The following is a 56422-nucleotide window of genomic DNA, read 5'->3' as shown; positions in this document are numbered from 1 at the left end:
TGTCCACCCTGGCCGCCGCCGCGTCCGGAGCCCATCGGGCGCAGGCCCCATTTACCGGTGGGTGGCACGCCCACTCGGGGACGGCGCGCGTGCGCGCCGTGGGTGGTGCCGCGCCCGGGAAATGGGTGTCGTTGCCCATCGACGCGGCCGCCCGGCCGGGTGCAGGCTGGCTGCCGGCCCGCTCGGGCCGAGGGCCGCTGCTCCCGCCCGGGTGCGTGAAGTCCGGCACCTGAGGCGAACCGTGGCGCACCGCGCCGCGCAAGGAGCAGTGAGGAGGCGTTCTCCGGGTGTCCCTGTTCTGGCGGATCTTCGGGCTCAACGCCCTGGTTCTGGGCACCGCCACGGCGCTGCTGCTGTGGGCGCCGGTGACCGTCTCGGTGCCGGTGCTGCTGACGGAGGCGGTGATCCTGGTCGGCGGCCTGGCCGTCATGCTGGTCGCCAACGCCGCCCTGCTGCGCTGGGGCCTGGCCCCGCTGGACCGGCTCACCCGGCTGATGACCACCGTCGACCTGCTGCGCCCCGGCCAGCGGCTGCCGGTGCCCGGCGGGGGCGAGGTCGGCGAACTGATCCGCACTTTCAACGCCATGCTCGACCGGCTGGAGCGCGAACGGGCCACGAGCAGCGCCCGCGTCCTGCTCGCCCAGGAGGCGGAGCGGCGGCGCATCGCCCAGGAGCTGCACGACGAGGTGGGGCAGAGCATGACCGCGATCCTGCTGGTGCTCAAGCGGGCCGCGGACGAGGCGGCCGAGCCGCTGCGCGGCGAGCTGCACCAGGCGCAGGAGATCACCCGGGAGAGCCTGGACGAGGTCCGCCGGCTGGTGCGCCGGCTGCGGCCCGGCGTCCTGGACGACCTCGGCCTGGTCAGCGCGCTGACCTCGCTGACCCACGACTTCGCGACCCACACCGGTCTGCGGGTGCTGCGCCGCTTCGATCCCGCTCTGCCCGCCCTGGAGCGGGAGACCGAACTGGTCCTCTACCGCGTGGCGCAGGAAAGCCTCACCAACGCGGCCCGCCACGCGGACGCCGGGCAGGTGGAGGTGAGCCTGCGGCACGCCGACGGCGCGGTGGAGCTCTGCGTCACCGACGACGGCCGCGGCATCGAGACCGTGTGCGAGGGGGCCGGCATCCGCGGCATGCGCGAGCGGGCCCTGCTCGTCGGCGCGGACCTGGACATCGCCCGTGCCGTGCCGGGCGGCACCCGGGTCCGGCTGACCGCACCGGTGTCTGGGGGGCGGCCGTGACCGCGCCCGGCACGTCCCCGATCCGCATCCTCCTCGCCGACGACCACGCGCTGGTGCGCCGCGGCGTGCGCCTCATCCTCGACCGGGAGCCGGACCTGCGGGTGGTCGCCGAGGCCGGGGACGGCGCGGAGACGGTGGAGCTGGCTCGCACCCACGACGTCGACCTGGCCGTGCTGGACATCGCCATGCCGCGCCTGACGGGACTTCAGGCGGCCCGTGAGCTGACCGCGCTGAAGCCGGGGCTGCGGGTGCTGATGCTGTCCATGCACGACAACGAGCAGTACCTGTTCCAGGCGCTGCGCGCCGGGGCCTGCGGGTACGTCCTGAAGTCCGTCGCCGACCGGGACCTGGTCGCCGCCTGCCGGGCCGCGATGCGCGACGAGCCGTTCCTGTACCCCGGCGCGGTCGCCGCCCTGATCCGCAGCCACCTCGACCGGGCGGGCCAGGGCGAGGAGAGCGCCGGGGGCCTGCTGACACCGCGCGAGGAGGAGGTGCTCAAACTCGTCGCCGAGGGCCACTCCTCGAAGGAGATCGCCGAGCTGCTGTTCATCAGTGTCAAGACGGTCCAGCGGCACCGGGCCAACCTGCTGCACAAACTGGGCCTGCGCGACCGCCTGGAACTGACCAGGTACGCCATCCGCGTCGGCCTCGTCGAACCCTGAACCCCGGAACCCTGCCCCCGGCCGCCCGGGGTCCCGGCCGCCGCTCCCGGGCCGGGGCCCCGGGCCCGAGGGCCACACCCGCCACTCACGGAAGGGGACGGCGCATGCGCCCCGCACCCGGCACCGCCCCCTCGGCCCACCACCGTGGGCGCGCGTGGGTGATCGCGCTGCTGCTGGCCCTACTGACGACCCTGGCCGCCACCCCCGCCGAGCCCGCCCCCTCCCCCACGCCCCCCACGGCCCCCACGGCCCCCACGACCGTCCCCGCCCTCGCCCCCACGGCCATCGCCACCCCCACAGCTGGCACCACCCCCACGGCCGTCACCGTCCTCCACGCGGAGCCCGGCCCCGGCCCGTACGCCGACGACGGGTGCGGCGCCGGGTGCGCCGCGCGGGCCGGGACCCGGCACGAGCACTCCGGGGAGCGCCCCGCGGCCCCGGGCCACGCCGCCACCCGCGCGCACGGCGGTACGGCCGTCGCCGCACGCGGCCACGGGCGGCGCCCGGCCCGGTCCGCCGCGCCGCCCGCCTGCCCGCTCCCGTCGCGGCCCGATCGCGGGCGGGCGCCGCCCGTCTCCTCCGGCATCTGACGTCCCGTCCGTCCCCTTTTCCGCGGCGCCTCGCGCCGCCTCCCCGCCGCGGCCCGCGCAGGCCGCAGCCGCGGCATGCCTGCCGGAGGCCCCTGTGAACCGTTCCCTGCGGGTGCGGGCGTTCCTCGCCCTCGCCGTGATCGCCGTATCGCTGTACATCACCGTCACCGTGCCGGTCCGCCTCGGGCTGGACCTGCGCGGCGGCACCCAGATCGTGCTGGAGACCCGCTCCACGCCCACCGTCACCGCCGACGCGGAGGCCACCGACCGCACGGTGGAGGTCCTGCGCGGGCGCATCGACGCGCTGGGCGTCGCCGAACCGACCCTCGTGCGCTCCGGGAGCGACCGGATCGTCGTCGAGCTGCCCGGGGTCCAGGACCCGAGGAAGGCGGCCGAGGTCCTCGGCCGTACCGCCCAGCTCACCTTCCACGCGGTGCTCGGCACGGCCGACGGCACCGGAGGCACCGGCGCGTCCGCGCCCCCGGACGCCGGACGGCCGCGCGAGCGGGTGCTGCCGGACGAGTCCGGCACGAAACTGCAGCTGGCGCCCGCCGCCCTGACCGGAGAGCACGTCGAGGGTGCCGAGGCCCGGTTCGACCAGCAGGGCGGCGCCGGGTGGCACGTCACCGTGGACTTCAAGGGCGAGGGCCGCGCGGGGTGGGCCCGGCTGACCGGGGAGGCCGCCTGCCATCCGGCCGGAGACCCGCGGCGCCGGGTCGCCATCACCCTCGACGACACCGTGATCTCCTCCCCCCAGGTCGACCCGTCGGTCGCCTGCGGCGGCGGCATCGCCGGCGGTTCCACGCAGATCACCGGCTCGTTCGACGACGCGGAGGCCCGCGAGCTGGCCCTGCTGGTCAACGGGGGCGCGCTGCCGGTGCCGGTGGAGACCGTGGAACAGCGCACCGTCGGTCCCACCCTGGGGGAACGGGCCATCGAGGCCGGGGCGTGGGCGGCGGTCGTCGGCACCGCGCTGACCGCCCTGTTCATCGTCGGCGTCTACCGGCTGATGGGCGCGCTGGCCGCCCTCGCCCTGGTCTGCTACGGCCTGATCTCCTACGCCGCGCTGGCCGCGCTCGGCGCCACCCTGACCCTGCCGGGTCTGGCCGGGTTCGTCCTGGCGATCGGCATGGCCGTGGACGCCAACGTACTGGTGTTCGAGCGCGCCCGGGAGGAGTACGCCGCCCGCACCCGCCCCAGCCCCCGGTCGGCCCTGACGGCGGGCTTCCGCGGTGCCTTCAGCGCGATCGCCGACTCCAACGTCACCACACTGATCGCCGCCGCCCTGCTGTTCCTCCTCGCCTCCGGGCCGGTGCGCGGTTTCGGCGTGACCCTCGGCATCGGTGTCCTGGCGTCCATGGTCAGCGCCCTGGTCGTCACCCGCGTCCTCGCCGACTTCGCGGTGAGCCGTCCGGCGGTGCGCAGCCGCCCCCGCCTCACCGGTATCGCCACCGCCGGCCGGGTCCGTGAGGCCGTACTGCGCCGGGACCCGCGCCTGATGCACCGCCCGCGCCGCTGGCTGGCCGTCTCCGCCGCCCTGCTGGCCCTGGCGGGTGCGGGCATCGCGGTGCGCGGTCTGGACCCCGGGGTGGAGTTCACCGGCGGACGCCTCGTCGAGTACGCCACCACGAAGCCGGTCGACCCCGGCCGGGCCCGCGCCGCGCTGGCCGACGCGGGCCTGCCCCGCGCGGTGGTCCAGACGTCGGGCGAGGCCGGGCTGTCGGTGCGCACCGGGGAGCTGACCGACGCCGAGGCCCACCGCGTCACCGAGGTCGTCGGCGGCCTCGGGGGCGGGGCGGACAAGCTCCGCGACGAGATGATCGGCCCGAGCCTCGGCGAAGAGCTGCGGCGCAACGCGCTCATCGCCCTCGCCATGGCGCTCGGCGCCCAGCTGCTCTACCTGGCGGCCCGCTTCCGCTGGCTGTTCGGCACCGCCGCCGTCACCGCCCTCGCCCACGACGTGGTGATCCTCGTCGGTGTCTTCGCCTGGCTCGGCAAACCCGTCGACGGGGTGTTCCTCGCGGCGGTGCTGACCGTCGTCGGCTACTCCGTCAACGACTCGGTCGTCCTCTTCGACCGGGTCAGGGAGTTGCGCGGACGCGAGCGCGGGCTGCCGCTGTCCCGGGTGGTGGACCGGGCGGTGGCGCAGACGCTGCCGCGGACCGTCAGCACCGGCATGGGCGCGGTGCTCGTCGTCGGCGCGCTCGCCGTCCTCGGCGAGGACGCGCTCACCGACTTCGCGCTGGCCCTGCTCGTCGGCCTGGCGGTCGGAACCTGGTCGTCGGTGTTCACGGCCGCCCCCGTCGCGGTCGCGCTGGACCGGCGCGGTGCCGGGCGGACAGGCACCCGGCGCGCGGCGCGCGGGACGACGGCCGAGCAGGCCGGCGCCCGCCGCGCGGGGTAGCGGCCGGGCGGCACGCCGCGCCGACGGGCGCGGGCACACCGGCAGGCGCGGACACGCCGGCAGGCGCAGGCACACCGGCAGGCGCGGACACGCCGGTAGGCTCAGGCACGTAGGCAGGCGCGTCGGCGGGCGCAGTGGCCGGCAGCCGCTCAGGAAACCGCGAAGTGGTCCTCCACCAGCGCCCGCACCACGTCCAGGTCCCCGGCGATCAGCGCGTCCAGCAGGGCGGTGTGCTCGTGGGCGTCGGCCACCAGGTCGGCGCGTCCGCGCACCGCGGGGAGGCCGACCAGCGGCCACTGGGAGCGGCGGTGCAGGTCCGCGGCGATCCGGACCAGCTGGTCGTTGCCGGCCAGGGCGAGCACCGCGCCGTGGAAGGCGCGGTCGGCCTCGGCGTAGCCGGCCCGGCATCCGGCGGAGGCGGCGCGGACGGTCGCCTCGGCGAAGGGGCGCAGCTCCGCCCAGCGCGCGGCGGGCACCGTACGGGCCAGGCGCAGCACCACCGGCACCTCGATCAGCGCCCGGACCTCGGCCAGCTCGGCCAGTTCCCGGCCGCTGCGTTCCAGGACGCGGAAACCCCGGTTGGGGACGACCTCGACGGCGCCCTCCAGCGCGAGCTGCTGCATCGCCTCCCGCACGGGGGTCGCCGACACGCCGAACCGCTCGCCGAGCGCCGGGGCCGAGTAGACCTCGCCGGGCCGCAGGTCGCCCGCCACCAGCGCGGTGCGCAGGGCGTCGAGGATCTGCCCGCGCACGGAGGTCCGCTGGATGAGGGGCCGGGTCCGGGGGGCGGGCGGTTCGCTGTGCGTGTGCTCGCCGCGCACGGGCCCGGCTGCGTCGGCCCGGCTCCGCTCCGTGTCCGCGGCGCCCGGCTGGGGCGGCACCCGCAGCCGCCCCGGCGGGCGCGCCGCGGCGTCGTCCGGGGCGGCGGATCCCTGGATGCCCTGCTTCACGGGTTCCTCCTCCGGACGGGTCGGTGCGACGGGCCGACGTGTGGGCGGGACGGCGTGGGGTCACTCGTCCGTCGAGCACGATAAGCGCAGTGGCGGTCGGTTCACATCTCAACGATCTCGGGATAAGGTAAGGCTTACCTTCAATCAGCCCGCCCGTTGTGACGTGATCGGTGGTCCCGTATGCCCGTGCCCCGCTCGGCCGTCGCGGACGCGTACGCCCGTCTGACCGAGGTCTTCCCCGGACTGGCCGTCACCGAGCTCGGCCCGGGCGAACCGGCGCCGCAGGGCGGCGGATGGATCGCCGCCGCCTCGCTCGCCCAGGACGGTGCCGGTCTGGCCGAGTTCCTGGCGTGGGACGACGCACAGGTGCTGCGCGACTACGGGCTCCGGGCGCGCCCGGACGTGGTGGCGAGCTTCGGGCTGCACCGGTACGCCTGGCCGGCCTGCCTGCTGATCACCGTGCCGTGGTTCCTGCACCGCCGGGTGCCCCGCTACCCCGTGACGCACGTCTCGTTCGACCGCACCGCTCCCGGTCTGTCCGTCGGCCGGATGGCCGTACGCCCGGAGGGCTTCGCCTGCCTGCCCGGCGATCCGGCCGCCGCGCTGCCCGGCGCCCGCGTGGTCGCCGGCGAGGAGGCGCTGCGCGCCGAGGTCCGGGCCGCGGTCGCCGAGCACCTGGAGCCGGTGCTGGGCGGTTTCGGGCCGCGCATGCGGCGGCGCGGGCGCGCGCTGTGGGGCATGGCGACCGACGAGATCGTCGAGGGCCTGTGGTACGTCGCCCATCTGCTCGGCGAGGAGGAGCGGGCGCGGCACGAGCTGGAGCTGCTGCTGCCGGGCGCGACCCGGCCGTACGTCGGCGCGGCGGCGTTCCGTGAGCTGACCGGTCCGGACGGGGAGCCCGTGCGCACCCGGGACCGGGCGAGCTGCTGCATGTTCTACACGGTGCGCCCCGAGGACACCTGCGCCACCTGCCCGCGCACCTGTGACGCGGACCGCGTCCGCAAGCCGGCCGCCGTCGCCCGCTGACCCTCCGGGCGCCCTCCCGCCCCGGCGCCGGCCGGGGTCATCCGCGTGGGGACCCCCATACGGCCGTACTCGGTCCACAGCCGTCCCACGAATCACCGGAAGCATTCGCGGAACCACCCTTACCGGCGCTCTCATTCGAACTCGATTCGCTCTGATCAAGCGCCAGTTCGAAAAGAATCTCGCCTCGAACGTCCCTCCCGCACTTCGTTGGCGGCCTCTTGCCGTGAAACCCCCTGAGGGTCACCGGCTTTGGGCCACCATGACGGGCGTCACGCCCTATCGCACGGCAAGGGACCCAGATGAGACTGACCGACATATCGCTGAACTGGCTGCTTCCGGGCGCCGTCCTGCTCCTGGGCATGCTGGCGGCGGTTGCGGTGCTCGCGCGCGGCAGGCGCGCCTCGGGCAAACACGCGAGCGCGGACGACTCGTGGGAGCGCGCCGAGGAGCGCCGCAGACGCAAGGAGGCCGTCTACGGCACCGCCTCCTACGTCCTGCTGTTCTGCTGCGCCGCGGTCGCGGCGGCGCTCTCCTTCCACGGCCTGGTCGGCTTCGGCGAGCAGAACCTCGGGCTGTCCGGCGGCTGGCAGTACCTGGTTCCGTTCGGGCTGGACGGGGCGGCGATGTTCTGCTCCGTGCTCGCGGTGCGCGAGGCCAGCCACGGTGACGCGGCGCTCGGCTCCCGGATACTGGTGTGGACGTTCGCGCTGGCGGCGGCCTGGTTCAACTGGGTGCACGCGCCGCGGGGCGTGGGCCACGCGGGAGCCCCGCACTTCTTCGCGGGCATGTCCCTGTCGGCGGCGGTTCTGTTCGACCGCGCACTGAAGCAGACCCGCCGGGCCGCGCTGCGCGAGCAGGGCCTGGTGCCGCGCCCGCTGCCGCAGATCCGCATCGTCCGCTGGCTGCGGGCTCCCCGGGAGACCTACCGGGCCTGGTCGCTCATGCTCCTGGAGGGGGTGCGCAGCCTGGACGAGGCGGTCGAGGAGGTGCGCGAGGACCGGCGGCAGAAGGAGGAGGCCCGGCAGCGGCGCCGCGAGCAGCAGCGCCTGGAGCGGGCGCACCTGAAGGCGATCAGCCGGGGCCACCGGGGGCTTCCCGGGCGCGGCGACGGGCCGCAGGTCGAGATCGAGGTGCAGGCGGTGGAGCGGGGCGCGGACCGGGCCTCCGCGGAGCCCGCCATATCCGGGCCGACCGCGCCCTCCACGGCCTCCTCACCGGAGCGGCTGCCCCGGCGCGCGCGTCCCTCCCTGCAGCCGGCGCGCGGCGGGACCGACCGCCCGGTCACCGTCGATCTCACCGCTGAGGACGACACCCAGGCCCTGCCGCGGCTGGACTCCCTGGAACGCAAACTCAAAGACCTGGAGCAGCAGTTCGGCTGACCGGCGGATGGGACCGGTGAGGCCGGCCGGCCTCGTGCCGCGGATACGGCTTCCCCGAGAAAGGGGGCGTGACCTCGGGTCACGCCCCCTTCGGCATTCACGCCCCTTCGGCATTCACGCCCCTTTGGCGTTCACATGGCCGCAGGCCGTCACGCCGCCTCGGCGTCCAGTTCGAACCAGACCGACTTGCCCACCCCGTGCGCCCGTACGCCCCACGCGTCCGCGAGGGACTCCAGCAGCACCAGTCCCCTGCCGTGCGTGGCGTCACCGGGACCGGGGACACACGGCTGCCGGGGCCGCCGGGCCGTGAAGTCCCGTACCTCCACCCGCAGGCCGCGCGGCCCGACGGTGGCCGTCAGGACGGCGTCGTCGTCGGTGTGGACGAGCGCGTTGGTGACGAGTTCGCTGGTCAGCAGCTCCGCGATCTCCGACCGTCCGGGTCTGCCCCAGTGCCGCAGCAGCTCGCGCAGCGCCCTGCGCGCCTCGGGCACGGCCCGCAGGTCCGCCCGCCCGAGTCTGCGCCTGAGCTGGGTCGCCGCTCCCCGGGTGACACCGGTCCGCTGCTCCGCCGTGCCGTGTGCCGAGGGGGTGCCGACCGTCGCGGGGCCGCCCCCTCCCGCCTGCCTCTTCATGCCCCCGCCCGCGTACCGATGTCGGTTCCCCTCCTGCCCGAACACGTTCACGAGGATCCTTGCCCGATCGGAGGCGAGGCAGTCCTGCCGGGCCGCCGGTGACGAAGTTGGCCGAACTCCGCCCCTTGCCACAGCGGCGCGAGGGGCGGCGGGTGGCTGGTGACGGGCAAGGAGCAGTACACCTACGCCTGCACACCCTGGGAGACTTCACCACCGGTCGCTTTACCCCTACCGGCCCAGTTCCGCGACAACGACCCCACGCCCTGGTGCCCCGACTACCGAGAGCGCTGAGCTCCCCTTCCCGATCAGCGCAGGATGTTCCGGTGTCTCAGGGGCACGCCGGGATCGTCATGACCTCGTAACCGCGCTTCCCCCGAACACATTTGATCAGGCAGGCTCAAGATCGAACAAGGACACAGCCCGGCCGGCCGACCGACCGACTGCGCATGCAACGGGGGAACCACATCATGTTTCACAACCACCGCCGCAAGGCCGTCCTCACCGCCGCCGCCCTGATGGCCACGGCCACTCTGCTCACGGCCTGCCAGGGAGGCGCGGACGAGAGCGACAAGTCGAGCGGTTCGGCGTCGTCGTCGACCGCGGCCTCGAACGCGAAGGACAAGGCCGGCAATGCCGGTTCGGGCTCCGCGGACGGCGCGGAGAACAAGGCCGCCAATACCGGTTCGGGCTCCGCGGACGGCGCGGAGTCGCAAGCCGGCAGCGGCTCGAAGGGCACGTCCCAGGGCAAGGGCGTGAGCGGCACCTGGTTCGGCACCGTCTCCTACCTGGCGCCCGGCAAGTACACCGTCTCCGACCTGAAGGACACCAAGCAGGCGTTCTTCACCTCGACCGACACCGACATCCAAGGTGCCGGCGACATCTGCGGCGACGCCGAAGGCCAGGCCGCCACGCCTTGCTCCGAGCAGGAGCTCGAGGCCGCGGCCAAGAAGGGCGTCTCCGCCACAGTGAAGATCGAGAACGGCACGGCCGTCAGCATCGTCGAGGACCACTCCAGCAGCGGCAGCGGCGGCGACTCGGACACCGGCAAGCCGAGTGGCCTGCGCTCCGGGGAACTCGGCTACCTGGCCCCGGGCAAGTACTCCCTGCGCGACGGCGACGGGAACACCATCTCCTTCTACAGCGCCACCGCCACGACCATCAACGGCAACGGCTGGATCTGCGGCGAGGCCGGGGGCGAGATGAAACGCTGCACCGAGGGTGAGCTCGAGGCGGCGGCGAAGAAGGGCGGCGTGCGGGTCGCCGTCATGCTCGACAACGGCGCCGCCATCACCATCGACGAAGAGCACAACTAGGCCGTGTCTTCAAATGATCTTGAGTGGTGGATCATGATTGGGTGATACGTCGCCATGAGCTGTCCGATGCTGAGTGGGAGTTCGTCCGGCCGTTGCTGCCCGAGTCCTTGCGAGGGCGGAAGCGGTTGGACGACCGCACCGTGCTCAACGGGATCGTGTGGAAGTTCCGGACCGGCACCGCTTGGCGGGATGTGCCCGAGCGGTACGGTCCGTGGCACACGCTCCACACCTGCTTCCGCCGCTGGGCCCTGGACGGCACCTTCGAGCGGATGCTCCGTGCCGCCCAGGCGCGGGCGGACGCGGCCGGGAACATCGACTGGCTGGTGTCGGTCGACTCCACCGTCGTCCGCGCCCACCAGCACGCCGCCGGGGCCCGAAAAGAGGGCTCCGCATCCCCGGCCTCGGACGCTCCCGAGGCGGACTGACCAGCAAGATTCACCTGGCCTGCGACGCCGTTGGTCGCCCGCTCGCCTTCACGGTCACGGGCGGGAACACCAACGACTGCACGCAGTTCACCGCCGTGCTGGAGCAGATCCGCGTGCCCCGCATCGGCCCGGGACGGCCCCGTGTGCGGCCCGACCATGTCCTGGGCGACAAGGGCTACAGCTCCAGGGCCATCCGGACCTGGCTGCGACGCCGGGGCATCAGCCACACCATCCCCGAGCGGGCCGACCAGGTCCGCAACCGGCTCCGGCGCGGCAGCCGTGGCGGGCGCCCGCCGGTCTTCGACAAGCAGCTCTACAAGCGGCGCAACGTCGTCGAACGGTGCTTCAACCGCCTCAAGCAGTGGCGCGGCATCGCTGCCCGCTACGACAAGACCGCCGAGTCCTACCAAGCAGCCGTCACCCTCGCATCGCTGCTGATGTGGGCGTGACATTTGAAGACAGCCCCTAGCTTGATCTTTAACGTGCGCCGTCGAACGATGCGTCGTACTTGATCACTCGGTTCGGTATCCGCCGTACACGGAAGCGGCCTTCGTCTGAACATGTGCTCCAGCCAAGGAACACACACGTCCAGTACGAAGGCCGTGAGGATGAGTCTGCTGCATCACAATGTCCGGCAGGAGCCGCTGGCCGAACTGTCACGCTTCCGGGGCGAGTTCTATTCCTGTCTCACAGCTCGTTCGGATGCTCTGTTCGAGCTGGCCGACGCGGTTCTGTGCGGTGACGGGCCGGTGAGATCGCTGGCCGAGCTGTCGCTGGTGGGCGAACACCGCCGTGGGCACGGAGGGCTCTACGCCGCCGTCTCAAAGGGCCGGGTCGACGCGGACCGGATGCGGCAGGCCCTGGCCGCGGTGCCGCTGCCGCGGGCGGCCGATGGCCGGCTGGTCCTGGCCGTCGATGTCACCTGCTGGCTGCGGCCCGACGCCCACACCTCACCACAGCGGATCCTGTGTCACACCTACGGCCGCGGCAAAGATCAGCACATCCCCGTCCCCGGCTGGCCCTACTCCATCGTCTGCGCGCTGGAGCCCGGCCGCAGCTCGTGGACCGCACCGCTGGACGCACTGCGCCTGGCACCTGGGGACGACACCGCCACCGTCACCGCCCGGCAGCTGCGTGAACTGGTCGAGCGGCTGATCACCGCAGGGCAGTGGCAGGCCGGCGACCCGGACGTCCTCGTCATCGCGGACGCCGGATACGACGCACCGCGCCTGGCCCACCTCCTGCGGGATCTGCCGGTGCAGGTGCTGGCCCGGATGCGCTCGGACCGTGTCCTGCGCAGGGCCGCACCACCCAGGCAGCCTCACACCACGGGACGGCCGCCCCGGCACGGCGGCGAGTTCGTCTTCGGGCAGCCCGACACCTGGGGCACCCCGGACACCCACACTGTCACCGACACGCGCCTCTACGGCACCGCCACCTCCCGGTCCTGGGACCGGCTCCACCCCAAGCTCACCCACCGTTCGTCCTGGGCCGCGGCCGACGGCACCCTCCCGATCGTCGAGGGGACGGTGATCCGCCTGGACATCGAGCATCTGCCCAGCGGAGCCACCCCGAAGCCGGTCTGGCTGTGGTGGTCGGGCATCGGCGTCACCGCAGCGGACAGCGACCGGCTCTGGCAGGCATACCTGCGTCGTTTCGACATCGAGCACACCTTCCGTCTGTTCAAGCAGACTCTCGGCTGGACCTGTCCAAAGATCCGTACCCCCGAAGCGGCCGACCGCTGGACCTGGCTGATCCTCGCCGCCTACACCCAACTACGACTGGCCCGGCCACTCGCAGCCGACCGGCATCGCCCATGGGAGAGGCCCGTCTCCACAGACAGGCTGACCCCGGCACGTGTCCGCCGCGACTTCCGGCACATCCGCCCGAAGGCCGCCTGCCCGGCCGGGGCACCGAAACCCACGCGCCCCGGGCCTGGACGACCTCCCGGCCGAAAGAACACCCGGCCCACCCCACGACACGACGTCCACACACCCCGCAAGACGGGCACCACCACGTCCCGGAGCAAGAAGTCGACCAACCCACGCCCTCGCCGCACAGGTTAAAGATCAAGCTAGGGGCGCGGGATGTTGCGCAGGTTGGAGCGGGCCATCTGGAGCATGCGGCCGACCCCTCCGTCCAGGACGATCTTCGAGGCGGACAGGGCGAAACCGGTGACCATGTCGGCGCTGATCTTCGGCGGGATGGACAGGGCGTTGGGGTCGGTGACGACGTCGACGAGGGCCGGCCCCTTGTGCCGGAAGGCGTCCTTGAGCGCCCCGGCGAGCTGCTTGGGCTTCTCGACGCGCACGCCGTAGGCGCCGCATGCCTCGGCGACGGCGGCGAAGTCGGGGTTCTTGTTGGCGGTGCCGTGAGAGGGCAGCCCGGCGACCATCATCTCCAGCTCCACCATCCCGAGGGAGGAGTTGTCGAAGAGGACGACCTTCACCGGCAGGTCGTACTGGACGAGGGTGAGGAAGTCGCCCATCAGCATGGAGAACCCGCCGTCGCCGGAGAGGGTGACGACCTGCCGCCGCCGGTCGGTGAGCTGGGCGCCGATCGCCATGGGCAGCGCGTTGGCCATCGAGCCGTGCGAGAACGAGCCGATGATGCGGCGGCGCCCGTTGGGCGTGAGGTAGCGCGCGGCCCACACGTTGCACATCCCGGTGTCGACGGTGAACACCGCGTCGTCGTCGGCCGTCTCGTCCAGCACCGCCGCCACGTACTCGGGGTGGAGGGGGACGTGTTTGTCGACCTTCTTCGTGTACGCCTTGACGACCCCCTCCAGCGCGTCCGCGTGTTTCTTCAGCATCTTGTCCAGGAAGCGCCGGCTCTTCTTGGCCTTCACCCGCGGGGTCAGACAGCGCAGGGTCTCCTTCACGTCGCCCCACACCGCGAGGTCCAGCCGGGAGCGGCGGCCCAGGTGCTCGGGCCGGATGTCGACCTGGGCGATCTTCACGTCGTCGGGCAGGAAGGCGTTGTACGGGAAGTCCGTGCCGAGCAGGATCAGCAGGTCGCACTCGTGGGTGGCCTCGTAGGCGGCGCCGTAACCGAGCAGCCCGCTCATCCCGACGTCGAACGGGTTGTCGTACTGGATCCACTCCTTCCCGCGCAGCGCGTGCCCCACCGGCGACTTGATCTTCTCCGCGAACTCCATGACCTCGGCGTGCGCGCCCGCGGTGCCGCTGCCGCAGAACAGGGTGACCTTGTCGGCGTCGTCGATCAGCCGCACCAGCCGGTCGATCTCGTCGTCCCCCGGGCGGACGGTGGGCCGGGAGGTGACCAGGGCGGTGTCGGCGGCCCGCTCCGGGGCGGGCTCGCCCGCGATGTCGCCGGGGAGACAGACGACGCTCACGCCGCGCCGGCCGACGGCCTGCTGGACGGCGGTCCGCAGCACCCGCGGCATCTGCTGCGGATTGGAGATCATTTCGCAGTAGTGGCTGCACTCGGTGAACAGCCGGTCGGGGTGGGTCTCCTGGAAGTAGCCGAGGCCGATCTCGCTGGAGGGGATGTGCGAGGCGAGGGCGAGGACGGGGGCCATGGAGCGGTGGGCGTCGTACAGGCCGTTGATGAGGTGGAGGTTGCCGGGTCCGCAGGAGCCGGCGCACGCGGTCAGCTCGCCGGTGATCTGCGCCTCCGCGCCGGCGGCGAAGGCGGCGGCCTCCTCGTGCCGCACGTGCACCCAGTCGATGCCGGCGTGGCGGCGCACGGCGTCCACGACGGGGTTGAGGCTGTCGCCGACGACGCCGTACAGGCGCCGGACTCCGGCGCGGGCGAGGATGTCGACGAACTGTTCCGCGACGTTCTGTCTGGCCATGGCTGTGGTGTGCCCTTCGGTCCGCTGGGTCCTCGGGTTGCTCCGGGTTGCTCCGGGGTGCTCCGGGTTTCTCTGGGGCCCCTGAGGTCCCTTGGGTCCCCTGGGCTCCCTGGGTCCCATGAATCCACAGCAAGCGCCGTCACGCCTCCCACACGGCGGCGGCCGTACGGTCGTCGGCGTACCCCTTCACCCTGACCCGGGCATCGGCGTGGAACGCGGCGAGGCCCGGCGCGGTGGGACCGGACCAGCGCCGCGCGAGGTGTTCGCGCAGTTCTTCCTCGCCGCGCAGCGGCTCGGCCAGACCGGCGGTGCACATCAGGAGCACATCACCCGGGCGGGCGACGGAGACGCGGAAGCGGAAGGGCTCGCGGGGCGGTCCGGCGGACTCCCCGTACGGGCCGGGCGGCGGGGTGACGCCCAGGTCCAGGGTGACCCGGTCGCCCTCGGGAGCCCGCTCCGGCAGCGGGCCGAATCCGATGCCGGGGGTGCCAGGGGTGCCAGGGGTGTCAGGGGCGCCGGAGGTGCCGGGCGATCCGGGGACATTGGCGATATCAGCGACATCAGCGATATCGGTGGCATCGGCGGCATGGGGTTCCATGTCCTGCCACGCGCCGTCCCGCAGCCGGAACAGCCCGCCCGCTCCGACGCCGAAGAACACGCGCGTACGGCAGTCGGGGTCGCCGGGCAGGAGCAGGCAGCGCAGGGTGGCCGCGTACGCGTCGGGGGCGAGGCCCTGTTCGGTGGCGCCGGCGCGGAGCCTGCCGAGGCTGCGGTCGGTGAGGCGGTGCAGGCCGGACTTCAGGTCGCCGCGCCGGGCGGCTTGGAGGTCCGTCAGCAGCCGCGGGTGGCTGCGGCCGACGGCCCGGCCGATCCAGCGGCAGAGCTCGGCGGCGGCCCGGTGCGCCCCGGGGGTGGCGCGGGCCCCGGTGGCCATCGCCACCAGGATCAGCGTCCGGTCGCCCGCGCCGAAGCGGGCGGTGAGCAGTGCGTCGCGGCGCCGCTCGCCGCGGAACCGGGGGGAGTCCCCGCGCAGGGAGACGGCCCGCAGGGTGCAGGTCCCGTAGTGGGCGCCGTCCAGCACGGTGTCCGGGACCAGGTCGTCCAGGCTGTCGGGGTCGGCGGACGGCAGCGCGGTGGGTTCGGGGTCGTAGGTGGGCGGACCGGAGCCGACGTGGTCGCGGGGCGGGGGCGCGGCCGGTGCGGCGGGAGGGGGGCCGCTCGGGGCGCCGGGGGTGCCATGCCGGGCGGAGAGCGGCTCGGGCGCGGGGGGAGTCGGGGCCGGGGCCTCGGGCGGGGACGCGGGAGGGGACGAGGGAGAAGGCGAGGGAGAAGGGGACAGGGAACGGAGCGGGAACGAGGGCGGAGGCGGCGGTGGGGGCGGTGGCGCGGATGGGGACGGGGACGGGGACGGAGGCGGCGGTGGGGGCGGTGGCGCGGATGGGGACGGAGGCGGTGGCGGGGGCGGTGGCGCGGATGGGGACGGGAGCGGTGGCGCGAGTGGGGACGGGGGCACGGGTGGGGTTGCCGGTGGGGATGCGGGTGGGGCGGGCGGCCTGCGGGAGGCCGGGAGGTCCGCGGGCGGGGTCTGCGCGGGGCCCGGCTCGGCCGGCCGGCGGGGCCCCGGTCCGGTACCGGGCGGGAAGACGACGGGGCCGGTGGGTATGGCGGGCGGGGGTTCCCAGGGGGCACGCGGGGGCGGCGGACCGGCGCGGTGCGCGGCGTCCTCGGGGTCGCCGACGCGTCGGTCCCCGGCGCGGGGCGCGGGGACGCCGTCCGCGGTGCCCGGCGGCCGGGCGGCGGCGTCCGGCATGAGGGGATCGGCGGGGGCGCGCGAGCCTGCGTACCGGCCCGCGCCGTCCGCCGATGGCGCGTCCGACGGTGGCCCGTCCGCCGGTGGCCCGTCCGCCGATGGCGCGTCCGACGGTGGCCTGTCCGACGGTGGCCTGTCCGCCGGTGGCGCGTCCGCCTCCCCCACCGTCTCGGCCGCCGAGGTGAACCGGTCGTCCAGGGAATCGGCCGCGGCCGTGGGGCCGGTGTCGCCGATGGAGTCGTCGTACAACTGCCCCCACCAGTCGTCCTCGTGACCGGTGGGCCTTCCCCCCTGCTGGCTCATGCCCCTGATTGTCCACCGCGCGAGCCGTGGGAAAACGGGGCATCCGGAAATTGCGCCGGACCGCGACCGGCGGGACCACCGGGGCGGGTGAGGCACCGAACGGCCATACGGCCATACGGCGATGCAGTCATACGGCGATGCGGCGATGCGGCGAGGGTCGCCGGGCGGCTCCACCCCCCACGGAAGAACCGCCCGGCGACGCCGGAGCGGCCCGGTGCCCCGGACCCTGGGCGGGCTCGGCGGACGGACGTCGGGGCCGCGGCGCCCCCACCTTGGCAGAGGGACGGGCGGTACGGCGATGATGTGCGCAGGCGGGTTTGCGCCGTGGCCGTTTTCCGCCACGGGCGGCGGGGCGAGCCGGGTTCGGTCGGGTTCAGGGAGGGGCGGCGCTTGATGCTGGGAGTGCTGGGGCTGGACGAGACGCACGAGGCGGCGTACCGGACGCTGGTGTCCGTGGGCGCCGCCGACGTGCCCGATCTCGCGCGGCGGCTGGCGCTCGGTGAGCAGGCCACCGAGCGCGCCCTGCGCCGGCTGGAACGGCAGGGACTCGCGGCCCAGTCCTCGGCACGGCCCGGCCGCTGGGTCGCCGCGCCGCCGGGTGTGGCGCTGGGCGCGCTGCTCACCCGGCAGCGGCACGAGCTGGAGAAGGCGGAGCTGGCGGCGGCGCTGCTGGCGGAGGAGTACCGGGCGGCGGCGGCCGAGCCCGCGGTGCACGACCTGGTCGAGGTGGTGACCGGCGCGGCGGCGGTCGCCCAGCGTTTCCTCCAGCTCCAGCTCGGGGCGAGCGAGGAGGTGTGCGCGCTGGTCACCGGCCATCCGATGGCCGTCTCCGGCACGGAGAACGACGCCGAGGAGCAGGCGGCCGGGCGCGGGGTGCGCTACCGGGTCGTGGTCGAGCGGGCGGTGCTGGACCTGCCGGACGGGATCACCGAGCTGACGGCCGCGCTCGGCCGCGGCGAGCAGGTGCGGGTGGTGGACCGGGTGCCGACCAAGCTGGTGGTCGCCGACCGGTCGCTGGCCCTGGTACCGCTCACCGCGCGCAGCGCGGAGCCCGCCGCGCTGGTCGTCCACGCCAGCGGGCTGCTGGAGCTGCTGCGCGGCCTGTTCGAGTCGGTGTGGCGGGACGCGCTGCCGCTGCGGCTCGGCGCGTCCGGGGTGACCGAGCGGGAACCGGACGGCCCCGACCCCACCGACCTGGAGATCCTGTCCCTGCTCCTCGCCGGCCTGACCGACGCGAGCGTCGCCAAACAGCTCGACCTGGGGCTGCGGACCGTACAGCGCCGGGTGAAGCGGCTGATGGAGCTGACCGGGGTGACGACCCGGCTGCAGCTGGGCTGGCACGCGTACGAGCGGGGCTGGGTGGCCCGGGAGCGCTGACCGCCGCGTCCGGGACCCGCGCGCCGTGCCGGTTCTGCGGGCGCCGCCGTCCTCCTGCACTCTGGTGGGATGGGAGTGGTGGAACTCCTGCTGGCCGGCCTGGTCATCCTGCTCGGGCTGTGCGGAGTGCTGCTGCCCGGAGTGCCCGGCTCGTGGCTGGTGTGGGCCGGTGTCCTGTGGTGGGCGCTCACGGACCCCCGCCCGGTGGCGTGGAGCGTGCTGGTGGGGGCCACCGTCGTCCTGCTGCTCTCCCAGGCGGTGCGCTGGGCCCTGCCGCCCCGGCGGCTGCGCGCGAGCGGCGCCACCCGCCGGCTGGCGGTGTTCGCGGGCGCCGGGGCCTTCCTCGGGTTCGTCCTGATCCCGGTGGTGGGGGCGATCCCCGGCTTCATGGGCGGCATCTACCTCGCCGAACGGCTGCGGCTCGGCCGGCACGGCGAGGCGGTGGCGTCGCTGCGCACGGCGATGCGCTCGGGTGGCTCCAGCGTGCTGGCGGAACTGTTCGCCTGTCTGCTGGTGGCGGCCGCGTGGCTGGGGGCGGTCATCGCGGGCTGACCCCGGCGGGAACCTCCGCCCGGCCGAGTACACCCTCCAGCGTCAGCAGCCGCGTCTTGCACGCGAGCCCGCCCGCGTACCCCGTCAGGGAGCCGTTGGCGCCGATCACCCGGTGGCAGGGCCGGACGATGAGCAGGGGGTTGGCGCCGATCGCGCCGCCGACCGCCCGGACCGCGGCCCGGGAGGCGCCGATCCGCGCGGCGATCTCGCCGTACGTCGTGGTCGTCCCGTACGGCACGGTGTCCAGGGCGTCCCACACGCGCGTGCGGAAGGCGGTGCCCTCGGCGCGCAGCGGCAGCCGGAACTCCGTGAGCTCCCCGGCGAAGTAGGCGGCGAGCTGCTCGGCGGCGGCGCGGAAGGGCCCGGGGTCGCGCCGCCAGTCCTCCTGGACGGTGCGCCCGCCCTTCTGGCCGGGGACCGACAGGGAGGTGAGCGCCCCGTCCGGGCCGGCGGTGAGCAGGAGCCGCCCGACGGGGCTGTCGAGTGCGGTCCAGTAGGTGACGCCGGCCTCGGGGATGCCGGTCTCGGGGATGCCGGCCTCGGTGACACCGGCCTCGTCGATGCCGGCCTCGGAGATGATGGTCTCGGTGGACGCGGTGTCGATGGTCACGGGAACTCCCACTCTCCTGCCACGCACAGGTGGCGCAGGGCGTACGAGCGCCAGGGGCGCCAGGTGTCGGGGACGTCCGCGCCGGGCGGGGCCACGTCCGGGTCGCCGAGGGCGCGGACGCGGATGACGGCGGCCGTACGGGTGTCCAGGCCCGGCAGGGCGAGCAGGGCCCGGTGGGCGTCGTCCCGGTCGGCCCCGGGGTCCAGGCGTACGGTGCCGTCGGCGAGGGCGGCGGTGAGCGCGCCCAGGGGGCCGTCGGGCTCGGCGGCGGCGAGGGTGGCCGGTTCGGGGAAGACGTGGGTGAGGCTGCCGCAGGGGGCGTCCAGCCGTTTGCCGTACCGCTGGACCAGCCGCGCGGCCTCCGCGCTCCCCACCAGCGCCCGCACCGCGAGTTCCTCGGGGTCGACGGCGCCGGGTGAACGCAGCCCGGGGCGGGCGGCGACCAGCGGGGCGAGCCGGGGGTCGGCGCCGAGCCGCTCGTCGACGGCGTACGGGTCGGAGTCGAGGTCGAACAGCCGCCGCAGCCGCTGGACGGCGGTGGTCAGGTCGCGGTGGTCGGTGAGGTGCAGCCGGGCGTCGAGCCAGCCGCCGGGGTGGGCGCCCCGCGGGGCGGTCCGCGCGGCGCCCGGGCGTTCGTGGACGGTGGCGATCGCGGTGCCGTGCGGGAGGCGGAGGGTGCGCCGGTAAACGCGGCGGCCCGGTGTGCCGGTCACCTCCTCGATGCCGGCGACGGCTTCCCGCTGGAGCAGGTCGAAGACGGGGCCCGCCTGGTAGGGGCCGCGGTGGGCGAGCCGCAGCGGGATGCCGACGGCCGGGGCCGGCGTGCGGCGGGCCGCCCGGCCGTTCCCGGGCGCGGCGGCGCGCAGCTCGCTGGGGGTCGCCGCGTACACGGCGCGGACGGTGTCGTTGAACTGCCGCACGCTGGCGAACCCCGCCGCGAACGCGATCTCGGTGACGGGCAGGCCGGTGGTCTGGAGCAGGACGCGCGCGGTGTGCGCCCGCTGGGCGCGGGCCAGGGCGACCGGCCCGGCGCCCAGCTCGGCGGTGAGCTGCCGCTGCACCTGCCGGGCGCTGTAGCCGAGGCGGGCGGCGAGCCCGGCGACGCCCTCGCGGTCGACGACGCCGTCACCGATCAGCCGCATGGCCCGGCCCACGACGTCGGCGCGCGCGTTCCACTCCGCGGAGCCCGGCACGGCGTCCGGACGGCACCGCCGGCAGGCCCGGAACCCGGAGCCCTGCGCGGCGGCGGCCGTCGCGAAGAACCGCACGTTGTGCCGTTTCGGCGTGACCGCCGGGCAGCTGGGCCGGCAGTAGATGCCGGTCGTCTCGACGGCGAAGAAGAACGCCCCGTCGAACCGGGCGTCCCGGCTGCGCACCGCCTCGTACCTGGTGTCCTCGTCCATCACGCTGTCCAGTCTCCGCCCTCCCGGTGGTCCGGGCTGGCGGAAATCGGACATGACGATGACCACGGTGGCGACGATGACGCCGCGCGAGGCCGGCCGGGTGGCCTCCCCTACCGCAGACGTCCGCGCTTGGCCTCCATCGCCGCCCTGCCCTGGGCGCCCCGGCGCTTCCACTCCTTGCGGATCTCGGCGCGGAGCCGGGCGTCGGTCTTGGCGACGATGCGCTGGTTCTCCCGCAGCAGCTTGCGGTAGCTCTCCAGCCGCCGTCCGGACAGCTCCCCGGCGTCGAGGGCGGCGCGGACCGCGCAGCCGGGCTCGCTCTCGTGCGCGCAGTCGTGGAAGCGGCACTCGGCGGCCAGTTCCTCGATCTCCGCGAACACCTGGCCGACGCCGTCGCCCGCGTCCCACAGCCCGACCCCGCGCAGCCCGGGCGTGTCGATCAGCACTCCCCCGCCGGGCAGGAGGAGCAGGTTGCGGGTGGTCGTGGTGTGGCGTCCCTTGCCGTCCACGTCCCGGGTGGCCCGGACGTCCATGACGTCCTCGCCGAGCAGCGCGTTGGCGAGGGTGGACTTGCCGGCGCCGGACTGCCCGAGCAGCACGGCCGTGCCGCCGGAGACGACGGCGGACAGGGCGTCGAGCCCTTCCGCGGACAGCGAGCTGACGGGCAGCACCGGCACGCCCGGGGCGGCCGTCTCGACGTCCTGGACGAGGTGCGCCAGCGTCACCGGGTCCGGCACGAGGTCGGCCTTGGTGAGCACGACCACGGGCTGCGCCCCGGACTCCCAGGCGAGGGCGAGGAAGCGTTCGACGCGGGCGAGGTCGAGTTCGACGGCCAGCGACACGGCGACGATCGCGTGGTCGACGTTGGCCGCGAGGATCTGCCCCTCGGACCGCTTGGAGGAGGTGGAGCGCACGAACGCGGTACGGCGCGGCAGGTACGTCCGCACGTAGCGGGGGCTGCCGTCCGGGTCGACGGCGGCCCAGTCGCCGGTGCACACGACCCGCAGGGGGTCGTGGGGAGTGACGAACGCGGTGTCGGCGCGCACGACGCCTCCGGCGGTGACGACGTCGCACTGCCCGCGGTCGACCCGGAGGACCCGACCGGGCAGGAGGCCCTGCGCGGCGTACGGGGCGAACGCGGCCTCCCAGTCCGCGTCCCAGCCGTACGGGGTGAGCGGGTGCGAGGAGGACGAGCCGAGGAGAGAAGAAGAGGAGGAAGACGAGGAAGAGGAGGAAGACAAGGGGTGACCCTTCACATGGGTGGCCCCGGCACGCGCGTCACAGGCGCGGAAGGTGAGATGTCAGCCGGCGGCCACGGAGGTGGACGAGACGAACTTCCGGATGCGGGCAGCGCCCGTCACAGAGACAGCCATCGGTCGACACCTCCTCACATGCGCACGAACGGTCACGGCGGCTCGGGCCGCCTGCTTTTCGGAAGCGACCGTAGCCGACCGCCCCATGGTCGCTCCAGTGGTTTTTCCGGCCGGGTCCCGGAGGAAGCCCGGGGACCTGGGACCCGGGACCCGGGAGCCCGGTGGGCCACCGGGTGCCGTCACCCCGGGGCAGCCTCAGCCCGATCGATCGGGTCGGTCGGGTCGGATGAGCGGTCCGAGCGGATCGAGAAGGTGGCACCGGGGGCGGCGTAGTCGACGGGGCCGTCGAACCGGGCCGAGGCACGCGCCACCGCTTGCCCCGGGGTGAGGAAGCGGCCGACGTGCGTGACGATCAGCCGTCGCGCCCCGGCCGCGCGGGCCGTGTCACCGGCGTCCTCGGGCGTGTGGTGCACCTGTTCGCCGTCGGCCGGCGCCTGCGCGCTCTCGGCCTCGCACAGCAGCACGTCACATCCCTCGGCCAGCTCCGTGAGGTTCGTGCACGGCGCCGTGTCCCCGGAGTACACCAGCGACCCGCCCGCCGCCTCGATGCGCACGGCGAAGGCCGGGACGCGACGGCGCGCGCCCGCGTCCCGGCCTCGGTCGTGGCTACTGGGCGGGCCGGGCCCACTGCTCCCAGGGCTGCGCCTTGACCCATTCGATCACCGGTGTGAGCCGCACGCCCAGTGCGCTCTCCACGGCTGCGGGCGACGGGGCGAGGAAGTCGCCCGCCCGGCCCGTGCCGGCGTAGTGGTAGATCCCCGCCACGCCCGCTGCGGCCTCCGCGCCGAGCAGCTGGGCGAGTCCCTGCTCGAACTGCTCGACATCCAGCGGCACATAGCGGATCCCACGGCCGAGGGCCTGCCCGAACGCGGTCGCCAGCTCAGGGCCGGTGAGCACGTCAGCGCCTCCCACGTTCAGCACCTGCCCGGCCGGCACGTCGTCCTCCAGGGCCCGGGCGGCCACCCGGGCGAGGTCGTCGTGGCACATCCAGGCCACGCGTTGCTCGGCGGGCAGGGGGTAGGCCAGCACTCCGTCGTTGACGATCGCGGGCCCGTTCCAGGGGCTGAAGAGGTTCTCCAGGTAGACCGGCGGCCTGACCACGACCACGGGGACCTCGCCGCCCCGCAGCACTTCCTCTGCCCGGCGGCGCGTCTCGAACCCCGCGTACGGTGTGGTCTCGTCGGGAATCGGGGTGTTGACGTTGTAGACCAGGCGCCGTACTCCGGCCTCCCGTGCCGCCTCGGCGATGTTGCGGGCATAGCCCGCCACCGTGTCGGGGTCGTACTCCAGGGGCATCACGACGACGGCGTGTGTGACGCCCCGGAAGGCAGCGCGCAGGTCGTCGAGGCTGCCCAGGTCGCCGCGGACGGGGGTCACCCCGGCGGCCGCCTGCTCCGCGGCCTTGGCCTCGTCCCGGACGAGACCGCGGACCTCGTGCCCCTGGGCGGCCAGGAACCGGGCCACGGCACCGCCCTGGAAACCGTTGGCTCCCGTCACGAGAACGTGCTTGTGGTGCTCTTGTGTCATGTCGTGCCTTTCTTGGGGGTTCGGTGGGGCGGTCGGTGCGGGTCGGCCCGGACGGTCCGGGCCGACCCGGGCGCGATCAGGGCACGGCGCGCCGGTGTTCGGCGGCGGTGCCCGCTTCCGGCGGAGCCGGGGCCCCCGGTGCGGGCAGGCGCAGCCGGAGGGTGAGCAGCAGGGCCACCACGGCCGGCACTGCCCCTGCCAGGAATGCCGTGCTGAAGCCCTCGGTGAGCGCGACGTCGTGGGCCGCGGAGGAGGCGCCGGTGCGTGCGGCGGCGATTCCGGACAGGAGGGCCAGCCCGAGGACGGAGCCGAACTGCAGGCTGGTGTTGACGAGGCCGGAGGCCAGGCCGGACTCCTCCTCACCGGTGTCGAGGGTGGCCGCGACGTTGGCGGTGATGGAGACCAGAGGCAGGGCGACGCCCAGCACCAGGCTCGGCGGCAGGACGTCCGCCACGAAGGAGCCGTCGGCCGACAGCAGGGACTGCCACACCATGCCGACGGCCACCAGCACGAACCCGGCGCCCATCACCGTGCGCAGGCCGAACCGGCCGATCAGCCGGTCCGCGAAGGAAGCGACCGTGATGACGACCACGCACAGGGGCAGCAGGGCGAGGCCGCCGAGCACCGGCTCGTATCCGAGCACTGCCTGGAGGTACAGGCTCACCAGGAAGAACATCGGGAACAGCGACACCTGCCACAGTGCGGCCAGGACGTTGGCGAGCCGCAGCGTCGGCCGACCCAGCACCGCGGGGGGAACCAGGGGGTACGGAGCCCTGCGTTCGATCAGGACGAACGCGGCCAGCAGCACGACGGCCGCAGCCCCGGCGACCAGGGTCGGCGTGGAACTCCAGCCGGATTCACCGGCGTTGACGACGGCATAGGCCAGCAGCCCCAGGCCTGTGGTGACCGCCACCGCTCCGGGTACGTCGAAACCACGCTCGCGTCCACCGGACGTGCCGGGCGGCAGCAGCCGTGGCACGGGCAGGATCAGGGCGATGCCGGCCACCACGTTCAGGGCGAAGGTCGACTCCCAGCCCAGCCAGCTGGTGAGCACGCCGCCGAGGACGGTGCCGGCGGCGCCACCGGCCCCCGCCATCGCGGCGAACACCCCCAGCGCCCGATGGCGTTCGGGTCCGTCCTCAAAGAGCGTCAGGACCAGGGCGAACGCCGCCGCAGCGGCCAACGCGGCCCCCACGCCCTGGATCGCACGGGCAGCGATGAGCAGGGCGGCGTCCTCCGAGAGGGCGCCCAGCAGCGAGGCGGCCGCGAGGACGGCAAGACCGGTCACGAACACCCTGCGCTGGCCCAGGAGATCGGCGGCGCGGCCGCTGAGCAGCAACAGTCCGCCGAAGGAGACGAGGTAGGCGTTGGCCACCCAGGACAGCTGCGCGGGTGAGATGTCCAGACTCTCCCCGATGGAGGGCGCGGCCACGTTGATGATCGAGGTGTCCAGGATCAGGACGAACTGCGTGCAGGCGAGCAGGGCCAGGGCCCGTCGGCGGTCAGCGGCCGGCATACGGACCTCCCGTGCCGCCCGGCACCTCGTCCAGCTGGTAGCCGTCCAGGCATGACTGGGTGAAGGCGGCCAGCAGGTCCGGGTTGCCGTCGCGGACGATCCCCGGCAGGTAGACGTGCGGGGCGCCGTGGTAGAAGCGCTCGTACTGCTCGTGCCGTGCGGCGAACTCGGATCCGAGGGCGTCCCAGGCGAGCTTTAGCAGCTTGATGCGCTGCTCGGCCGGTGTGCCGGGAGAGCGCACGTACTTGGCCACCAGTGGGCCGAGTTCGGGGTGCGTCAGGTCGTAGCCGGAAGCCGGCAGCTGGATGAGGCCGCCGCCCGCCAGCATCTTGATCTCGGCCAGCACCTTCGGGTAGAGGTCACCGGCCATGGCCCGGTGGGCCGAGGCGATCTCCCGGTTGATGTGCACGGCGTTGCCCTCGCCGCCGACCCGCTCGCACGTCGTCTCGGCCGCCAGCACCATCGACTTGGCGATGTTGAGCCACCCGATGAGCCGGCCGATCTGCATCTGGACGGGCGGGAGGTCGTAGGTGTTGTTCGCCCGGGTGACAAGGATCGCGAGGCCGGTGAGGAACTCCAGCTTGGTCCAGAAGCGAGTGGCGGCCTGGTGGACGAAGTTGTTGTAGGCGGGCGTGAACCACCACATCCGGAAGGTGGTGTCGACATCCCGGTAGGTCAGCACGCGCTCCCAGGGCACGAAGACGTCGTCGCAGACGAGCAGTGCGTCGTTCTCGTCGAACCGCGCGGACAGCGGGTTGTCGAAGACGCTGCGGGCCTGGGCCTCGTAGGACGTGCGGGAGATGAACTTCAGTCCCGGGGCGTCCAGGGGCACGGAGAAGCACAGGGCGTACTCGACGTCCTGACGCGGCAGCGGCTCGATGGTGCCGACGATGATCTCGTCGCCGAACACCGCGCCGGTGCCGATCATCTTCGCGCCCCGCACCACGATGCCGTCGTCGCGCTCCTTGACGACCCGCACGTACAGGTCGTCCTCCTCCTGCTCGCTGGCCGCCCTGGTGCGGTCGATCTGCGGGTTGGTGATCGTGAACGACTGGTAGAGGTCGCCTTCGGCCATACGCCGGTAATACGCGGCGAGGTTGTCCCGCCCGTCGAAGGTCTCACCCGCGAAGACCTCCGGAACCGAGACGAAACCCGCGATGCCGGCGGCCATGTAGTCGGGGGACCTGCCCAGAAAGCCGAAGCTTGCCTCGGACCAGGTCTTGAACGCCTTGCGCCGCTCGACCAGTTCGGCCTGGGTGCGTGGCACGTGGTAGGCGCGCAGTATCGCCCGGTCCTGCCCCTCCGGGCGTACCGTCAGGACGTCCCGCAGCCGCGCGTCCCGTGCCATGTCGTACAGGTCTGCTATCGAGCGGGCCGTGTTGCGGAAGGCGGGGTGCTCCGTGACGTCCTTGACCAGCTCACCGTCGAGCCAGACGGAACGGCCGTCACGTAGTGATTCGAGGTATTCCTGGCCGCTGCGAGTCATGTCTCTCCTGACAAAGGCGTGCGATGAGTGGGTGAGGGAAGTACGGGTGCGTTCGCGGGGCGGTGGTGTCACCGTTCGCGTATGGGGGTGCGAGAGCCTTGGATCCGGCCCTGGAGGCCGTAGGGGGACGGGGCGTTGACGGACGCGGTGTCGAATCCGGCGGCGCGGGCGTAGGAGTGGGCCACGTGGGCCAGCCGGGCGGCGGGGATCACGTCGTGCACGTGCCCGAAGCCCTGCGGGGCCCGCTCGTGGACGAGGTCGATCACGACCTCGGGGCCCTTGGCACGGTTGAGGAGCTGGAGGCGGTTCATCCGCGGTCGGCGGTCCCGGTCGTACGCCACGAGAGCCGCGACGGGGTCGTCGTGCGTGGCCAGGGCGTGGGCGAGACTGCGGGCGTCCAGCACCGCCTGCGTCGTCGCGTTCGACCCCATCGGCGCCATGGCGTGCGCGGCGTCGCCGAGCAGGGTCACGGCACCGAACGACCAGCGGGGCAGGGGGTCGCGGTCGAGCATGGGGAAGGACGCGACCGCCGCGGTGTCCGCCACGAGCGCGTCCATCCGCAGGTCGGCGCAGCGCCACTTGGCCACCGCGGCGGGAAACCGTCTGCGGCCACCGAGCCAGGCGATCCAGGCCCTTCCGGGGCGGCCCGGGACACCGCCCAGTTCACCGGAACCAGGCCGTCCGGGTCCGGGTGTACGGCCAGCGGGTAGACGACCGCCTTCCAGCGGCCGTCGCCCATGACGACCATCGAGCGACCACCGCGGAATGGCGCACAGGGTGTCACACCCCGCCACACGGCGGTGCCGTTGAAGCGCGGCTCGCCTTCCTCCGGGTACAGGGCCTGCCGTACGGCGGATCGCAGTCCGTCGGCTCCGATCAGCACGTCCGCGCGTATTCGGCTGGTGGGCCGGTCACCGATGCGGTGGCCGACGGTCACCTCCACGCCCCCGCCGGGCAGTACGGTGAAGCCGGTGACACGCGCGTCGGTGATGATCGCGCTGTCCCCCAGGCGGGCGCGAACGCTGTCGGCGAGGGCTGTCTGCAGGGCGCCGCGGTGCAGCGCGAGTTGAGGCCACCGGGAGCCGCCAGCCCGGCCTCGTGGTTCGCGCCAGATCTCCTGTCCGAGGTGGTTGTAGTAGCCCAGCTCGGACAGGTCGGCGCCCAGGTCTGCGAGCTTTTCGGCCAGTCCGAGGGCGGCCAGCTCACGCACCGCGTTGGGCAGCAGGTTCACCCCTGCTCCCAACGGACGGATCTCCGCAACGGCCTCCAGGACGCGGACGTCGTGCAGGCCGACGGTATGGAGACTCAGTGCGGCGGTCAGGCCGCCGATCCCCGCGCCCGCGATCACGATCTTCATGGAACGAGTCCCCCCCCCCGGAACTTCAACCCCGTGAACCAGCCAAAAAGCCCGGCTTCGCCACCCATCGTTTCTGGAAGCGGTGGCTACGATCAATTAATCATGAGCCGAATTGCTTTAAGGATCGTCCGTGCATGACGACGTGCTGAGCGAGCTGCTGCGTCCGCTGTGGCTGATCGACGTCTTCTACAGCATGTGGAAAGCCGGTGGCGTCTGGGGCGTCAAGGGGCACGACGACAACTGCGCGATCATCCACTACATGGTCGAAGGCGGCTGTGTCATCAGCTTCGGCGACGGCGCGCCGCCCGTGCGGGTGCACGAGGGCGATTTGGTGATCTTTCCGCACGGCACCGCCCACACGTTCGCCTCCGCACCCGAGGCGCCGACGAGGCCGCTGTCCGCCCTGGTGCCTCACTGCCGCCCCGGGGAGTCCGGCGTCGTCAGGGTCGGGGCACCGCCCTACAAGACGCTCATGCTCTGTGCGAGCCTGCACTACAGCGCCATCGGTGAGCCGAGGCTCTACCAGGCGCTGCCCCGGATCATCGTGCTCCGGCGCCGCATGCTCGAAGGCGAACCCCTGCTCTTGCGCACGCTCGACTCCCTGCCCTCCGAGCTCGGGCGCACGGCTCCGGGATCCCGGCTGGTCACGCTCCGGGCGTTCGAGACCGTGTTGGTGCTGTCCCTGCGGATCGCCATGGAGCAGTTGGCGGAGGAGTCGCCCACGCTGCGGGCGCTGCACCACCCGGGCATCAGCAAGGCCCTGGTGGCGATTCATGGCTCCTATGCCGAGCCGTGGACGGTGGAGTCGCTGTCCCGTGAGGCGGGCATGTCCCGTTCGGTGTTCTCGCAGCTGTTCCGGGAGCTGGTTGGGGAGCCCCCGATGCGGCATCTGACGATGCGTCGTCTGCAGGAGGCCAGGCGGCTGCTCGCTGACACGTCCGTGCCCCAGCAGGACATCGCGCAGCGCATCGGTTACCGCAGCCAGGTCGGTTTCCATCTCGCGTTCCGCAAGGAGTTCGACATGACACCCGGCGAGTACCGCGCATGCCGGGCCGTGCGAACCCGCCTCATCCCGCGGGACCGGGCAGACCACCACGGGACATAACTGATCATTTCAGAATGACTGTGGCTCTGGGTCTTGGCAGTTGGGCTGGTGGGCGGCAGAGTTCTGCGGGTATCGGATGATCTTGTGCCTGATGACCTGTGGGATCGTGTCGCCCCGCTGCTCCCTCCCCGTCCGCCGCGGCGTCGGCGGTATCCAGGCCGGCTGCCGACGGATGACCGTGCGGCTCTGCGCGGGATCGTCTACGTTCTGCGCACGGGTGTGACCTGGGCGCACGTGCCGGCCGAGACGATCGGCCGCAGCGGGGTGACGTGCCGGCGGCGCCTGCGGGACCGGACCGAGGCCGGCGTCCGGCCCCGCCTGCACGAGATCCTCCTCGCGAAGCTTCGCAGGACGGGCCTGCCGGACATGGACGACGCCGCGGTCGACGGCTCGCACGTCCGGGCCCTGAAAGGGGGGCTCACACCGGACCTTCGCCGGTCGACCGCGGCCGCCTCGGCACCAAGCACCATGTGATCACCGACCGGCACGGAACACCTCTTGCGGTATCGGTGACCGGCGGAACCCGTCATGACGTCACCCGGCTCACGCCCCTGCTGGACGCCATTCCCCGCATCCGCGGCCTGGTGGGCCGACCTCGTCACCGGCCACGGCGGTTGTTCGCCAACCGCAGCTACAACTACGACAAGTACCGTCGCCTCCTGCACGCTCGTGGCATCACGCCGAAGATCGCACGCAAGGGCACCGCCCACGGATCCGGCCTGGGCAAGACCAGGTGGGTCGTCGAGCGGACCTTCGCCTGGCTCCACCAATTCAAACGCCTGCGGACCCGCTACGAGATACGCGCCGACCTCCACCTCGGACTGCTCCACCTCGCCTGCAGCATCATCTGCTTGCGACGACTCCGAACCTCATTCTGAAATGATCAGTAAGCGGTGAGCAGGTCCGCGCTGTGGTCGGCGTGCAGGTGCGAGATCCAGATCGCGTCGAGCTCGTCCAGCCGTACGTGGCGCTGGAGCGGGCCGAGCGTCCCGCTCCCCGCGTCCACCCAGACACGGGTGTCCCCGCTCGTCACCAGATAACCGGAGCACGGGTTGTCCACGCTCGGGTACGGCGTCGCGCACCCCAGGACGGTGAGGCGGAGAAGTTCGTCGCTCATCCCGGGATCTTAGAACGCGTGATCCATGGCATCACGGCGTTTCCGGCCTCCCGGCCCCACCCCCGGCCCGCACCTGCCCGGCTCAGGTCCCGACCGGCTCGTCCGCCGGAAGGCTGTCCATGAAGGAGCTGACCGAGAAGACCGCGCGGCCGGCGCCGGGCGGGCCGTAGCCGGGGGGCGAGGACAGGCCGAAGTCCTCCATCGTCTGCCGGTACGCCTGGAGCAGGCGGATGTGGTACTCCAGCGGCGCGCCCTGCGGGTTGGCCTTGCCGAGCGGTGTGGTCGGCTCGGGGCACCAGGTGGTGAAGCGGGGCGTGATGCCGTGTGACATGAAGAAGCGCAGGCCCTCGGTGGTGGACGCGATCGCCTCGTCGACCGTCTTGAAGCCGAACGGCTCGGCCATCTCCACGCCCGCCACGAAGTTCGGGATGACGTTGCGCGCGCCGAAGACGTCCGCCGAGTCCAGGATGCGCTTGTGCCACTCGTCACGGCCGACGTACCGCTCCTTGCCCGGGCAGTACATCTTGAACAGGTACTCGTCCCACACCTCGAAGTTGGGGTGGTAGATCTGCACGCCGTAGTCCTTGAACCGCTGCACGTCGGCCTTGGGCAGCGCCTGGGCGACGACCTTGCCGATCCAGCGGCCGGGGAAGCGCTCCTCGATGGCCTTGGCGTAGTGGCCGTAGAAGTCGGCCTCGTCGCGGCCGGCGACGGTCTTGGTGATGGCGCCGCCGGTGAGGGTGTAGGCGGTGGACGCCCTCTGGGTGTCGTACCGGTCGATGATCTCCAGGGCCTCGAGGACCTCCTCGACGTCCTTCACGCCCGTGTACGGCCGCCCGGCCGCCTTGTGCTGGCGCCAGTTGTGGTTGATGTCGCAGTACTGGCACTCCTCCTTGGCTCCGAAGTACTGGCAGACCCGGAAGACGGTCAGGTAGATCAGGTAGCCCCACTGGATGGTGGGGGCCACCTCCATGACGGACTTCCCGTTGGAGAGGGTGTGCCGGTAGTACTCGGGCATCGGCGGGACGCCGACGTCGGCGATCCGCTTCCCGTCGAGGTAGAGGCCGAGCACGCCGTCCTCGTTCGCGGCCACGCGGTAGGGCGAGGACGGGTTCACACGGACCGAGACGACGGTGCGGCGCAGGTCGTAGGGGCCGCCGGTGAGGATGATCTCCTCGGGCGGGCGGCGCAGCGCGGCCTCGCCCAGCTCGGGCAGGGTCCCGTGGTCGAAGGAGAAGATGAAGTACGACTTCGGCTTCACCTCCCCGGACTCGTTGTCGCTGAGGGCCGAGGGGTCGAAGGCCACGCCGCCCCGCAGCAGGTCCTCCTTGAAGACGGCCTCCCGCGGCACGTGCGGAAACCGCTCCATCAGATCCTCGACCAGCGCGGTACGGCTGTCCATCCGTCTCTCCTCCCGGCTCAGGCGTACGACATCTCACGGTATGCCCCCGCCTTCGCGTCATCGGCGCCGGGTCCCCCCACGGCACACGATGTGCCCTGGTATGGGGGTGCCGGGCGGCGGCAGCGGAAGGGGCGCTTCCACGCGGAGCGGGCGACGGGATCCGTTCCCGCTCCGGCCCGGGGGACGGCACCGGCCGATCGCCGGGATAGGTTCCAGCGGTGACCTGCTGGTGCTCGACTCCCCGGAAAGGGGCGACCGGATGACCAAGACCGAGACTGGGACCGAGGCCGTGGCCGAGACCGTGACCAACTGGGCCGGGAACATCACCTACGCGGCCGGGGAACTGCACCGGCCGCACTCGCTCGACGCGCTGCGGGCCCTGGTCTCCAAGAGCCCGGCGGTGCGGGTGCTGGGCAGCGGGCACTCCTTCAACGAGATCGCCGAGCCCGGCGCCGAGGGCGTCCTGCTGTCGCTGGCCGCGCTGCCGGCCGAGACCGACGTGGACACCGCCGCCCGTACGGTGCGGGTCGGCGGCGGGGTGCGCTACGCGGAGCTGGCCCGCCGGGTGCACGCGCACGGGCTCGCGCTGCCGAACATGGCCTCCCTGCCGCACATCTCGGTGGCCGGCTCGGTGGCGACCGGCACGCACGGCTCCGGGGTGGGCAACGGCCCGCTGGCGTCGGCCGTGCGGGAGGTGGAGCTGGTGACGGCGGACGGCTCCACGGTGGTGATCGGGCGGGGGGACGCGCGGTTCGGCGGGGCGGTCACCTCCCTCGGCGCGCTCGGCGTGGTCACCGCGCTCACCCTGGACCTGGAGCCGGCCTTCGAGGTCGAGCAGTACGTCTTCACGGAACTGCCGCTCGACGGGCTGGACTCCGCCGCCTTCGAGACGATCGTGGCGTCGGCCTACAGCGTGAGCCTGTTCACCGACTGGCGGGCGCCCGGCTTCCGCCAGGTGTGGCTCAAGCGGCGCACCGACCAGCCCCTGCCCGGCTTCCCGTGGGCCACGCCCGCCACCGGGAAGATGCATCCCGTCCCCGGCATGCCCGCGGTCAACTGCACCGAGCAGTCCGGCGTCCCGGGCCCGTGGCACGAACGGCTCCCGCACTTCCGGGCCGAGTTCACCCCGAGCAGCGGCGCGGAGCTCCAGTCGGAGTACCTGATGCCGCGCCGGCACGCGCTCGGCGCGCTGCGCGCGCTGGACGCGATACGGGCGACGGTGGCACCGGTCCTCCAGACCTGCGAGGTGCGCACGGTGGCCGCCGACGAGCAGTGGCTGAGCCCGTCCCACGGGCGGGACACGGTGGCCGTGCACTTCACCTGGGTCGAGGACACCGGGGCGGTGCTGCCGGTGGTGCGGCGGGTCGAGGATGCGCTGGACGCCTTCGAGGCACGCCCGCACTGGGGCAAGGTGTTCACGACGCCGGCGGCGGTGCTGCGCGAGCGGTACCCGCGGCTGGGCGACTTCCGCGCGCTGGCACGGGAGCTGGACCCGGCGGGGAAGTTCACCAACGCGTTCGTGCGGGGCGTGCTGGGCGGGTGACGTCCCCCGGCAGGCCCGGCAGCCCTGGAAGGCCCGGCAGTTCCCGTCGGTCCCTCCCGCCGTGCCCGTTTCCGGGAAGGTGGGGGCGGTCCGGTCGGCGCCGCCCTCCGTACGTTCTGACCAGCGGAAACCTCCTGGACTCCGGGTACGGGACCGGCATATCTTCTCCGGGGCCTTTGCCCACCGGCCGGGGCCGTCCGCATGTCACCCGTTCTCTTGTCATCCGTTCCCGTGGGGGGTCCACCGTCATGTCCTTCAGCGCGCCCGGCTCACCGCCGCCTCCGCATCCGCAGCCGTTTCCGCAGCCGGGCCCGGCTCCGTACCAGGCCCACCCCTATCCCGGCGGGCCTGTCCACGCGGCTCCGCCGGCGCCCCAGGGCGTGCTGCGCTCCCCGAAGGGCCTCGCGACAGCCCTGACCTGGCTGCTCGGCGCCGCGACCGCGGCGCACCTCTTCTCCGCCGGCGCCGGCGCGTACGAGCAGTCGTGGCTGCGGGGGTTCGCGGGGAGCACCTCCTTCGACGATCTCGAACTCGGCCTGTCCCCCGCGCTCACCCTCCTCGCCGGAGTGCTCCAGTTCCTCACGCTGCTGCCCACGATCGTCGTCTTCATCGTCTGGTTCCACCGGGTGCGGAGCAACGGCGGCGTCTTCCGCCCCGACGTCTTCACCCTGGGCCGCGGCTGGGCCATAGGCGCCTGGTTCGTCCCCGTGGCGAACCTGTTCCTGCCCCATCGGATCGCGCGGCAGACCTGGCGGGCCAGCACCCAGCGCGGCCCCGACGGTTCCGACCGCACGGCGCCCGCCGCCCTGCTGACCTCCTGGTGGGCGGTCTGGGTCCTGGCGGCGATCATGGGCCGCGTCGCCGGCAAGACCTACATGGCGGCCGAGACCGTGGACGAACTGCTCTCGGCCGGATTGCTCGGGATCGCCGCCGACCTGGTCACCGTGGCCGCCGGCGTACTCGCCGTCCTCTTCGTCCGCAGGCTGACGGCGATGCAGAACACGATGGCGGCCGAGGGCCCGTACGCGCGGGCATGACGGGACCGGCGCCCATCGCACCGGGACGGCCGCGGCGGCTCCGGCCGCGTACTCGCCCTCCACGCACGCCCGACCGGCCGGCTTCCGCCCTCCGCGGCACCCGGGGCGACCGGGTGTTCCAGCCGGTGGGCGAACGGCCGGGCCGGTGAGCGGAGAGCCCCGTGGCCGCCGCCCCGGGCCGCCGGTGAACGAGCCGGCCCGCGCCGGTCCCGAGGTCACTTCCGCCGCTCGCGGGCCTGCTTCACCGCGCGGTCGACGGCCCAGGCGTCGGCGACCGGACCGAGGTGGCCGAGCTTGTCGGGATTGATCACTGAGCGGATGGTCTGGATCTGCCCGTCGAGCACCTCGAGGGCCAGGATGTGGAGCACCTTGCCGTCCCGGTCGCGGAAGATCGCGCCCGGCTGCCCGTTGATCTCGCGCGGCTCGAACGTCACGTCGACCCGGGCCATCAGGGGGAACACGGAGGCGAGCAGCCGGGCCACGTTCTCAGCCCCGCTGACGGCCCGGGCGAGCTGCGGGGCCTTGCCGCCGCCGTCCCCGACCATCTGGACGTCGGCGGCCAGCAGATTCCGCAGCCCGCCCACGTCACCGTCCTTCAGCGCGTCGAAGAACCGCGTCGCCAGCTCCTGCCGCTCCCGGCGGTCCGCTTCGAACCGCGGCCGCCCGGCCCGCATGTGCCGCCGTGCCCGCACCAGCAGCTGCCGGCACGCCGCCTCCGACCGCCCCACCGCCGCGGCGACCTCGTCGAACCCGAAGCCGAACACCTCCCGCAGGACGAACACCGACCGCTCCAGCGGGCTGAGCCGCTCCAGGAGCAGCAGCGCCGCCATCGACACCGAGTCGGCCAGTTCCGCCGAACGCGCCGGATCCTGGTACGGATCGCTGAGCAGCGGCTCGGGGAGCCACGGGCCCACGTACTCCTCCCGCCTCACCCGCGCGGAACGCAGCACGTCGATCGAGATCCGCGTCACCGTGGCCGACAGGAACGCCTTGGCCGACGTGACCTGGGCCGCCGAGCCGTCGAAGCGCAGCCACGCCTCCTGCACCGCGTCCTCGGCCTCACCCACGCTGCCCAGAATCCGGTAGGCGATCGAGAACAGCAGCGGACGCAGCGCCTCGAACTCCTCGGCCTTGTTCACGACGAAACCCCTCCCCGGGCGCCTTCCCGCCCAGCCGCACTCGTCGGCGCGGACATCCTCTGTGCTCATGTGCTCACCCGGGCCACCGGTGGTCGCGCCGACGCCACCGGGCCCGGGCCCGGGGCCCGCAGCCGGGCTCCGGGCCGGTCGCCGATGCCGTTCAGTGGAACTGTCCGGGCTCGTAGCCGCCGGCCGGCTGCTGGGTGATGATGTTCAGCCGGTTCACCGCGTTCATGAAGGAGACCAGGATCACCAGGGCGGCGAGCTGTTCCTCGTCGTAGTGCTTGGCAGCGCATGCCCACACCTCGTCGCTGACGCCCCTGGCCGCATCCGCGACCCGGGTCCCTTCCTCCGCCAGCTCCAGCGCGGCGCGCTCGGCCTCGGTGAAGACCGTGGCCTCCCGCCACGTCGCGACCAGGTTCAGCCGCACCGGGGTCTCGCCGGCAGCGGCGGCCTCCTTGGTGTGCATGTCGAGGCAGACGGCGCAGCCGTTGATCTGGCTCACGCGCAGCGCCACCAGCTCCTGCGTCGCGGCCGGCAGCGGCGAGTCCTTGAGCGCCTTGCCCGCCGACATGAAGTACTTCAGGGCCTTGCCCGCGGTCGGGCCGGCGAAGTAGTCCAGGCGCGCGTTCATGGTGTGCTCCTCCGTGGTCGTCAGTGGCTACACCCCCTGAGACGAGACGGCCCGGAGCCCTGTGACACGGACGGATGTGACCCGCGTCTCTTCGCCGCCGTTCGGGCACCGGACGTCCGGGCCGGGCGGGACCGGGCGCGCAGGGCAGGCAGCCGGGCGCGGTCTTCCGCTTCGGCCAGGCTCTCGCCCAGGGCCAGGAGCGAGAGGAGCCGCACCGGCCGGCCGGCTGCGGCAGCGGCCTCCAGTTTGTGGTGGCCGTCGAGGAGGAAGTGCGTCAGTCCCCAGTGCGTGCAAGGGTCGTCTCCCAGGTCGAGGGCGGGCCGGCACACGTCCAGCGTGGAGACCGCCACTGCCGTGGGGGCCGTTCCCCGCTCCATGAGCGCGGCGTACTCCTTGACGCGCTCCCGCTCGTTCCACGCCGGGGGACCACACTCAGGAGCAGCGGAAGACACTCGCCCTCCGGCAGCAGCGCACCGAACGCCTCGATCACGCCGCCGTCCGGCTCGTCCAGAGGGCCGGTGAGCCGTTTCTGCACGCTCTCCAGGGACAACGTCTCCCTCGCGCCCTCCAGACGGCGGAACAGCAGCGGACACGTTCCGCAGAAGAAGCTGAGCTCGAACGCGGGCTCGTCGTCGGCCATGAGCAGGCGGCGCCGCGGCCCGCCGCCGGTCTCCTGCTGTTCCGCGTCGAAGCGCAGCCGCGCCTCGGGGCGGGGAGGCCGAGGCCGCGGGGGCCTCCGGTTTTGATCACCACGGACCGACCGTACGGGACGCCGTGGAGCGGCTCCACCGGGTATCGAGCGCCCGTCCGGCCGGAGGGGCCGACGGCACCACCGATCGTCTGTGACCGCCGCCACCACAAACCTCGGTCATCTAGGCTATTTTCTAGGAGCCCTAGGTTTCCGTTCCGGAGGTCATCCCATGCCCCGCGCCGGGCTCACCGCCGACCGCCTCGTCGCGGCAGCCGCCGATCTCGCCGACGAGGCCGGCTTCGAGAACGTCACCCTGTCGGCGCTGGCGCGTCGCTTCGGGGTGAAGGACGCGAGCCTGTACGCGCACGTCAGGAACCTCCAGGACCTGCGCACCCGTCTGGCCCTGCTCGCGGGCGGCGAGCTGATCGACGAGATCGCCGCCGCGGTCGCCGGGCGCTCCGGGAAGGAGGCGCTGGCCGCCTTCGCCGGCGCCTACCGGGAGTACGCGCTGACCCGGCCGGGGCGGTACGCGGCCACCCAGATCCGTATCGACCAGGACCTCGCCGCCGCCTCCTCCGCCCTGCGCCGCACCGCCGAGATCACCTACGGCATGCTCCGCGCCTACGGCCTGAGGGAGCCCGACCTCACCGACGCCGTACGCCTGCTGCGCAGCACCTTCCACGGCTACTGCGCCCTGGAGTCGGCCGGCGGCTTCGGTGCCGCCCGTGACGTCCGGGCCTCATGGGACAAGGCGATCGACGCCCTGCACATCACGCTGGAGAACTGGCCCCGCGCGGAGCCGGAGAAAGAGACGGACGATGACTGACCGGCACCACCCCCTCGGCCATCACCACCACCCCGACCACCCCGGCCATCACCACCACCCCGACCACTACGACGTCTCCGGCAGCGGCCCCGTCCTGCTCGTCGTCCCCGGCGGCGCGGGCCACCCCATGGGGCTCGACCGGATGACGGCCGCCCTCTCGGCCCGGTTCACGGTCGTGACGTACGACCCGCTGGGCCTCGCCCACGGGCGGCTCGGCCTGCCCGTTCCCGAGCAGCGGGTGGCGCTGTGGAGCGAGGGCGCGCGACGGGTGCTGGACGCGGTGCTCGCCGACGGCGCGCAGGCGCACGTGCTGGGAATGAGCTCCGGCGGCATCGCGGCCCTCGACCTGCTCGCCCGGCATCCGCACCGGCTGCGGCACGTCATCGCCCACGAGCCGCCGACCGCCACCGTGCTGCCCGACGGAGCGCGGGAGCGGCTCGCCCTGCTCGAGCAGCTGGGCGAACCGGCTTCCGCCACCGACGAGCCGGCCGACCCCATGGGCGTCTTCCTGGCCCGTGTCGTGCGCCCCTTCACCGCGTACACCCCGGACCTGGACGCCCTGCGCGCCCGCGCCTCCCGCCTCACCCTGGCCGCCGGATCGGACTCGCGGAACCAACTCCCGTACCGGACGGCCGCCTTCCTCGCCGAGCGCACGGGCGGCGGCTTCGCCGAGTTCCCGGGCGGGCACCTCGGGGCGATCGAACACCCGGAGGAGTTCGCGGAGCGCGTCGCCGAGCGGCTGGGCGGCTGAACGGCACCGGCGGCGGCCGTTCCGCCGGCCCCTGCGGCCACTTGCAGGAAAGTTGAGCTGCGTCGTATAAACAATGACCGATCAACCCTCTTCTCACGGGTTCCGTGCTCACGTGCGTGGATGTGCGTGCACGTGCGTGCTCCGTGACGCGGTGCCCGTGTTCCTGATCTTGGCTTGTCTTGGCCTGGCTTGGCTTGGCTGGTCTTGTCTTGGGCTGTCGTGACGGGAAGGTGATCGATGGGCGCGGGCTGGACGTTCGCCGGGGAGGCGACGCAGGGCGGCAGCGATGCGGTGACGCTGATCGAGGGATCGTCGTTCTGCCTGTCCGAGCGGGGCGGGGACCTCGCACCCGGCACCCCCCACGGACTGTTCCACCGTGACACCCGCATCCTCTCCGGCTGGCAGCTGCGGCTGGACGACGAGGAGGTCGACCCGCTCTCCGTCATCGCCGAGGAGCCGTACGAGGCCCTGTTCCTGGGCCGGGCCCGGCCGCGCCCCGGCCACAGCGAGGCCACCGTCCTGGTGGAGCGGCGCCGGTTCGTGGGCGCGGGCATGCGCGAGGACCTGGTGCTGCGCAACCTCGGCAACGAGGCCGCGGCCTGCGTGCTCACCCTGCGCGTCGAGGCCGACTTCGCCGACCTGTTCGAGGTCAAGGAGGGCCGGGTCGCGCCGCGCGGGCAGTACGGCGTCGACTACGGCGACGGGGTGCTGGCGATGAGCCGCCAGTGGCGCGGCGAGAGCCGGGGCGTGCGGATCGCCGCCGAGGACGCCATCTGCTCCCCCGGCCAGCTCACCTTCCGGGCGGTCGTGCCACCGCGCGGCACCTGGCGGGCGTCCGTGCTGGTCACGCCGGTGATCGACGGGGTGGAGACGCCGACGTCGTTCCCGCTGGAACGGCCCGTGGAGCAGGCCGGGCCGTCGGTGCGCAACACCGAGTGGCGCGCGACCGGGCCGCGCGTGAAGGTGGGCGACGAGTCGCTCGCGCTCACCCTGCGCCGCAGCTGCCAGGACCTCGGCGCCCTGCGCATCTTCGACCCGGAACGTCCCGACACGCCCGTCGTCGCGGCCGGCGCCCCCTGGTTCATGGCGCTGTTCGGCCGTGACTCCCTGCTCACCGCGCTGATGGCGCTGCCCCTGGACCCGCAGCTCGCCCTCGGCACCGCGCAGACCCTCGCCCGGCACCAGGGCACCAAGACCGACCCGGTGACCGAGGAGGAGCCCGGCAAGATCCCGCACGAGCTGCGCTTCGGCGTCGAGGCGTCCCTCGCGCTCGGCGGCACCGTGTACTACGGCACCGTCGACGCCACCCCCCTGTTCGTGATGCTGCTCGGCGAACTGTGCCGCTGGGGCGTCGACCCCGACGCCGTACGGGAGTTGCTGCCGCACGCCGACCGGGCGCTGGAGTGGGTGGAGCGGTACGGCGACCGGGACGGCGACGGGTTCGTGGAGTACCGGCGCTCCACCGACCGGGGCCTGGCCAACCAGGGCTGGAAGGACTCCTGGGACGGCGTCAACAGCGCCGACGGCCGGCTCGCCGAGCCGCCCATCGCCCTCGCCGAGGTGCAGGGGTACGTCTACGCCGCCTACCGGGCGCGGGCCCTGCTCGCCGAGCACACCGGCGATCCGGCCGGGGCGGAGAAGTGGCACGAGCGGGCACGGCTGCTGAAGGAACGCTTCAACGAGACGTTCTGGCTGCCCGAACGCGGCTGGTACGCCGAGGCGCTGGACGGCGACAAGCGCCCCGTCGACGCGCTGGCCTCGAACATGGGCCACTGCCTGTGGACCGGCATCGTCGACGCCGGCAAGGCGCCCGCCGTCGCCGAACTCCTGCTCTCACCCGAGATGTTCAGCGGCTGGGGCGTGCGCACGCTGGCCACCACCATGGCCGCGTACAACCCGATGAGCTACCACAACGGCTCGGTGTGGCCGCACGACAGCGGCATCGTCGCCGCGGGCCTGCGGCGCTACGGCTTCACCGCCCACGCCCGCCGCGTCGCCGAGGCCGTCCTGGACGCCGCCGCGGCCTTCGGCGGGCGCCTGCCGGAGCTGCTGTGCGGCTTCGACCGCACCGAGTATGCCCAGCCGGTGCCCTACCCGGCGGCCTGCTCCCCGCAGGCCTGGGCCTCCGCCACCCCCCTGTACCTGCTGCGGGTGCTGCTCGGCGCCGAGGTGTGCGTGCCGCACGGCGTGGTCCGCCTCGACCCCGCGCTGCCGGCCCGCTACGGCGCGCTGCGCCTGACCGACGTACCGGTGGGCACCGCCCGGGTGGGCGTGGCGGTGGGCCGCGACGGCGGTGCCCGTGTCACCGGCCTCCCGTCCGGGATGCGGCTGTCCGACACGCCCTGCGCGTGCCCGGCGGTGGACCCCCCGCACCCGGGCTGACCAGGCTTCCCTCCCTCGGTCCTTCCCTCCCTCGGTCCTTCCCTCCCCCGGTCCCTTCCTCCCCCGGACCCTCCCTCCCCTGAGAACTTCCCCCCCTCGGAGCGCCGCCGCGGCCGACGCCGTCCGCGGCCGGCCCCACCCGTCCCACCGTCCGCACGTCCCCGCCTGCCCGCGCATCCGGGCATGGCACGGCACGCCCCGGCCCTCGGCCCCCGGCGAGGCCCCGACGAGGCACCCGGAGAGGCACCCGGCGAGGCGGAGGCACCGCCGTGCCGTGCGCGGAGGCATGGGCGCGGCGGGCGGACCGCCGTACGGGACGACCGTATGAGACAACCGAAGGAAAGGAGCTGCGTTGAGCAACCGGCCGCTTCGTATCGCCATGGTCGCGCCGCCGTGGTTCGAGCTCCCGCCCCGCGGCTACGGGGGCATCGAGGCGATGTGCGCCGACCTCACCGACGCGCTGGTGGCCCGTGGCCACGACGTCACCCTGATCGCGGCGGGCCGCAACGGCACCCGCGCCCAGCGCATGCTGCGCACCTACGACGTGCCGCAGGGCCCGCGCCTGGGCGAGCCGCTGCCGGAGGTGTGGCACACCGCCGCCACCGGCCGCCTCCTGGACGACCTCGACGTGGACGTCGTCCACGACCACACCCTGGCCGGGCCGCTGCTCGCCCGCGGCCGCAGCGTCCCGACGGTCGTCACCACGCACGGCCCGCTGGACGGCGAACCGGGTGACTACTACCGGCAGTTGGGCGACAGCGTGCACCTGGTGGCGATATCGGACTCGCAGCGCTCCCAGGCCCCCGACCTGAACTGGGCGGGCACGGTGCACAACGCGCTGCGCGCCGGCGACTTCCCCTACCGGCGCGACAAGGAGGACTGGGTCTTCTTCCTGGGCCGCTGCACCCCCGACAAGGGCATGCACCTCGCCATCGACGCCGCCCTCGCCGCCGGCCGGGAGATCAAGCTGGCGGCCAAGTGCAGCGAACCCGCCGAACACGCCTACTTCGAGGCCGAGATCAAGCCGCGCCTCGGCCCCGGCGTGGAGTGGCTCGGCGAGGTGACCGGCGAGCGCAAGAAGCGGCTGCTGGCGCGGGCGCGCTGCCTGCTGTTCCCGCTCCAGTGGGAGGAGCCGTTCGGCATGGTGATGATCGAGGCGATGGTGTGCGGCACCCCGGTGGTCACGCTGCGCCGCGGCTCGGTCCCGGAGGTCGTCGCCGACGGCGTGACGGGCCTGGTCCGCGACCAGGTCACCGAGTTGCCCGAGGCGATCGAGGCGGTGGGCGCGATCGACTCCCGCGACTGCCGCAACCACGTCATCGAGCACTTCCAGCCGGACACCATGGCGGCCGGGTACGAGGCGGTCTACCGCAGGGTGCTGGCCGCCACGCCGGGCCCGACGCCGCTGACCGGGACCGTCCCCACCCGGGAGGACATGGCACCGGTCGCCTGACCCGTCTCCCCGTCCTCCGCTCCCCATGGCGAGGAGGACGTCGACGGCGTCCACGACAGAGACGGCCCGGCGGACCGGAACATCGCGGTCCGGGGCCGTCGTCGCGGGCCGGGGTCTCCCCGGCGGGCGCCCGCACCCGGGCACCCCGGTCCCTCAGCCGGCTCCGCTCGTGATCGGGGGCGTCAGCCCACCCACTCCCGCAGCAGCGCCTCCCGCTGCGCCCCCCGAGGGGTCCCTCCCTCCCAGGCGCGGCCCCACTGCGACATCGCCGCCAGCGTCGTGGCCATCGTCGCGGCGCCCTCCGTGAGGCGGGACAGGAGGGCGCGGGAGAGCTCGACCTCCTTCGGGGAGTAGCCGACGGCCGCGGCCACGTAGGCGGTCAGCTCGCGGTCGCCGTCGCGTGCTCCCACGCGCACCGTCATCATCGCCGGGGCGTCGTCCGTCAGGGCCGGGCCCCCGGCCGTCAGGCTCAGCACCGTGTCCAGAGCCAGGTCCCTGACCGCGCCGACCTGCCGCCTGAGGGTCTTCACGGGGACGTCCGCCACCGTCAGGGCGTGCACGTCCTCCCACAGGTGGAGGCCGGACTGCCGGTCGCCGAGGGCCACCACGCCCTCGGGGGCCAGGCGCACCCCCGGAGCCAGGCCGGACGGCTTCGCGCCCACGTACACGTCGCCCTCGGCGATCCAGAACAGGCCCACCATGGCCATGGGTTGCTCGCTTCCCCCGACGACGGCGCCGCCGTCGTGTCACACATCAAACAATCAGGTCGCCCTCCGCAACGCGCGACGGAACCGGGAAGTTCCCGCCTCCCGGACCGCCCCCGGATCGCCCCCGGCCCGCTCACCGGCCTGCTCACCAACCCGTTCTCCGGCCTGCTCTCCGGCCCGCCCCCAGGCCGTTCTCCGGCCCCGCGGCCTCACTCCGTCCGCACCTTGCCCTCCGGCACCAGACCCAGGTCGACGAGCGCGTCGCGCACCAGGCCCGCGTACACGGTGGCACCGTGGACGGAGGTGTGGGTGTTGTCCCGCTTCTCCTGCGTCAGGTACAGCGCCTTGGAGTCCTCGACGCCGAGGGACTCCACGAGCGCCTTGGTCCGCGCGGTGAGGTCGATCAGCGGCACGCCGTGGGCCCGCGCGACCGAGCGGACGACCGCCGGATGGTCGACGCCGAGGCCGTTGACCAGCAGTGCGGTGCCGTTGTCCAGGGTGCCGTCGGCGTTGAACCAGCGCCGCACCACCGGGGTGACGAGCACCGGCCGCCCGCCCCGCTCCCGGGCGCCCGCCACCAGCGCCTCCAGGTTGGCCCGGTAGGCCGGCTCGTCGGTGGTCTTGTCGTTGTGGGCGAGCTGGATCAGCACCAGGTCGCCGGGCCGGATCAGCGACCGCACCGTTCCCCACAGACGCGGGTCGGCCAGGTAACTGACCGTGCTCTCCCCGGAGTCGGCGTGGTTGGCCACGGACAGCCCCTTGCGCAGGTACCGCGGCAGCTGCTGGCCCCAGCCCGCGTACGGGTCGCCGGGCTGGTCGCAGACGGTGGAGTCGCCGACGAGGAAGATCCGGCGGGCGTGCCGGGCCGGGGTGACCCGGATCCCGGCGAGCGCGGGCGCGTCCCCGCCGATCACCAGGTCCAGGCCGGGCGTGCCGTCGGCTCCGGTGGGCTCGCCCTCGGGCGTGCGGACGTCCACGGTGAAACTGCGGGCGACCCGCTCACCGGCCGGGACGGCCGTCTGCGCCAGCAGCGACCGCCGGGTCTCGCCGCCGATCGCGGTGGCGGACGGGGCGTCGCCGCCGAGCAGCACCGTCACGTCGTACGTTCCGGGCGGCACGTCGAAGTGGCAGGCACCGGCGGTGCAGTTCTCGATGCCGGCGGGCCGCGGCGCCTCCTCGGCCCCGGCCGGTACGGCGGACAGCCCGGCGCTCAGGAGCACCACCGCCGACGCCGCGCCGAGGCGCAGGCGCGTGTACGCGCGTCTCATCTCACGCACCGCCCAGGGCCGTGTCCGCGACCGGAATGCCGAAGTCCGGGGTGCCGTCCGGCTTCCAGCCGAGCCTCTGCACGCGGGTGTGGCGGTTGGGGTCGTGCAGCGGGTCGCCGTCGATCTCCTTGTACTGGCGGGCGTGGTAGACGAGGACGTCGGTGCGGCCGTCCTCGGCCACGGTGAAGCTGTTGTGGCCGGGGCCGTACTGCCGGGTGGCGTCGTCGCTGGTGAAGACGGGCACCGGCGACTTCGACCAGTTGGCCGGGTCCATGAGGTCGGCGTCCGCGTCGGCGGTCAGCAGGCCCATGCAGTAGTTGGCGTCGGTGGCGCCGGCCGAGTACGACATGAACAGCCGGCCGTTGCGGGCGATCACCGAGGCGCCCTCGTTCACCTTGAAGCCGACGCACTCCCAGTCGTACTCCGGTGTGGACAGCCGCACCTGAGGTCCCGTCAGCGTCCACGGGTTCGCCATCTCGGACAGCCACAGGGCGGTGTTGTTGTCCATGCCGGGCTCGTGCTGGGCCCAGGCCAGGTAGCGGGTGCCCCGGTGGGTGAAGGTGGTGGCGTCCAGGGAGAAGGTCTCCCAGGCCGTCTTGATCTGCCCCTTCTCCACCCAGGTCCCCCGGAACGGGTCGGGGTGGGCGTTCTCCAGGACCCACATGCGGATCGCCCACACGTCGTGGGAGGGCGCGGCGGCGAAGTAGAGGTACCACTTGCCGCCGATGCGGTGGATCTCCGGCGCCCAGATGTGCGCGGCCATCTCGCCGGTGGGGTGCGCGCGCCAGACGACGGACTCGGCGGCGGTCGCGAGGCCGTTCAGGGTGCGGGAGCGGCGCAGGATGATGCGGTCGTACTCCGGGACGGTCGCCGTGTAGTAGTAGAAACCGTCGGAGTGGCGGTGGATGTGCGGGTCGGCCCGGTTGCGGACGAGCGGGTTCACGTACGGCGCCGGCTTCGGGCGCCGGGCGGACATCTCGCCGGGAGCGGTGCCGGGCGCGGCGGCGTGCGCCGTGCCGGGGACGGCGGCCAGGGCGCCCGCGGCCAGGGCGGCGCCCTTCAGGACGAGTCGGCGATCGGGGGCGGCGTCGGGCAGGTCGTCGGCGCGGCTCATGCGGGCGGCCTCTCGCGAGAAGCGCAGTCCGTTCGGCATACCGAACTGCATCTGTGATTACGAACGCCGAAAAGGTAAGGGCGGGCCGCCGGAAGGTCAACGGGCCGGACGAGAAAAGGGACAGCGCTTCCTGCACCCTCCACCCGACACCTCCCGTCCCGCCGACACCGCCGAGGTCATCGCGGTCGGCGATGAGCGTCGCGCGCACGAGCCGGTGCGCGCGACCCTGCGCAACGCCTTCAGCCATCCGCGCGTTCGCGTGGTTCCGGGGCGTCGCTCCCGGCGTCACCGGCCGGCACGGTGCCGAAAGGGGCCGGGTCCGGCGGCGTCGGCAAGGACGGTACGGTGCGCGGCCGAGGCGTTGCCGCCGGGGTGGGGGACGTGGGCCCGCCCCGGCGGATCCACAGCAGAGCCCCCGCCAGCAGCACGGCGCCTCCCAGCAGCCAGGGCGGCGGGCCCGGGGGAAGGGCACCGACGACCAAGCCGGTGAGCGCTCCCGCCAGTTGCAGGGCGAGAGACTGGACGGACAGCGCGGTGGCCCGGCCCGAACCGGGGACACGGCGGTGCAGGAGATCCTTCTCGCTCGGCCCCGCCGCGCCGAGCCCGAGATAGAACAGGCCGTAGCCGGTGGCCGCGAGGACCGTGGGACCCGCTCCTGTGAACTCCGCGGTGGCGCCGAGCAGAAGCAGGCCGCTCGCGCTCGCGCCGAGACTCACCAGGACCGCGTGCTCACCACTGCCCGCGAGCCGGGCGGTCAGCGGCGCGAGGTGGCTGCCGATGCCCGCGCAGACGAATCCGGCGCAGGCGAGCGCGGCGAAGAGCACCGCCCCCGACTCCGACGCGCCCGTGAGGGCCGCGGCACGGCCCGGCGTGAGCAGTTCGATCGTGGCCAGGGCGCCGCCGGCGGCCCCCGCGCCGAGGAACACCTTGCGGACCAGCGCATCGCGGCCCCCCAGCCGCAGTCCGCCCACGACGGTCGCCGGGACGCCTCGGAGGACATGGCGCAAGGTGACCGCCGGCCGGGGCGGCTCCCGCAGGGCGGTCAGGACGTACAGCACGAAGGCGGTCTCGACCGCCGCGCCCACCAGCATCGGGACGGAAAGGGGCAGCACCAGCCCGGAGGTCGCCCCGCCCAGTCCGGCGCCGAGGCCGGGGCCGCGGCCGAGCAGCCAGGGAAGGGCGCCGCCGAGCAGGGTGCCCGCGGCGAGGGCGGCGGATGTCGCGGATTCACCGCGGGCCAGTCCGGTGCGCAGTTCGGCATCGGGGCCGGCGTGCGCCTGGACGGTGTCGACGTACCAGGCTTCGGCCGGTCCGCTGGACAGGGCACGCCCCGTGCCCATCAGCACCGCGCCGAGACCGAGCAGCCAGGGAGCGGTGCCCAGGCCCACGAGGGTCAAGGCGGCCAGGTTCAGCAGGCCGGCGGCGGCCAGGACGACGCGGCGCCCGAGGACGTCGGACAACCCTCCTGTGGGCAGTTCCAGCACGGCGGCGGTGAGGGAGTGCGCGGCGAAGAAACCCGCGATGGCCCCCATGGCCATGCCGCGCTCGGTGAGCAGCAGGACCAGAGGAGCGATGCTCAGGCCCAGCGGCAGCCAGAACAGAACGCAGACCGTGGCGTAGCGGCGGCGTGCGATGCGTATGTCCGGCGGCCCGGTCATGACGCGTCCTCACCCTCCGCCCCCTCCGGGGCGGAGGTATCGGCCGCGGCGGAGAGGTCGGCCGCAGCGGAGGGATCGGCCGCGGTGGCGGGGTCGCGCGGTGCCAGGGGCAGCCCGGCGGCGAGGAACACAACCTGTGCCGCGCGCGGGTCCTCCGCGTCGCGGGCGGCCAGTTCCTCCAGCTTCCGGTCGAGCACCTCCCACAGTTCGGTGAGCGACTCGGGGGTCAGGCGGGGCATCAGGTCGCTGATTCCGGACGGCTCCACCCACTCCCGCCCCAGCCGTCCCTCGGCGATGTCGGCCTCGTGCCGGGCGAGAGATTCCTCCAGGTGCTCGATCTGGGCCCGGCGCGACAGGCCGACCCAGGCGCGGCTGCCCGGCGTGGCCTCCATCGCCCGGTTGCTCCAGGAGGTCACGGAATGCACCGCCCGCCAGCGGCGCTCCCGCCGGTCACGGTGCTCGGCCTCGGCGACGAACGCGTACTTCGCCAGCACCCGCAGGTGATAGCTGGTGGAAGCGGACGTCTCCCCGGTCCTGGCCGCGAGTTCGCTCGCGGTGGCCGGGCCGTCCTGCCGCAGCATCCCGAGCAACCGGATGCGCAGGGGGTGCGTGAGGGCTTTGAGGGCCGCCGCGTCCCGCTCGGGATCGAGTACGCGTTTCTGCTCTTCGCTGACCATGACGGGAGGGTAGGGCCACTCGGACACTTTCCAAAAGAATTTTTGCAGAAATCTTTTTGGAAAGTTTGCCGGCGACCCGTGTCACAGGCACCGCGCCGCTGACGAGACCGGACAGCCTTACGCGCCCACGCCTTACGCGCCCGTGCCTTACGCGCCCGTGCCTTCCTCGATCGCGCCTTCCTCGATCGCGCCTTCCTCGATCGGCTCATCATCGACGGCGGCTGCACGGGACCGGGCGCGGTGTGCGCGGGGAGACCGAGGCGGGCGCCATCCCGAAACCGCCCCGGCCTGGCCGGCGGCTGCCCGGCCGGCACCGGCCTGCTCCCGGACGGCTGCCCGGCCGGCACCGGCCTGCTCCCGGACGGATGGCCGGCACCAGCTCTCCTCCCTGCGCGCGGAGTATTCGATGGCGGCCCGGGGCTCCCGCCTGACAGGCTTTGACCATGAGTCCCGAGTCCCACGGCGTGTCCGGCGTCTCCTGGCTGGGCGCCCCGATCGACGCGCGCCCGTTGTTCGGGCCGGAACTGGACGCACTCCTCGCCACCTTGCGCGGCCTGCGGCCCGCCGACTGGAACAGGACGGCGGTCCCGCACTGGACCGTGCACGACCTTGCCGCCCACCTCCTCGGTGACTACTACGGTCGCCTCGACCGCACCCCAGGCGGATACCGGGGTGCCTTCGCGCCCGGAGAGACGCTGGAGGCGTTCATCCACCGCACCAACCAGGAATGGGTCGATCTCCACGCCGACGACAGCCCCGCCTCGCTCATCGAGGCCCTGGAAGCGGCCGGGTCCCGGCTCGCCCGGCGATGGGCCACCGCCGACCTCGAAGCGCCCGCCCTGGGCGTGTCATGGGCAGGGGCCGACCCGGCACCGGGATGGCTGGACATCGCCCGGGAGTTCACCGAGCACTGGACGCACCGGCAGCAGATCCGCCATGCCGTCGGCAGCGGCACCGACCCGGAACCGCACGCCTTGTCCACGGTCCTGGACACCTTCATGCGGGCCCTGCCCCACACCCTGCGGCATACGGCAGCACCTGCCGGGACCCAGATCGAAGTGATCGTCGAGGGCCCGGCCGGCGGCAGGTGGACCGCCACCGCCACTGCGGACCGCTGGTCACTGGCCGAACCGTCCGGCGGCAGGCCGGCCGCGTCGGTACTCCTGGACACGGAGACCGCCTGGCGCCTGTGCACACGTGGCATCGATCCCGCCACGGCCCTCGGCCGAGCCCGCGTCCGGGGAGAGCGCCGACTCGCCGAGGCCGCGTGCGAGGTCGTGTCCATCGTCCGCTGACGACGCCCGGCCGGCCCGTCGGTGATCAAAGGAACGACGACGACCGCGCCGCTCACCGACCGGCATCACGCATCCGCGTTCGGCCCGTCGGCCGTCCGCACGCCGTCCTCAGACGCAAGGGCGTACGCGTGAACCGGACAGTGCCGCTTCCCCGCCGTACGGCGTGCCGGGCATACACCGGCCTCTCCGTGGCGCCATGGCTGTCCCGTCCCGTCGGCTGGAGGGCGCCTCACATCGCCGGCCCGGTGATCGGCATGCGGCGCCTCGCGCCGAGGGCGAGGACGGCTTGCGCGGGCACTGTGGCGCCCTGGACCGACAAGGTCGCGCCAGTGCCTGGCCGGGCGCCGCGCTCCGGGCGCCCGGCCAGGCATCCCCTTGGTTACAGGTACGGGCGGGTGATCAGCTCGATCAGGTGGCCGGCGGGGTCCTTGAAGTACACCCCTCGGCCACCGTGCTCCTGGTTGGTCTCATCGGGGCGTCGCATCTGCGGATCGGCCCAGTGCTCGATGCCGCGATCACGCAGCCGCCGATACGCCCGGTCGAACAGTTCGTCGTCGACCAGGAACGCGTAATGCTGCATCTGGATCTCCACCGGCGGCTCGGCGAACTGAAGCAGCACCCCGTCGGTGAACTGGATGTTGGTGAACGGACCCCAGGACGGCGCTTCCGGAAGCTCCAGCAGCTCCCGGAAGAAGCGGGCCGACTCGTTGCGGTCCTTGGCGGCGATGATGGTGTGGTTGAACGTGACTGGCATTCGACTGACCTCGCTGTTGCTCGACACGAAGAACGGGCTCGCAGTGCACGAGCGCCGGGGGGTCCGCGTGCCGAACGGGGGTGCCTTCTCCGCACCCACCGCGCGATCAGCCTCCCACCGGGTGGCCAATCCGTGTGTGGCGTAGCGCCGGTCCGGTGTTCACGACGGCGACATTACTTGATCTTGTCGGCTGCGACAACAGCGCGCCGTCCGGCTGCCGGGCGGCCCGTCACGCAGCGCCGACCGGGTGCGCTCACGCACCTGATGACTGATCGTTCGGGGGCGTCCCCGCTCCCTTTCGGGGCCAGCGCGTCCAGCCCCTGCTCGTCGAAGGCGCGGATGACGTCGCGGACGTAGTCCTCCGGCCGCCCGGCGACACGTCGATTACCCGGTCGGCCTCATGAGACGAGCCGCTAGCGTCGTTCACATGACCAGCGACACCGGCACCCCCCGGCCCGCGCCCTCCCTCGCCGAGGCCCTCGCCACGCGCGCGGTCGTCCTCGACGGCGGCATGTCCAACCAGCTGGAGTCCGCCGGGCACGACCTGAGCGACGCGCTGTGGTCGGCCCGGCTGCTCGCCGACCGCCCGGAGGCGATCGTCGCGGCCCACCTCGCCTACTACGAGGCGGGCGCGGACGTCGCGATCACGGCGAGCTACCAGGCCACCTTCGACGGCTTCGCCCGCCGGGGCATCGGCCCCGGGAAGGCGGCCGGGCTCATGACCCTGAGCGTGGAACTGGCCCGCGAGGCGGCGCGGCGGGCCCGGGCGCCCCGCCCGCTGTGGGTGGCGGCCTCGGCAGGCCCGTACGGGGCGATGCTCGCCGACGGCTCCGAGTACCGGGGCCGGTACGGCCTCACCGTCACCGAGCTGGAGCGCTTCCACCGGCCCCGCCTGGAGGTCCTGGCCGCCGCCCGCCCCGACGTCCTCGCCCTGGAGACCGTCCCCGACACCGACGAGGCGACGGCCCTGCTGCGCGCGGTGCGCGGCCTCGGCGTACCGGCCTGGCTGTCGTACACCGTCACCGGCGACCGCACCCGCGCCGGGCAGCCGCTGGAGGAGGCGTTCGCCCCGGCCGCCGACGCGGACGAGGTGATCGCGGTCGGCGTGAACTGCTGCGCCCCCGAGGACGTGCCCGGCGCCGTCGAGACCGCCGCCCGGGTCACCGGCAAGCCGGTCGTCGCCTACCCCAACAGCGGCGAGTCCTGGGATGCCGGGGCCCGTGCCTGGGACGGCCGCCCCACGTTCGGCGCCGAGCGGGTGACGGACTGGTACGCGGCCGGGGCCCGGCTGATCGGCGGCTGCTGCCGGGTGGGGCCGGAGACGGTCACGGCCATCGCGGGGACGCTGAGGGGACCGGCCTGACCTGAACCCTGGGGAGGGGAATCGGGACCGGGGCCGGGATCGGCGGATGTCGCTGATCGTGCGGTCGGTGTCCGGCTGCCCGCCGCCGCAGAAGAGGGGGTGGGCGTCACGGTGTGTGGTCGCGTCCGTCCCGCGGGGCGAAGGCTTCGAGGGCGTCCGCGTCGGTCGCGCGTGCGTGCAGAAAGCAGTCGGCCCACTCGGTGATTCCGGGGTAGGACGAGTCCTGGACGACCTGGCTGATGGCGGCCTCGATGTCGAAGTCCGTCGTTCGCAGTTCGACGCCCGGGCCCAGGAGGGCCCAGTGTGCTCCGGCTCTTCCGCAGGGCATGCCGATGCTGCCGGGGTTGATCACGAGGCGGCCGTGGGCCAGGCGGACGAACGGCATGTGGGTGTGGCCGCAGACCACGGTGCGAACGTCGGTGTCGAGTCCTCCGAAAACTTCCTTCCAGCGGTCGAGCCGGGAGTCGACCAGGACGACCTCCTCGTCGTCCCGGGGGGTGGCATGGCAGAACAGCACCCGACCCAGACCGTGCACGGACAGACAGAGCGACCAGGGCAACGAGCCGAGAAGGTCCAGGTGGTCGTCGCGGAGCTGTTCGGCGGCCCAGGGGGCGATGGGGTCGGGGATCGTCTCGCGTTGCCCCCGGCGGTATTCAAGGAGTTCGCGGTCGGCGTTGCCGCTGATCCAGACGACGCGGTCGCCGAGACCGGTCAGCAGGTCGAGAACCTGGGCCGGTTGCGGGCCTGCGGTGATGTCGCCGGTGAGCACGATGCGGTCGGCGGCGCGCACGTCCGGTTCGGCGAGCACGGCTTCCAAGGCCGGCAGGACTCCGTGAATGTCGGACAGGACGGCTACTCGGTTCAGCATGGTCACCACTGTGGGGCGAAGAGAGCCGAGCGGTGCGACCGTTCGCACGACGCGTAGCTCAAGGACGACAACTTCGCGATAACCGCTTCGTAGTTGCGTGCCCGAGCGGCCCGGCTCCGCGCGCAGGGGGCCGGAGGCAGCCCGCCCCGGCAAGGGAAATCCCCGGCGCGCGGTCTTCTGCAACACCCTTCAGCCCTGGAGCTCCTCAAGACGCTCGAGGTCGTCGTGCACCGACTCCCGCTCCTGCTCGGTGAGGTGGAGCGCGGCGGCCTCGGCGAGCGTGGACGCCGCTGTCCTCGCGTCACCGAGGCGCCCGGCGACGTCCGCGCGGAGCACGAGCAGGCGGAACAACTGCACGCTCGTGGGCTGTTCGTCCTCGATGCGCAGCACTCGGTCGATGATCTTCGCCGCGCCGGCCGGGTCGTCCCGCGAGTCCGCGAGGAGGGACGCCTGGTGCAGGGCTCGGGCAAAGGTTTCCTTGGGTGCGGGCCGGTGGTGGTGCTCCTGACTTGTCTGCTGCCCGATGCGCAGGCAGTTGCCGCCCGGATCGGTGACGAGGAACTGCCGTACGCCGTGCGACGTGTCCTTCAGCGGCCCTATGCGCGGCAGACCGCGGGCCGGGACCCTTCCGTACGCCGCTTTGAGCCTGGACCGGAAGACCTCGTGCAACCCGTCGACATCGTCGGTGCGGATGTAGCACGTACTGTACGACTCCGCCGGTTCGTACCCCTTCATCCCGAAGAAGTGGAGCTGGATGCCGCCGCGTTCCACGACGGCGTACGGATTGGGGCTTCTCTGCTGGAAGGTCACCTCGAACCCGAGGACGGTGTAGAAGTCGAGGACAGGCTGGATGGTCCGGCACGGCAGCATCGGAATGGTCTTCTCGCCCATGCCCGGCAGTCTAGTCAAAGTTGAATAGCAGGGGGTGGGTTTACCGGCGGGCGTCTGATGGTCTGCGTGCCGCCCGTGCGTGGTCTCGGACTGCCGTGTCCACGCGGCCAGCAGCCGAAGGGCTTCTGAAGTGCTTCCGAAGGGCTTCTGAAGGACTTCTCCGGAGCTGGAGCCTGCCTCGGCGGTGGAGACGCTCAGCCGCTGGTCCGGGTCGGAACAGGGCGTCGTAGACCGCCGGGTTGCGTGCGGCGAGATCGAGGCAGGTGCGGGCGAGGGCGGTGACCCGGGCGCGGGGGCCGTCCGCGGCGGAGGCCGCGGCCCGCAGCGCCGCGGCCCTCTCGGTGGCGCCTTCGCGGGCGACGGCGCCGATGATCTCGCGTTTGCCGCGGAAGTGGCCGTAGAGGACGAGCCGGCCGTATTCGATGGGCTCGGCGAGCCGGCGGAACGAACCGCTGGGGCCGCCTCCACCACGTCCGCGTCGCCGTCGTCATCACCGCCTTCGCCCCGCCGGCCGCCGCCCTCGCCCGAGCCGGCGGGCCGGCACCGCGCCGGTGGCGCACGCTCCCCCCTCCCCGGGCGCCGGGCTCGGCTCTCCGGCCCATGGCCCCGAGCCATGGGCCGCGCGCCCTCAGGAGCGGCCGGTGTGCAGCACCTCGCGGTCCCACAGGGGGCGCGGCTGCGTGTGCAACTGCCAGTAGTGCTCCGCGATGTCGTCGGGGTCGAAGTCGGTGCCGGGGGCGACCGGGCCGTCCACGGTGACGCTCGCCACGTGCACTCCGGAGGAGCCGTATTGCCGATCGAGCAGCGCGACCAGCGTCCGGACGCCCGCCTTGCCCAGGGAGAGGCTCACGTACTGCGGCTTGGGCTCGGGCATGCCGCCCGTGACGAGGAACGTTCCACTCCCGCGCGCCGCCATCATCGGTGCGAGGTGTGCCGCGGCGTTGAGCGCTCCGACCACGTTGACCGCCCACGCCTCCATGTGATCGCGTACCGACAGCTCACCCGGTTCGTCCGCCCGGACGAGCGCGGCGTTGTACACGGCGACATCCGGAACGCCGTGCTCACCGATGGACCGCTCCAGGGCCGCGTCCAACGCGGCCCGGTCGGTGCCGTCGGCCTGCGCCGTGACGACCGGCACGCCATGGGGAGCGACCGCGGCCGCCGCGGCGCGCAGTGTCCGCTCGCCCCTGGCGATCAGCGTGATCGGCAGCCCCTCCCCGGCGAACCGACGGGCGACCGCCTGCCCGATCCCCGGTCCCGCACCAATGATCACCGCACCCGGCATTGTCCGGTCCCTCCACTTCACGATCACCGATACTGGGGACGGTAAGGCGTCACATCGATGTGAAGGTCAAGGAGAAGGCCGGATGCGAATCGGCGACCTGGCTCACCGGACCGGCGTGAGCAGGAGGCTGTTGCGCTACTACGAGGAGCAGGGCCTGCTCCGGCCGGTCCGGTTGGCCAACGGCTACCGCGACTACGCCGAGGCGGACGTCGCGACGGTGCACCACATCCGGGTGATGCTCGCCGCCGGGCTCTCCACCGCGGTCATCGCCAAGGTCGTGCACTGCGTGCGCGACAAGGACGAACTGCGGGTGCCGTCCGGCTGTCCGACCTTCATCGGGGAGTTGCGGCGCGAACGCGCCCGCATCACCGAGGCGATCGCCCAGCTCGAAAGTTCCCGGCGCGTACTGGACGCCGTTCTCGGCACGGCCCCCCGGGACGGAAAAGACCTGTCACGCGAGACTGCCCTGTAAAAGCGTCCGCCAGTAGGTCACCGGAGGATGCGGGGGTTCCGGGGGCGGTGTGGCCGGTGATGGAGAGGGCCAGGCCCGGCGGATGAGGTTACGGATGGTGGTGATCGCGTTGGCGAGGGCGAGGGAGAACTCGACGCGGACGCGGCGACATTCGGTGCACCGGCGAAGCTTGCCGAAGTCGTTCATCCACGAGTTCGTGTGCTCCACGACCCACCGTCGGCCGGCTTGGATCGGGGTCTGTTCGCCCCGTTCGGGGATCTTCGCGATGATGCCGCGTGTGTCGAGATCGGCGTGGACCGGCCGGTAGTCGTAGCCCGCATCCCGGCTCGGTGTCGGTTGCCCGGGCGGTGGGCCCGGCGTCTTGGCGGTCGTCGCAGTGGTCGAGGGTGGCGGGCAGCAGGGTGTGAGCGCGCAGCCGGCCGGTGCGGGCCCGGTGACGAGCGGGATGCCGTACGCAAGGAATTCCTCACGGACGGGGCGATGACCGACGAAGGCACGACAGGCGCATCTCCTCCTGGGAGCACAGAAATCCCCAGGTTGGGGGGATTCTCCCGTCGGTCTCGGCGGTCTTCGCGTTCGGCTCTTCCGGCGTGGCGGCCTCGGCTTCCTCGCCGGGCAGGTGGACCTGCGGGACCATGCCTGTCAGGTGCCGGCGGCCCTCCGGCACCTCGGCCTCGATCCGCGGGCGCCTGGCCAAGACGTAGTCGCAGACAGTGGGGCAGGACACCAGGTCGAAGCCGTACTCCTGGGCGAGACGCTGGGGTGTCTTCCCCGTGGGGTGCCTGCGGCCAGCGGTCCGCGCCCATGCGACGAGCCCGTTCTCGCGAGCCGACCGGAGCCGGGTGCGGGCGGCGGATTCCGGCAGCCGCGCACACGTGGGAACCGTGCGCAGTGGGCGGAGCGCAGGGGCGGGCCCGATCAGTCGGCCGACGTGTTCCGTGTCAGCTCGGCTGCCTCAGTGATGGCGCGCTGTCCGAGATCGCCGAACAGGTGCATCGTGACGGCGGCCAGGACGTCGTCCCCGCCAACAGTCCGCCCGTCCCCGCGGCGGGTGGACAGGGCGAGGAGGGGATCCTCGAGCAGCGGGGCCGGGGCCGGCTCGCCCGGCACCACCAGGCTGACCGTCCCGAACCGCTTGACCCCGCCCTCGCGGACGACCTTGGCCGCGTCCCGGGCCAGGGCCGTCAGGAACACGCTCGCGATTCCGTCCAGGTCGCGGACCATCGCCGGGACCGCCCTCACCCCCCGGCTCCCCAGCAGCCTTCTCACTCCGGCCTCGAACCGGTGGGCGCCGGCCACACCACTCGGTGTACGCGCCCCGCGGCGCTCACGAAGAGACACGAGCGCACCATCGGCGTTGCGCACCTCGCCCATCAGGCCGTGGAAGGTCGGGCTGTGCAGATACCACTCCGATCCCACCTCCACCTCGACATTCCGGTCGATCGCCGAGACGAGGTCCTTGGGAATCAGCCTCTTCCTGGCCTCCTCGGCCGCCGCGCTTCTCGCGCCGTCGATGATCTCCGTCAGCACGGTCCGCGTCACCGACGCGGCGGCCCACGCGGCCGGCCGGGAGACGTGCAACGAGGTCACGTCCCTGAACACCGCTTTGACGAGCTGAGGCTTGAACGGCAGGTCGGTCACGGCGGAAGCGGTCCGCGGACCGCTGCGCTCGGTGCGCAGGGGTTGTGTGGTCATCGAAGAATGTGCTTTCTGCTGTCGGAGGTGGTGTCGGTGGCCCATGCCGCACCGGGCGCCGAGACCACAGAGCTCTGCGGAGGGCGCCGAGCCGGCACAGGGCCTGCCGGGCGAGGCCGCCGGCACACGGAGGTGCAGGTGGCCCCGCCCGGATTCTCGGCGTTCCGGCGACCGGGCGTGCGGCAGGGGTGCCACCGGGGCGACGCGCTGTGGTGCGGCGCCGTGCCGGTCAGGCGACCTGGTACCTGCCGACTTCCAGGAAGTGGCGCAGTGCTTCGGGTGTGTTGTCGTCGAGGGCGGCGTTGGCTGCCGCGCGCAGGGCCGGGCTGATGGACGGGTCGGCGAGGATGCGGGCGATGGCGACGCGGTCGTCCTCGGCCTGGGCGATGCGGTAGCCGGTCTCCAGCCAGGCGCGCATCGCCTCGGGGTCGTTGGCGTCCAGGAGGGCGTTGGCTTCTCGGGTCACACGCCGGCCGCTGTCCGGGTCGGCGAGGATCCGGGCTATGGCCACCCTCAGGTCGTCGGCGTCCGGCTCGTCCGTG

The 56422-nt window shown here is 73.3% G+C and carries 47 protein-coding genes and 5 pseudogenes (1 of these 52 only partly in view); 22 read left to right on the top strand and 30 right to left on the bottom strand.

All coding sequences use genetic code 11. The annotated features are described in order from the left end of the window. Nucleotides 1–287 precede the first annotated feature (287 nt). The 4 genes from ABZ340_RS05355 (at nucleotide 288) to secD (ending at nucleotide 4897) form a co-directional block, all read left to right on the top strand. Nucleotides 288–1241 (top strand): HAMP domain-containing sensor histidine kinase, encoded by a 954-nt coding sequence (locus tag ABZ340_RS05355; protein WP_358780396.1) that lies wholly within the window; start codon nucleotides 288–290, stop codon nucleotides 1239–1241. Beyond that, on the top strand, nucleotides 1238–1903 hold the full coding sequence (locus tag ABZ340_RS05350; protein ID WP_358780395.1) for a response regulator transcription factor: 666 nt from the start codon (nucleotides 1238–1240) through the stop codon (nucleotides 1901–1903). The genes ABZ340_RS05355 and ABZ340_RS05350 overlap by 4 nt, the downstream gene beginning before the upstream one ends. Before the next feature lie 104 nt (nucleotides 1904–2007). Beyond that, nucleotides 2008–2493 (top strand): hypothetical protein, encoded by a 486-nt coding sequence (locus ABZ340_RS05345; RefSeq protein ID WP_358780394.1) that lies wholly within the window; start codon nucleotides 2008–2010, stop codon nucleotides 2491–2493. 94 nt (nucleotides 2494–2587) lie between these two features. Then, on the top strand, nucleotides 2588–4897 hold the full coding sequence (gene secD / locus ABZ340_RS05340) for a protein translocase subunit SecD (RefSeq protein ID WP_358780393.1): 2310 nt from the start codon (nucleotides 2588–2590) through the stop codon (nucleotides 4895–4897). Between the two features lie 149 nt (nucleotides 4898–5046). On the opposite strand, the gene ABZ340_RS05335 is transcribed toward secD, so the two are convergent. Next, the gene (locus tag ABZ340_RS05335) at nucleotides 5047–5847 is read right to left on the bottom strand and encodes a GntR family transcriptional regulator (protein ID WP_358780392.1); all 801 of its coding nucleotides are present in this window, start codon (nucleotides 5845–5847) and stop codon (nucleotides 5047–5049) included. A gap of 180 nt (nucleotides 5848–6027) precedes the next feature. Here ABZ340_RS05335 and ABZ340_RS05330 point away from each other — a divergent pair, with 180 nt between their 5' ends. Together ABZ340_RS05330 and ABZ340_RS05325 are read left to right on the top strand one after the other, a co-directional pair. Beyond that, entirely contained in the window at nucleotides 6028–6873 is an 846-nt protein-coding gene (locus ABZ340_RS05330) for a (2Fe-2S)-binding protein (protein ID WP_358780391.1), read from the top strand. A 299-nt stretch (nucleotides 6874–7172) separates the two neighbouring features. Further along, nucleotides 7173–8252 carry a DUF2637 domain-containing protein gene (locus ABZ340_RS05325; RefSeq protein WP_358780390.1) on the top strand — a complete coding sequence of 360 codons (1080 nt, stop codon included), beginning with the start codon at nucleotides 7173–7175 and terminating at the stop codon, nucleotides 8250–8252. A 149-nt stretch (nucleotides 8253–8401) separates the two neighbouring features. Here ABZ340_RS05325 and ABZ340_RS05320 read toward each other — a convergent pair whose 3' ends face one another. After that, complete coding sequence (locus tag ABZ340_RS05320; protein WP_358780389.1) at nucleotides 8402–8884, bottom strand: ATP-binding protein; 483 nt, start codon at nucleotides 8882–8884, stop codon at nucleotides 8402–8404. Nucleotides 8885–9351: 467 nt separating this feature from the next. On the opposite strand from ABZ340_RS05320, the gene ABZ340_RS05315 reads away from it, so the two are divergent. From ABZ340_RS05315 to ABZ340_RS05305, 3 genes and pseudogenes are all read left to right on the top strand, one after another. Beyond that, nucleotides 9352–10197 carry a hypothetical protein gene (locus ABZ340_RS05315; protein WP_358780388.1) on the top strand — a complete coding sequence of 282 codons (846 nt, stop codon included), beginning with the start codon at nucleotides 9352–9354 and terminating at the stop codon, nucleotides 10195–10197. Nucleotides 10198–10241: 44 nt separating this feature from the next. Next, nucleotides 10242–11071 (top strand): annotated as a pseudogene (locus ABZ340_RS05310) (IS5 family transposase). Between the two features lie 159 nt (nucleotides 11072–11230). Then, nucleotides 11231–12688 carry an NF041680 family putative transposase gene (locus ABZ340_RS05305; protein WP_358780387.1) on the top strand — a complete coding sequence of 486 codons (1458 nt, stop codon included), beginning with the start codon at nucleotides 11231–11233 and terminating at the stop codon, nucleotides 12686–12688. Nucleotides 12689–12696: 8 nt separating this feature from the next. Here the strand turns inward: ABZ340_RS05305 and ABZ340_RS05300 are convergent, their stop codons facing one another. Both ABZ340_RS05300 and ABZ340_RS05295 read right to left on the bottom strand, forming a co-directional pair. Next, nucleotides 12697–14439 carry a pyruvate dehydrogenase gene (locus ABZ340_RS05300; RefSeq protein WP_358780386.1) on the bottom strand — a complete coding sequence of 581 codons (1743 nt, stop codon included), beginning with the start codon at nucleotides 14437–14439 and terminating at the stop codon, nucleotides 12697–12699. A 139-nt stretch (nucleotides 14440–14578) separates the two neighbouring features. Continuing rightward, complete coding sequence (locus ABZ340_RS05295) at nucleotides 14579–16552, bottom strand: protein phosphatase 2C domain-containing protein (RefSeq protein WP_358780385.1); 1974 nt, start codon at nucleotides 16550–16552, stop codon at nucleotides 14579–14581. Between the two features lie 393 nt (nucleotides 16553–16945). Here ABZ340_RS05295 and ABZ340_RS05290 point away from each other — a divergent pair, with 393 nt between their 5' ends. Next, the gene (locus tag ABZ340_RS05290; RefSeq protein WP_358780438.1) at nucleotides 16946–17929 is read left to right on the top strand and encodes a winged helix-turn-helix transcriptional regulator; all 984 of its coding nucleotides are present in this window, start codon (nucleotides 16946–16948) and stop codon (nucleotides 17927–17929) included. A 69-nt stretch (nucleotides 17930–17998) separates the two neighbouring features. Continuing rightward, nucleotides 17999–18481 (top strand): DUF456 domain-containing protein, encoded by a 483-nt coding sequence (locus ABZ340_RS05285; RefSeq protein WP_358780384.1) that lies wholly within the window; start codon nucleotides 17999–18001, stop codon nucleotides 18479–18481. Here ABZ340_RS05285 and ABZ340_RS05280 read toward each other — a convergent pair. From ABZ340_RS05280 to ABZ340_RS05240, 9 genes and pseudogenes are all read right to left on the bottom strand, one after another. Beyond that, nucleotides 18468–18998, bottom strand: coding sequence for a methylated-DNA--[protein]-cysteine S-methyltransferase (locus ABZ340_RS05280; protein WP_358780437.1), 531 nt, complete (start codon nucleotides 18996–18998; stop codon nucleotides 18468–18470). The genes ABZ340_RS05285 and ABZ340_RS05280 overlap by 14 nt on opposite strands. An 89-nt stretch (nucleotides 18999–19087) precedes the next feature. Next, complete coding sequence (locus tag ABZ340_RS05275) at nucleotides 19088–20494, bottom strand: AlkA N-terminal domain-containing protein (protein WP_358780436.1); 1407 nt, start codon at nucleotides 20492–20494, stop codon at nucleotides 19088–19090. Nucleotides 20495–20604: 110 nt separating this feature from the next. Further along, a complete protein-coding gene (gene rsgA, locus ABZ340_RS05270) occupies nucleotides 20605–21735 on the bottom strand; it encodes a ribosome small subunit-dependent GTPase A (RefSeq protein WP_358780383.1) in 1131 nt (376 codons plus the stop codon). Between the two features lie 311 nt (nucleotides 21736–22046). Then, nucleotides 22047–22436 (bottom strand): annotated as a pseudogene (locus ABZ340_RS05265) (MBL fold metallo-hydrolase); the annotation flags it as partial. 37 nt (nucleotides 22437–22473) lie between these two features. Beyond that, nucleotides 22474–23394 carry an NmrA family NAD(P)-binding protein gene (locus ABZ340_RS05260; RefSeq protein WP_358780382.1) on the bottom strand — a complete coding sequence of 307 codons (921 nt, stop codon included), beginning with the start codon at nucleotides 23392–23394 and terminating at the stop codon, nucleotides 22474–22476. Nucleotides 23395–23470: 76 nt separating this feature from the next. Continuing rightward, nucleotides 23471–24910: an MFS transporter gene (locus tag ABZ340_RS05255; protein ID WP_358780381.1), complete on the bottom strand. Its 1440-nt coding sequence runs from the start codon at nucleotides 24908–24910 to the stop codon at nucleotides 23471–23473. Beyond that, entirely contained in the window at nucleotides 24897–26396 is a 1500-nt protein-coding gene (locus ABZ340_RS05250) for a 4-hydroxyphenylacetate 3-hydroxylase N-terminal domain-containing protein (protein ID WP_358780380.1), read from the bottom strand. The genes ABZ340_RS05255 and ABZ340_RS05250 overlap by 14 nt, the downstream gene beginning before the upstream one ends. A 68-nt stretch (nucleotides 26397–26464) precedes the next feature. After that, a complete protein-coding gene (locus tag ABZ340_RS05245) occupies nucleotides 26465–26908 on the bottom strand; it encodes an FAD-dependent monooxygenase (protein ID WP_358780379.1) in 444 nt (147 codons plus the stop codon). Next, entirely contained in the window at nucleotides 26863–27753 is an 891-nt protein-coding gene (locus tag ABZ340_RS05240) for an FAD-dependent monooxygenase (protein ID WP_358780378.1), read from the bottom strand. Before ABZ340_RS05240 ends, ABZ340_RS05245 begins: the two co-directional genes overlap by 46 nt. A gap of 130 nt (nucleotides 27754–27883) precedes the next feature. Between ABZ340_RS05240 and ABZ340_RS05235 the strand changes: the two genes are divergently transcribed. Together ABZ340_RS05235 and ABZ340_RS05230 are read left to right on the top strand one after the other, a co-directional pair. Next, nucleotides 27884–28858, top strand: coding sequence for an AraC family transcriptional regulator (locus ABZ340_RS05235; RefSeq protein WP_358780377.1), 975 nt, complete (start codon nucleotides 27884–27886; stop codon nucleotides 28856–28858). Nucleotides 28859–28921: 63 nt separating this feature from the next. Further along, nucleotides 28922–29736, top strand: a protein-coding gene (locus ABZ340_RS05230; RefSeq protein WP_358780435.1) for an IS5 family transposase whose coding sequence is annotated in 2 segments (ribosomal slippage) — nucleotides 28922–29267 and nucleotides 29267–29736 — 816 coding nt in all. Because the reading frame shifts where the segments join, the coding sequence is not laid out codon by codon here. 8 nt (nucleotides 29737–29744) lie between these two features. On the opposite strand, the pseudogene ABZ340_RS05225 reads toward ABZ340_RS05230, so the two are convergent. Beyond that, nucleotides 29745–29975: pseudogene (locus ABZ340_RS05225) on the bottom strand (MBL fold metallo-hydrolase); the annotation flags it as partial. Nucleotides 29976–30057: 82 nt separating this feature from the next. After that, complete coding sequence (locus tag ABZ340_RS05220) at nucleotides 30058–31377, bottom strand: radical SAM protein (RefSeq protein ID WP_358780376.1); 1320 nt, start codon at nucleotides 31375–31377, stop codon at nucleotides 30058–30060. 289 nt (nucleotides 31378–31666) lie between these two features. On the opposite strand from ABZ340_RS05220, the gene ABZ340_RS05215 reads away from it, so the two are divergent. Next, nucleotides 31667–32920, top strand: coding sequence for a D-arabinono-1,4-lactone oxidase (locus ABZ340_RS05215; RefSeq protein WP_358780434.1), 1254 nt, complete (start codon nucleotides 31667–31669; stop codon nucleotides 32918–32920). A gap of 380 nt (nucleotides 32921–33300) precedes the next feature. Next, nucleotides 33301–33957 (top strand): DUF4328 domain-containing protein, encoded by a 657-nt coding sequence (locus ABZ340_RS05210; protein ID WP_358780375.1) that lies wholly within the window; start codon nucleotides 33301–33303, stop codon nucleotides 33955–33957. A 215-nt stretch (nucleotides 33958–34172) separates the two neighbouring features. Here the strand turns inward: ABZ340_RS05210 and ABZ340_RS05205 are convergent, their stop codons facing one another. Then, complete coding sequence (locus ABZ340_RS05205) at nucleotides 34173–35096, bottom strand: RNA polymerase sigma-70 factor (RefSeq protein ID WP_358780433.1); 924 nt, start codon at nucleotides 35094–35096, stop codon at nucleotides 34173–34175. Nucleotides 35097–35256: 160 nt separating this feature from the next. Further along, a complete protein-coding gene (locus ABZ340_RS05200; RefSeq protein ID WP_358780374.1) occupies nucleotides 35257–35730 on the bottom strand; it encodes a carboxymuconolactone decarboxylase family protein in 474 nt (157 codons plus the stop codon). Between the two features lie 920 nt (nucleotides 35731–36650). Between ABZ340_RS05200 and ABZ340_RS05195 the strand changes: the two genes are divergently transcribed. The 4 genes from ABZ340_RS05195 (at nucleotide 36651) to ABZ340_RS05180 (ending at nucleotide 41833) form a co-directional block, all read left to right on the top strand. Beyond that, nucleotides 36651–37247, top strand: coding sequence for a TetR-like C-terminal domain-containing protein (locus ABZ340_RS05195; protein WP_358780373.1), 597 nt, complete (start codon nucleotides 36651–36653; stop codon nucleotides 37245–37247). Further along, a complete protein-coding gene (locus tag ABZ340_RS05190) occupies nucleotides 37240–37998 on the top strand; it encodes an alpha/beta fold hydrolase (protein ID WP_358780372.1) in 759 nt (252 codons plus the stop codon). The genes ABZ340_RS05195 and ABZ340_RS05190 overlap by 8 nt, the downstream gene beginning before the upstream one ends. A 237-nt stretch (nucleotides 37999–38235) precedes the next feature. Next, nucleotides 38236–40380, top strand: coding sequence for a glycogen debranching N-terminal domain-containing protein (locus tag ABZ340_RS05185; protein ID WP_358780371.1), 2145 nt, complete (start codon nucleotides 38236–38238; stop codon nucleotides 40378–40380). Between the two features lie 352 nt (nucleotides 40381–40732). Then, complete coding sequence (locus tag ABZ340_RS05180; RefSeq protein WP_358780370.1) at nucleotides 40733–41833, top strand: glycosyltransferase family 4 protein; 1101 nt, start codon at nucleotides 40733–40735, stop codon at nucleotides 41831–41833. Nucleotides 41834–42015: 182 nt separating this feature from the next. Here ABZ340_RS05180 and ABZ340_RS05175 read toward each other — a convergent pair whose 3' ends face one another. The 5 genes from ABZ340_RS05175 to ABZ340_RS05155 all read right to left on the bottom strand — a co-directional run bounded on the left by ABZ340_RS05175 (nucleotide 42016) and on the right by ABZ340_RS05155 (nucleotide 47257). Continuing rightward, complete coding sequence (locus ABZ340_RS05175; protein WP_358780369.1) at nucleotides 42016–42540, bottom strand: hypothetical protein; 525 nt, start codon at nucleotides 42538–42540, stop codon at nucleotides 42016–42018. Between the two features lie 209 nt (nucleotides 42541–42749). Beyond that, entirely contained in the window at nucleotides 42750–43808 is a 1059-nt protein-coding gene (locus ABZ340_RS05170) for a rhamnogalacturonan acetylesterase (RefSeq protein WP_358780368.1), read from the bottom strand. Nucleotide 43809: 1 nt separating this feature from the next. Then, nucleotides 43810–44922 carry a glycoside hydrolase family 43 protein gene (locus tag ABZ340_RS05165; RefSeq protein ID WP_358780432.1) on the bottom strand — a complete coding sequence of 371 codons (1113 nt, stop codon included), beginning with the start codon at nucleotides 44920–44922 and terminating at the stop codon, nucleotides 43810–43812. Between the two features lie 239 nt (nucleotides 44923–45161). Beyond that, a complete protein-coding gene (locus ABZ340_RS05160) occupies nucleotides 45162–46580 on the bottom strand; it encodes an MFS transporter (RefSeq protein WP_358780367.1) in 1419 nt (472 codons plus the stop codon). Further along, nucleotides 46577–47257, bottom strand: coding sequence for a helix-turn-helix domain-containing protein (locus tag ABZ340_RS05155; protein WP_358780366.1), 681 nt, complete (start codon nucleotides 47255–47257; stop codon nucleotides 46577–46579). The genes ABZ340_RS05160 and ABZ340_RS05155 overlap by 4 nt, the downstream gene beginning before the upstream one ends. 443 nt (nucleotides 47258–47700) lie before the next feature. Here ABZ340_RS05155 and ABZ340_RS05150 point away from each other — a divergent pair, with 443 nt between their 5' ends. Further along, complete coding sequence (locus ABZ340_RS05150; protein WP_358780365.1) at nucleotides 47701–48552, top strand: maleylpyruvate isomerase family mycothiol-dependent enzyme; 852 nt, start codon at nucleotides 47701–47703, stop codon at nucleotides 48550–48552. Nucleotides 48553–48931: 379 nt separating this feature from the next. Here the strand turns inward: ABZ340_RS05150 and ABZ340_RS05145 are convergent, their stop codons facing one another. After that, on the bottom strand, nucleotides 48932–49306 hold the full coding sequence (locus ABZ340_RS05145) for a VOC family protein (protein ID WP_358780364.1): 375 nt from the start codon (nucleotides 49304–49306) through the stop codon (nucleotides 48932–48934). A gap of 427 nt (nucleotides 49307–49733) precedes the next feature. On the opposite strand from ABZ340_RS05145, the gene mmuM reads away from it, so the two are divergent. After that, nucleotides 49734–50669 (top strand): homocysteine S-methyltransferase, encoded by a 936-nt coding sequence (gene mmuM, locus ABZ340_RS05140; RefSeq protein ID WP_358780363.1) that lies wholly within the window; start codon nucleotides 49734–49736, stop codon nucleotides 50667–50669. A 106-nt stretch (nucleotides 50670–50775) separates the two neighbouring features. Here the strand turns inward: mmuM and ABZ340_RS05135 are convergent, their stop codons facing one another. The 4 genes and pseudogenes from ABZ340_RS05135 to ABZ340_RS05120 form a co-directional block, all read right to left on the bottom strand. Continuing rightward, nucleotides 50776–51537 (bottom strand): metallophosphoesterase family protein, encoded by a 762-nt coding sequence (locus ABZ340_RS05135; RefSeq protein WP_358780362.1) that lies wholly within the window; start codon nucleotides 51535–51537, stop codon nucleotides 50776–50778. Nucleotides 51538–51726: 189 nt separating this feature from the next. Further along, a complete protein-coding gene (locus ABZ340_RS05130; protein WP_358780361.1) occupies nucleotides 51727–52428 on the bottom strand; it encodes a VOC family protein in 702 nt (233 codons plus the stop codon). Nucleotides 52429–52642: 214 nt separating this feature from the next. Continuing rightward, nucleotides 52643–52882 (bottom strand): annotated as a pseudogene (locus ABZ340_RS05125) (TetR family transcriptional regulator); the annotation flags it as partial. 174 nt (nucleotides 52883–53056) lie between these two features. After that, on the bottom strand, nucleotides 53057–53701 hold the full coding sequence (locus ABZ340_RS05120; protein ID WP_358780360.1) for an SDR family NAD(P)-dependent oxidoreductase: 645 nt from the start codon (nucleotides 53699–53701) through the stop codon (nucleotides 53057–53059). 94 nt (nucleotides 53702–53795) lie between these two features. Here ABZ340_RS05120 and ABZ340_RS05115 point away from each other — a divergent pair, with 94 nt between their 5' ends. Continuing rightward, a complete protein-coding gene (locus tag ABZ340_RS05115) occupies nucleotides 53796–54185 on the top strand; it encodes a MerR family transcriptional regulator (protein WP_358780359.1) in 390 nt (129 codons plus the stop codon). Here the strand turns inward: ABZ340_RS05115 and ABZ340_RS05110 are convergent. The 3 genes and pseudogenes from ABZ340_RS05110 to ABZ340_RS05100 form a co-directional block, all read right to left on the bottom strand. Then, a pseudogene (locus ABZ340_RS05110) lies at nucleotides 54165–54419 on the bottom strand (hypothetical protein); the annotation flags it as partial. The gene ABZ340_RS05115 and the pseudogene ABZ340_RS05110 sit on opposite strands and share 21 nt — an antisense overlap. Nucleotides 54420–55103: 684 nt before the next feature. Continuing rightward, a complete protein-coding gene (locus ABZ340_RS05105) occupies nucleotides 55104–55880 on the bottom strand; it encodes a hypothetical protein (RefSeq protein WP_358780358.1) in 777 nt (258 codons plus the stop codon). Nucleotides 55881–56109: 229 nt separating this feature from the next. Continuing rightward, nucleotides 56110–56422, bottom strand: the 3' portion of a protein-coding gene (locus ABZ340_RS05100) for an ALF repeat-containing protein (protein ID WP_358780357.1). The gene runs 128 nt beyond the window's last position; only the last 313 of its 441 coding nucleotides appear in the window; its start codon lies off the right edge, out of view; its stop codon occupies nucleotides 56110–56112.

The organism is Streptomyces sp. NPDC006134 (genome assembly GCF_040628835.1).
In the GTDB taxonomy this organism is placed as follows: domain Bacteria; phylum Actinomycetota; class Actinomycetes; order Streptomycetales; family Streptomycetaceae; genus Streptomyces.
This window is presented reverse-complemented; position numbering and strand designations above follow the sequence as displayed.

Coding starts and splice junctions, on each gene's coding strand:
- ABZ340_RS05345 (WP_358780394.1), top strand. CDS start 2,008: ATGCGCCCCGCACCCGGCACCGCCCCCTCGGCCCACCACCGTGGGCGC.
- ABZ340_RS05330 (WP_358780391.1), top strand. CDS start 6,028: ATGCCCGTGCCCCGCTCGGCCGTCGCGGACGCGTACGCCCGTCTGACC.
- ABZ340_RS05325 (WP_358780390.1), top strand. CDS start 7,173: ATGAGACTGACCGACATATCGCTGAACTGGCTGCTTCCGGGCGCCGTC.
- ABZ340_RS05320 (WP_358780389.1), bottom strand. CDS start 8,884: ATGAAGAGGCAGGCGGGAGGGGGCGGCCCCGCGACGGTCGGCACCCCC.
- ABZ340_RS05315 (WP_358780388.1), top strand. CDS start 9,352: ATGTTTCACAACCACCGCCGCAAGGCCGTCCTCACCGCCGCCGCCCTG.
- ABZ340_RS05305 (WP_358780387.1), top strand. CDS start 11,231: ATGAGTCTGCTGCATCACAATGTCCGGCAGGAGCCGCTGGCCGAACTG.
- ABZ340_RS05300 (WP_358780386.1), bottom strand. CDS start 14,439: ATGGCCAGACAGAACGTCGCGGAACAGTTCGTCGACATCCTCGCCCGC.
- ABZ340_RS05295 (WP_358780385.1), bottom strand. CDS start 16,552: ATGAGCCAGCAGGGGGGAAGGCCCACCGGTCACGAGGACGACTGGTGG.
- ABZ340_RS05290 (WP_358780438.1), top strand. CDS start 16,946: ATGCTGGGAGTGCTGGGGCTGGACGAGACGCACGAGGCGGCGTACCGG.
- ABZ340_RS05285 (WP_358780384.1), top strand. CDS start 17,999: ATGGGAGTGGTGGAACTCCTGCTGGCCGGCCTGGTCATCCTGCTCGGG.
- ABZ340_RS05275 (WP_358780436.1), bottom strand. CDS start 20,494: ATGGACGAGGACACCAGGTACGAGGCGGTGCGCAGCCGGGACGCCCGG.
- ABZ340_RS05260 (WP_358780382.1), bottom strand. CDS start 23,394: ATGACACAAGAGCACCACAAGCACGTTCTCGTGACGGGAGCCAACGGT.
- ABZ340_RS05255 (WP_358780381.1), bottom strand. CDS start 24,910: ATGCCGGCCGCTGACCGCCGACGGGCCCTGGCCCTGCTCGCCTGCACG.
- ABZ340_RS05250 (WP_358780380.1), bottom strand. CDS start 26,396: ATGACTCGCAGCGGCCAGGAATACCTCGAATCACTACGTGACGGCCGT.
- ABZ340_RS05245 (WP_358780379.1), bottom strand. CDS start 26,908: ATGCTCGACCGCGACCCCCTGCCCCGCTGGTCGTTCGGTGCCGTGACC.
- ABZ340_RS05240 (WP_358780378.1), bottom strand. CDS start 27,753: ATGAAGATCGTGATCGCGGGCGCGGGGATCGGCGGCCTGACCGCCGCA.
- ABZ340_RS05220 (WP_358780376.1), bottom strand. CDS start 31,377: ATGGACAGCCGTACCGCGCTGGTCGAGGATCTGATGGAGCGGTTTCCG.
- ABZ340_RS05200 (WP_358780374.1), bottom strand. CDS start 35,730: ATGAACGCGCGCCTGGACTACTTCGCCGGCCCGACCGCGGGCAAGGCC.
- ABZ340_RS05195 (WP_358780373.1), top strand. CDS start 36,651: ATGCCCCGCGCCGGGCTCACCGCCGACCGCCTCGTCGCGGCAGCCGCC.
- ABZ340_RS05190 (WP_358780372.1), top strand. CDS start 37,240: ATGACTGACCGGCACCACCCCCTCGGCCATCACCACCACCCCGACCAC.
- ABZ340_RS05185 (WP_358780371.1), top strand. CDS start 38,236: ATGGGCGCGGGCTGGACGTTCGCCGGGGAGGCGACGCAGGGCGGCAGC.
- ABZ340_RS05175 (WP_358780369.1), bottom strand. CDS start 42,540: ATGGCCATGGTGGGCCTGTTCTGGATCGCCGAGGGCGACGTGTACGTG.
- ABZ340_RS05170 (WP_358780368.1), bottom strand. CDS start 43,808: ATGAGACGCGCGTACACGCGCCTGCGCCTCGGCGCGGCGTCGGCGGTG.
- ABZ340_RS05165 (WP_358780432.1), bottom strand. CDS start 44,922: ATGAGCCGCGCCGACGACCTGCCCGACGCCGCCCCCGATCGCCGACTC.
- ABZ340_RS05160 (WP_358780367.1), bottom strand. CDS start 46,580: ATGACCGGGCCGCCGGACATACGCATCGCACGCCGCCGCTACGCCACG.
- ABZ340_RS05155 (WP_358780366.1), bottom strand. CDS start 47,257: ATGGTCAGCGAAGAGCAGAAACGCGTACTCGATCCCGAGCGGGACGCG.
- ABZ340_RS05150 (WP_358780365.1), top strand. CDS start 47,701: ATGAGTCCCGAGTCCCACGGCGTGTCCGGCGTCTCCTGGCTGGGCGCC.
- ABZ340_RS05145 (WP_358780364.1), bottom strand. CDS start 49,306: ATGCCAGTCACGTTCAACCACACCATCATCGCCGCCAAGGACCGCAAC.
- mmuM (WP_358780363.1), top strand. CDS start 49,734: ATGACCAGCGACACCGGCACCCCCCGGCCCGCGCCCTCCCTCGCCGAG.
- ABZ340_RS05135 (WP_358780362.1), bottom strand. CDS start 51,537: ATGCTGAACCGAGTAGCCGTCCTGTCCGACATTCACGGAGTCCTGCCG.
- ABZ340_RS05130 (WP_358780361.1), bottom strand. CDS start 52,428: ATGGGCGAGAAGACCATTCCGATGCTGCCGTGCCGGACCATCCAGCCT.
- ABZ340_RS05115 (WP_358780359.1), top strand. CDS start 53,796: ATGCGAATCGGCGACCTGGCTCACCGGACCGGCGTGAGCAGGAGGCTG.
- ABZ340_RS05105 (WP_358780358.1), bottom strand. CDS start 55,880: ATGACCACACAACCCCTGCGCACCGAGCGCAGCGGTCCGCGGACCGCT.